Genomic DNA, 57671 nt, shown 5'->3' with positions numbered 1-57671 from the left:
ACCAGATACTATTTCCTGAAGCAAGGCACCCACTTCATTTAGATTAATTACAAACCCGCTGATGCCGGTTTTCTGGAGCTTTTTAGCTGCCTCATAATTTTCCCCTTCCACCCTATAATACACTTTGTCTTCGGCAAGCAGCGGCACAGCAACATCTGAGGAAAATAAGCGTTCTAGGTAAAAATTACTTACATCTTTAAGGCTTTTTTCGATCAGCGCCCTTTCTTCTTCCCGGGCTAGTTTTTCAGGCAGGGCAAATAATACCTTGGTGTCCGGGAAACGTTTAAAAAGCCCCTCGATTTTTTTATAATCTGCAAGAGTAAAACCTTCAAAGCTACGCAGGTCAATATAAAACCTATCGTACTTTTTCATATTCTTTTTTAATTGAGCGCTCAAGTCCTGGACTGAAACAGCGCTTAGGGCAGGCTCGATCTCGTAACCGGGCAGTTCCTTTATATTATTGATTGAAACTCTTACAACAGGTTTTTTATCGGCTTTTTCTGCTGCCCGGCCTAATTGGTCTTTTGTTATTGAATCTATATTTTCCACTTCCACTATATTTTCCGCATACCTGCCCATGACCGATTCTATGGATTTGGTAATATAGGCGGGCCCGATATATTTAATTATCAAGTCTTTTGCCGAAAGGCCTTTTAAACCTTCATAATCCATAAATTCCTTTACGCTTATAATAACATCAGCCGCTTTAATATGCTTATCATTTATTGCCACAAAAAGAGTATCTTTGAAAAGATTTTCTCTGTCTAAATTTTCAGGCTTCGGTTGAATAAAATTGGCTATATCGCCTAAGCCAAATACGATATCAGGCTTTAACTTTGAAGCTTTTCTGCTGTATTTTACCGGCAGATGTTTGGACAGTGCTTGGCTGTATATTGGGCTGCCTGCAATGTCTTCGATCAGTTGCTGCGCTATCTCTCCAAGAGCTGAAGCTTCAATCGCACTAACCCCTTCTGGAAGCTCGACATAAAGCGTTACAACCGATGTGCCGTGGCCTGCTTTAGTGAGTTCCTGCAAGATCCTGCAGGGTTTGTCTAGATAGTTTATTCCTATAGTTTCTTTATCAGGGGTTATTTCTCTAAACCGGCCTTTTTCTTGTTTCGCTTCTTCCCTAGTAATCGGCGCTATAGTAACGACATTTTGTCCCATCTGTGTCATCTGGACGGTTTTTTCTTTTAGGCTTTGTGCCTCTTCTTTATTATTGGCTATAATGTAAGATGTTGTATGGACCAACTCCTTGATAGTATCTTTAAACACTATTTTAAACCATATTGATATATTGTGATGCAGAACCGCAAAAAACCGAATAGGACTGTATATAATAGACTGTTTGATCCGGGATATTCCCAATGATAAAACAACCCTCAAATTGATTTTAGTGTCTCCGGTGTCAGGCTTTACTTGCTTTACTGTTTTGTCGGTTTGCTGTTTAGTCAGCTGCTCTTCCTGTGTAACTGTTTGATTAGGGATATTTCCTTTAAAATTTCTTTCAAGGAATTTTATTTGCTCAAGTGGTTGAAGAATATCGTCATCTTCAGGAATGGATCCGTTTTCTATGTAAACTTTAGCTTTAGGATCATCTTTATGTAACACAATAGGAATATCAGGTTTTACAATGAATTTGTCCCAAGCATTCAACCATGGAGAAGGGTCTATAATCCATTCTCCATATCTAACATAGTAATGATAACTTGCCGCCCCCTTTTCTTGAACTTTTATAATCCGTGATGAACCACCTATTCTTCGCTGTGTTTCTATGGCATAATGGGCACAATTCAGAGTAAATGGGCCTGCTAAAGCATTAAGGTGCTCGATTGCATTTGAAGCCTGTTTATATAAAATTTCTTTCTCTATTGTAGGACTTGTAGCATTTCCAGTGCCAGGCTTTACTTGCTTTACTGTTTTGTCGGTTTGCGGTTTTGAAAGCCTCTCCTCCGGCTTATGTGTCAGGTTCCAGACAGTGTGGGCAGCTATGTTGGCCAGGCCTTCTATGGTAAGTGTTGATATTTGCTTTGGGGACATAAATGAAGTGATTGAGCTTGACACCATATCCGCTAAGGCATCATCGATATTTTCACCTTCAGAAACTCCCAGATTTTCTTTGATTAATTCTTTGTCTTTTTCGCTTAAGGCCAGAGCTGCCACAACAGCATAGACTGTTTTTGAAAGGTTGGCAATACCTTTGAACTCTTTACCCAAAGCAGCAACTGCGGCATTTACAACTTTTTTCTCAATGAATTCCAGGCCTTCTTTTAATGCTTCTTTATCGTTATATTGGGGATGCGCATCTAAAAACCTGTTTAAACGCAAATTGTATATAAGGCCAAATAACAGGCCAATAACAGGCAGCTTTGCCAGGGATTTATACTTGAATATCCTGGCTATTTCAGCCCATTCCGCAACAGGAGCGTACTCCATATCAGCCTGCAGGCGCTCTTCCGGGGTTAATTCATCTACGCTCTTATGCAGCCTCTTGGCAAATTCCTCAAGCGATTTATTTAATAATTTATCTGTATCCGGCCCTGTATTTTTATCAATTATGGGCCTAAAAGATGGATTTTGATCATAGAGATGCCCCAATAATACATCCTGCTCAAAAAGAAGTGGTAATAATTGTGCCGGCACTGATTGAAAAGTATAGTTTTCTTCTTGTTTTCCTTTAAGATGGGCCATAACATCGCCTAATAAATATACTAAATCTATTTTAGTCATTAACTCATCCATAGGGAAAATAATTGATTCTATATAACTTCCTGCTTTGCCCATAAGGATAGGTAACGAGCTTAGGAATGGAAAAAAATATTTAGCAATACGGAATTGCCGTGCATATTGGATATTTTGTTCTTGAGAGTTGTACAAGTTTACTTTAGCAGAATCTAAAAGGCTTACGTTATTCCACACATAAAGATGCCTTCCCAAAGGATCATCAATTGTTTGAGCAATAAGATCTGAAATTGTACGTTTAGTAATAGGCCGGGACCTTAACCTGGATTCCCTGCGAGTATCGCAGGGCATAAATAAGCCTGTTGAAAAATCCAGCGTAGGATTAAGTATGCATCTGCTTTTTGCTTTTAGTTTCTCAACAATTTTATCAAACGGTAAACTCAAATGCTTTAGACGCTTATTCTGGAAAAACGGTGTTAAGCCTGAATGGTAGGTAAATGCGGTAAATGGCATTTTTTGCTTTTCATACATTTGGGAAGAACTTTCTAATAAAGCAAGGGTACTATCAAGTTTCGAGAAGAAAGATGCCCCGACCCCTTCTTTATCCAAATCGTGGGCAGTGACAGTTAACCTGTATTGGCCAAAATACCCGTTTTCGTTGTGTACCATCTCATGTAATATTCTTTCGTATTGGTAAAAATCTATTTCACCCCTGGCGATAGCTTTCGACATGTCGGTCGTTGACCTGTATTTAACTGATTTTAACCCTAATACTTCCTGCAGCAGCTTCATGGTTTGTGCCATTGCAAGAAACACAGCATCTTCATTATTGCCGAACTTCTTCCAGGTTTTGATTGTCTTTACTGCCTCGTTGTCCCAGCTTAAACGTATCGTCATTGTACCAATGCCGGCAGTTCTCGACTTAATATCTTCTAAAACCTCTCTGGCTTTTTCAGGGTCCTGTAAAAATAATAAGCCGTTGGTTGTTATATGTACATTATTTATCCGGTATTTATTACATGCATCAAGTGTTGCCATGAGCGATTCTATATCGTCAAATGAATCCTCGCCTAAAATATCGATGTTCTTAATACCAGCTTCAGCTGCCTCTTTTATTTTACTGTCTATATCTTCTAAATCTATAGGTGTCGTAGCTTCTATAGTTTCTCTGAGATAAGGGGTATTGACAGCACAGAAAACACAATTACGAGAACACCACGAAGTTCTTACATTTCTTCTCTTATTTTGTATAACAAGCAAATGATTAACCTCTTCAAGGAGATTAAAATTACTTGTTGGGGCATACTTTATTCCCTGCAGGTAATACTGCGCCATGCGCATTTTGGGGTCTATGACTATATGGTTTTTAAATAATTTAATTTCATGCTGCTTACCGCCTCGTTGGATTGTGAGCACAGGTATTTTTTCATCTTGCTTTAATGCAGCAACTGTGCCTTGGTGCTTATCATTCACAGCATTGACCGCTTTTGCTAATCTTTTTTGCCAGACTTCCCAGTACTCCAGAGCTTCGGGCATGGTACTTTTTTCATTCTCTAAACAAAAAGCAGCAAAATCGTCCTGTAAAGCATACAACAATGCCCCACCGTTATTTTCCTTATTAATAAAAGATTCTAAAAGAGCTGCGAGATCCATTGATTTAAACTTAGGATAGTCATTATTAATAACTGGCAGGGCTGATGCTTTGTCTCTCATCCCTGATACTTGATCAAAATGGGATTGAATAGTATCGGGAACTGCTGGTATTTCTTGTCTGATATCGGCTGGAAGAGGCGTTATTGTTGTCAGCCTTTCATTTTTCTCATGCGTAAGGTTCCAGGCTGCGTGGGCGGCTATGTTAGCCAGGTCTTCAATGGTAAGGGTTAGTATTTGCTTCGGGGACACAAATGAAGTGATCGACTTCATTACAGCTTTAGCAAAAGCAGAATCTGGTTCTTTCAGTTTAGCCAAGATAGCCGCTTTCTCAGCTGCGTTTAGCCCCATTGCCGTATCACCCTGGACCTCTCCCGCAAGGGTAGAGGTGCTAAGCATGGCATCAACAACAGCGGTAACTGCTTGTGCAAGGTTAGCTTGGGTAATACCTGTAAACTGTTTACCTAAAGCTTCTATAACGCTTTCACTCATAGTAGCTTCAATATAACCAATTCCATCTATAAGCTTCCTGCGCTCACTGGATCCCCGCCAGGCAGTTAACCCGCCTTTAAAGCCTTTGGGCATATGCGCATCTATGAATATATCCAATGCATCGCCATTTTTACCGCTTTCTTTATTAAATCCATAGATATCTTTCCCTTGCTCAAACCGGGCTTTCCTTGCATCAACAGCTGCTTTCACTTCATTTCGTTCCGCAACAGGTGCCTCATCAAAGTTAGCTTGTGCTATTCTTTCTTTCTCTTCGTTTAACAATCTAACAAAGTCATCCTGGATATCTAAAAACATGATTTCAGGTTGTATTAAACTTAAAAACTGAACTTCCCGGTCAGTTAACTTTTCTTTATGTTCAGGATCTGTCTCCCATTCTGCTTTCTTATGTTTTACTTCTCTAACTTTTCTTTCAAGCTCTTGTTTTATATCAGCTAAAAGCCTGTCCGCATCTTTGCCTGTTCCTATAACCAGCAAGGTCCACGGCTCTGCTAGATTACACATGTTAGGCAGCCTGCTGGCAATATGCCAGCCCACAGTCTGCTTCCCTGTTCCCTTTACGGTATCGTAAACAGAAAAATCCGGGTCAAGAGCATATACCTGTTTATGCTCGCCTTCCGCTAAAAGGTTTTCTTTTTTAAGCATTTTATTTACGAGAGTGCCCGCCTGCGATTGCATCCAGGCCATTGAGTAAGCGATATCTACCATACTCTTATCTTCAATTATTCGTTTAATTTCGTTTGCAATTTTTCCAATAGGAAGGTTTAGCAGGCTTCTTACAACATCTTTAAACACTCTCTCCATCTTCCCGTATCTTTTGCCGCTTTCATCTAAAGACAAAAATTTGCTGACACCTGTAAGGATAACCTCATGAATTCTTTCGTCCTCGCCATATATTCTCATTAAGCTTCTTTCTGCATGAACATCACCAACACCTTCTTGATAGGGAGCCATCATCTTTTCTGCCAGGTCTATCAGCGATTGTTCAGCTTTATAAATCCATACAGCGCCCTGCTGAAGCATTATTTTTCCAAAGCCAAGAAAAGTCGGGCTTGCATCTTTGTTGCCGTAAATACATGAACTAAACCCGTGGTTTATAATACTCCAGGCACAGTTTTTACAGGGCTCCTGGCTTGAAACAATAGATGCCTGTTCCCAGTCCGTAAAACCCTTTGCTTTTGCGGCAAGTATCGCAGTTTGCTCAGCATGCTGATAAAAATACTGCTTTCCTCCTGTACCAAGCCTGTCCCTTTCCGGCTCCGTAACACTAACTTTATCTCTATATTTCCGTGCAATAATATCCCCGGTTTTTTTATTAAAGATAATGGCGCTGACAGGGAAACCGCCGGTATTACTCTTATTTCTAATTGCATCGCTCAGAGCCAGTAAGAGAAAAACGTTATGTATTTTTATTTCAAGAGCATCAAACTCTTCGCTCTTTTGTGAAAAGTTTAAAGTGTTTCTAATAGAGACAAGTTTTTTGCCTATAGCCGGGATCCTATCATCTATCTCAGCAAATAGTTTTTCTAAGGACTCCTCTTCCTCTTTTGTAAGCTGAGGTGCACCCTTTTCTTTCGTAGCTTTTTCTTTCTTGTCTACCAATTCTATCGCGGTGTTTAATCTATCAGTATATATTAAAGCTTCTCCAGACAAGACTTTTGCCAATAACTCCAGAGGAGCTTTCGAAGCTGCTTCATCGAACTTTATATTAACTTTGTATTTTGCTTTTATGTGGGCAAGGGTTAAAACTACAGATAGGTCTTTTTTGGTTTTATCGCTGATTTTTGAAGGGTTATTTTTTAAGGCAGCTGCTGTATTTTTTGATATCTTAATTACTCTTTGGCTTCTTCCTTTATATTCTATGCTTGGCGGGCCCCGCGCTACAATTTCTATCTCTGCGTCACGGACCGCTGCTATGGTATCTTCTAATCCTATATGTTCAATAAGCTCAGGGTTGTTTTGATTTACAAATTGAATAAGGGCTTCTTTAGCGTTGTCCTGGTCCTCTCCGGCTTTAATCAGCCTGTTTACATCATTATTTGTCTGAGCAACCTGAGCCCTGCGCGTGTCGCCTTTTGCGATAGTCTCGGAGTGGGTTTTTTCTCTGTCGTCAAACATTATTTTTTCAATAATACGCGTAATCTCGTTCCACTCCCAGAGCCTGCCTTTATCGGTTTTTGCATTTACTGAAATTATCGGACGGACCGGAGCTTTCCCGGTTTCCATAAAAACAAGCAGTGCAGACCATAGGCGCATAGTTTCTTCATTTCCGGGCAGGAATACAAAGCTTTGTACATTCTCGTTTATTAATATCTGATGAGAAATTGCACTTTTTGTTACAATTGATTCCGGAGGCAATAAACCGGCCGGTATATCCTGCGGGTCTTTAACCAGAGTAACCACTTGAATTTGTTCAAATTCTTCAGCTGTCAAGGAGGCCTTTAAAGCCTTTAATAATTCAAGATTAGCGATACGGACAGTTCTTTTCTTAAGCAAACCTTTTATTAAAGTAACGGTATTGTTCATCTCTTCCTGCGTTATTATCTGACCGCCGATAAATGTTAGGCTCTTTCCCCAGGTTCTTAATTCTGATATATTCTTTCCAAGTTCATCCATTTCCTTCGATATCTCTTTAAGTGACGGCAGTTCTGGCACATAACCTGTATTTGTCATAAACCTAACGCCTGCCTCAAGAGTTGCATCTTCATTATTTCCCATTACAGACAGCGGCGTGCCTGCATTAGTTGTTCTATACGAACCAAGAACCCTAACTTCTCTTCCTTGTGCATCAAGAGGGCCTCTTGCTTCTGGAACCAGGGTGCCTTCAAACCCGCCTTTTAGAGGTTCTATAAACCCGATTTCTTCCAATGTCTTTATAAACGGTATCCAGAAACTCGTAAAAACTATAGGCTGCTGCCTAAATAAAACTTCTAACAATTCCCAGACAGTTCCTAAACCTCCGGTTTGCGAAAATAAACCGTAGTTATTCATACAAAGGCCCCACTCGCGTCCTGCGAAAGTAGAGGTCAGCATCCATCTTCCATGTCTAACTATTTCATTCGGTTTTTGCTCAAAAGGAAGTTTAACTCGTATCGCCTGAATAAGAGTCTTTAATTTTTCATCGGACATTCCGTCTTTTTTTGCAGCCTCATAAAAGCCTTCTAAAAATGCCTGCATCATAGCAGGCCCGCCGCCGGTTTTTACCGCCGGCAGGGCTTTTATTTCTGAAAGAGGCTGGTTCCTGTCAGCTTTCCCTTCCTTATTTTTCTTGAAGGTTTCATATACAATTCTGCCTAAATTCTTTGTTATTGCATAATCCGGATCATTTGGCAGAGATCGTGCACTGCCAAAGGAAGTTATTGAAGGCGGAAGCCCAGACAAAAATTCTACAATGCTGACAAACTCCTTCTTTAAATTATCAACAAATTTTTCATCAAAAGTATCTGAATAATAAAGCATTTTCAGCTTTTCTTCCGGTACACTATTTATCGTTCTTTTTGTGACTTTGTTGCTAAGCTTGGCTAAATCGGCAAGAGTGGTTGTGGTATTTCTGGCCAGGTTAAGACCCGGTATGGAATTTATTACAGCCCTGATTTCTTCAGGTACTATAAACGGAGCAGTTTTTACAGCTTCATCTACCATACTTTCTGCTTTCATTATAAGCTCAGCTTCGGCGTCATTACCCGATAATGACATCCTGTAGGTATGATAGAGCTTTACGAAATTTTTAGGAGGCAGGTTTTTGGCTATTTCTTCCACTGCCATACTTGCAAAAGCATCATTTTTCAGTTCTTCTGCTATTTGTGCTCTTGCTTTTTCTAAATCTCTGTTAAATCCTTTATCTCCCCCTTTAAAAGCATTAGTTTCATTTATTTCGTGTTTAATAGCCACCCTAAGTTCATCATCTGTAATTTCACTTGGCTTTTTGTTACCCCAAAGTTCCCAGAAACCTTCTGATACGGACACTGTAACCCCGTCAGGTTCAAGTGTTGCAAGCCCGGCTATGCCTTTTTCTGTTTGTGATTGTATTAATTTCCCTTTATATGTCCTTATGTTTATGATTTTGCCGTCATATCTTACCGGCCTGTCTATTTGATCTTCTTTAATGTTTTCCGGTGATATTTTTGTTATATCCGGATTTAAAAGTACAGCCTTTGCTATCGCTGTAGAAACCACAGCTAAATTATCGCCAAGAGCTTCTTTAATAATAGGCGCTTTGCCAAGTATATCCAAGACCGCCAGGTCTACACCCTTGCCAAGCCAGCCAGCCTGTTTTCTAAGTACGTCCTTGTATCCTTCAAGCCTATCGAATTTTGTAATCGGGATTGTTTGAAGAAAAGTTGCTGCCCACTCGTTAGCTTTTTTAAGAGCAGACAGCGCATCTATTCCTTCCTTATCCATAATAAGCTTTGTTTTATACTTGATTATTTCATCAATTACAGGCTTGTATTTTTTTACCATGGCTTCAGGCCTTACAGAAGCTTTTCTAGCAATCCTTCCTATTAACGCCTTATCGTTCAGACCACTTAATTGTGCTGTTATAGAGCTTAAAATATCATTTTTATAAGACTTTACCCATCCTGAAATATTCTTGATTCTTACCCACTTACCATCCATAACTTTTGAAATCATTTCGCTCTGTATTCGGGATAATATATGTAATTCCATTATATGAATTAATTCATCTATCAATTTATCCTTTGCTTCGGAGTTTGTTTCTCGATTAATCCGGGCTATTAAGTCATCGAGTTCTGTTTTGTCAAATCCAAGCGCTTGAGAGACTTCCCCGTCTCCATAAGCTCTGTAAAACCTGTGCTGTAATTCATGAACCTTAGTGCGCTCTATATTTGGGGATCCTTCAGATTCGAAAATAAAAAGCCCTTTTATATCCATCCCATTATAATTCTTAATATAATTTACATTAGATAGACCAGTTGAATCTAAGAATAATTTTTTATTTTGTTGGGTAAAAGGTCCGATATCTTCTTTTGACTCTAATTTTTTTCTCAGATAATTCATATATGCGTATGAGTCCTGGTCAAGAAGAAAACTCACGGTATCAGGCAGGAACGTGATCTTCACTCTTTTAGGGATAAACCCGAGTATGCCACTAAAGAACTCCTTCTTTGCAGGGTCTTGTAAAATATCCTTGCTTAGCAGAGTCTGGCCGTCCTTGATACCTGCACGGTCGGCTATCTTAGCCAGCTGTTTGACCTTTTTTCTTTCGCTTAAATACTTGGCTATCCCGGCAGAGAACCTGGCTACAGCTCTTTGGGCAGTGAGTTCTTGTACGTCTTTTCCTATAACCCCGATTTCTTCCAACGATGCGTCCGGGTTTGCGGACAGGTAATTCCTCAGCTTAATAATAATTTCTGTAATCAGCTCCCTCTGTTTGAAATATTCATCTAAAAGTTCTTGTTTTGTAAGCCTTGAGACCGGAACACCTGAAGTAAGTGCAGCTGTAGCCAAGCTTTCTTTTGATGCTTCGATAACAGTTTCCGTAACTGTTTTAGCCTGTGCCTGCAAAGGTTCCAGGCCCAAATCTTCGGTAAGAGTGGTTAGCTGTTCCTTTATTACTTCAACCCTCCTGCGCAGGTCCGCTATTAAGGGATTATTCGCTATACTTTGAGGCTTGTCTCCGGTGTCAGGCTTTACTTGCTTTACTAACTTTAAATTACTAAGTAAAACCTTTATTAGGTCACCAAGAGCTTTGCGCAGGCTGAATAATTCCGGGCCCATTGTAACAACGATGCTATGATTCATACCATCCGCAACTAATTTAATTGCCTCTTGGGGGTTCTCTACAGGTTTGCCATCGACCTCGATTTTTTCCACTCCTTGAAACACATGGTGAGGATTAAAGATCTTTATTTTATAGTTCGAGGTTTTGCCGTTTTTTATATCAAAATAAGGGTATTCATACTCATATTCACCCCATTCATTCGGTATAGTCGGATTAATCCTTACAGTATCACCATTTTCGAAATCAAAACCCTTATCAAAACCCAAAACATATTTTAGTATGTTTGAGTATATCCAGCTTGAGCAGCCGCTGTACATGGTCCACCCGACCTGGCCTTTGCGGTCATAGCCCTGGCTCCTTAAATAGCGTATTAACTCAACAGCCTGGCCCCACTGAAGTTTAAAAAAATACCCGATAAGCCTTGGTACTATCATTTCCCAGTACATCCCGCCGTAAATATCTGCGGGAACACCGTACGGCTCTCCGCCGTAGTTCACAGCCGGCTTGTGCCCCGGACCGTCCGTGTGTACTATACCATCAGAGTGTTCCAGAGGGTCTGCGTGTTCCATAGGAGAAAAACAAGCCATTAAGCCCGGCAGTTTACCTGCAAATTTCTTATAGGAGTATGTTTTATAGAAAAGAACCGCACAAACCCAAAGATAGTTTGCAATGGTTAGAATATTGAAAGGTTTATCAGCTATTTTAGTCAGTGTTTCCTTTAATTCATTGTCCTTTTTGTCTAAATCAGCTTTCAGGCGGTGGAGTAACTTTATAAACGCAGTAACAAGCCAGGTTGCGCCGTGAGTATATTGAGCAGCATTCTCGCGAATACCAAGAGCATACCGCGCCAACGCACCGGCCCAGGTTTCTTTGTTTAAAATCCTGTCAAACAACAAGATCATTTTTTCTTTTGGTTTGTACAGGTGTTTCACCGCATATTTTACAGCTTTTTCTGCACGAACCGGATCTGATCCATTGGATATCTCTGCCCAGGACTGAACTATAACATCGCAAAAATCAACTACCTTTCCGTCATCTGAAAAACCGCGCACATAATATTTTCCGTTCCAGGCATGTAAATCAATGTTTCTTTTGAGCTCCTGCGCCTTATCACGGTACCGTTCTGCGTCACTTGTTTTACCGTATTTTTCGGCTATATCCGCAAACTGTATCAAGTTCGTATAAAGGAAAAATGCAAGCCAGACGCTTTCTCCCCTGTCCATATGCCCCATGCGGTCAAGACCGTCGTTCCAGTCTCCTTTTCCTATCAACGGAAGCCCGTGGGCACCCATCTGGGTCAGTTTCAGGTCCATAGCTCTTTTAGCATGTTCATACACCGTTACGGCTTGTTCAGCAAAACTTGTTTTCGGGTCAAGTATACGGGCTTCGTCGAGCCGCCCTTGAGGGATCTTAAAGGGTTTTAAAATATCAATTTTACCGTCAAGAAATGCATAGTCACCGGTAACATTTAGGTATTTGCCCAGAATGAAAGGCAGCCATAAGAGGTTGTCGGATATAGTGGAAAGCTGTCCCAGATTGTTGTGTTCAAGCCACCAGTGGGTCACTGCGCCGGTTTCAAACTGGTGTGCGCAGAGATCTTTAATATACGCATAAGTTTCATGCCCAAGCTGCCAATTACCGGACTGCAAAAGGCCGAGATACGACTGCGCCTGGTCCCTGAATCCGTAGCCGCCGCTAGCTTGATAAAGGGCTGCGCGCGCATAAATATGAACCAAATACATCTGGTACGGCAGCCAGTAATTTACCATGTAATTAAGGTTCGCATTCGGGGTATGTATCTTAAAGCTGAAGAGTTTTTTCTTTAAATATGCCGTGCGCTCTTCAAGCTCTTTATCTATGGTGTCTTCTGTTTTGAATTTCTCAATAATATCCCGGGCTTCCTGTTTGCGCTGTACGTCATCACCTTTATATATTTGACCGTACATAAAGGCAAAATGGCTGCTTTGTTTATCTTTGCTCAGCGAAACTTCAGTCCTAAGGCCCGCAAAATCGTCATTTCCCGAATAACTGCGTCTAGCTCCCTCCGGAAATGCTGCCTGTAAAAGCGCCCGGTTAAGCTCTTTACTAAAAGGTGCCAGCTTGGTTTCCAAAGAAAGACGGTCTTTACTTATTTCTTTATAAGTATCCAATAACTCTTGTATCTGCGGGCGTAATTTTTCATGCTTGTATGCTATTTCATCCGGTAGATTCTGTCTATCCATAAGCCTGTTAAATGCATCTACGAGGGCCTCTTCGTAAATATTTTTCAGGTATTTAAGGATTTCTTCGTTCGACATTTCATCCACTTCACGAGTTAAACATCCAAAAAGTTCAGCTATAACAACTTTATCATTATGTGATCTTTTTTCATTCCTTAGCTGGTCCATAATTCCATTGTAATCCAGTTCCCCTATTAGAAACTTCGAAGAACTATATTCTGTGAAGGTGTCATCTTCCTGAGCTTTTTTATCGCCTATCATCCTGTGGAACCCGGTCAGCATGGTATCACCACTTCTGCTTTCAATATCAAGCGTGCCCTGTTGTTCATCAAAATTAACCACTAAGTCCTGGCCTTCCCATTTATTAAAACTCGAAACAGCAAATTTACGTTCTGCTTCGCCGTTGTATTTAATGTCAACTTTGGCAAAGGATACGGGTTCATATTTTGAGACAAAGCGTGTTACCGTTATAGTAAATGACCCGTCGATCGCTTTTGTAATATACTCTATTTTCCCCGGGGTTACCCGTGTTTCATAGGTAACGTTTGAAGACGGCTGCGGGTGAGGGGTCAGCGAAAAGTCGCCTATTTTCTTTCCGTTTTCATCGGTTATATTTACCATTAATCCCGTCACTACGTTCTCAGTTACAATATTGGGATTCCACATACTCTGTTTTAATACCGAACTTCCACTAAACGAAAAGAAGGCTCCGGCAACTGTTGCCACAAATCCCATGCGGCCGTTTGAATCCGGATAGGCCCACGGTTTTTTGGTAGAACGAGGCTTCCTTACAATGCACACCCTGCCTTCCTGTGTAAACCGGTACACAGGCGCCGTGGGATTATAAGGATACAGAGCGTTAAGTGCCTGCTGTTTTAGGCTGCGCAGCTGCTTTTGAGGTATCTTTCCGTCTTTAGAATTTATAATATTTTTCAATAAATCTTTAATCTCATTTCTGAGCACCCTGCCGCCGTCTTCTGTGGAGTCATAAAAGTCGGATAGATCGTAAGCGGATTTGCTTATTAAGTCTTCAATTAGTTTGTCAAGCGCTGTTTTATCTGATCGGGAAGCATTATTACGCAATTCATTAATTCCTCTGCCGAGTATTTCTTCAACAATGCTTATATCCGGGCTGTTTATAATTCCTCTAAATACTTTTTGAACTCGTTTTTCGTCAATTTGATTCTCGCTAAGCCGCTTGGCAATTTCAGCATCCGCAAGTTTTGAAAGATCTTCATAGCCGGTGTTCAAAAGCTGCGCAAGAATATGTGCGGCAACTGTTTTTCCTTTTCCCTTTTCAATACCATATTGTATTTTTAAAGAATTTTTAAATACTTCAAACTCAGAATCAGGTTTATTCGGCATCAGGCGTACTGAACGCTTGAGACGTTTGCAGAACCCGGCAACCATCTTTGCCAGCTCTAGAGGAGGTTTATAGTTACTATTTAGAGGATTCTCCGTTGCCCGTTCTGTGATGCCCTGTTCCCGGCAGCGTTTGACAATTCTAGAAACCTCTCGTTCATTCTGTCCTAGGCCTATAAGAACGCTGAACTTATAGGTCTCTCCTGCTTTAATGAAAACTCCTTTTCTATTAAGGCCCGCGGCAGGCGCAAGCGAGTATCCCTGATTGCCTGCAAATTTGCCTGTTTCAACTGATTTAGGAAATAAAATACTTCTTAACCTGCCATAAAGCGTCATCCGGTCAGTATCAAAACCGTCAAAGAGTGAACCATCCTTGCCGCCAAAACAAATAAACCCATACGGCTGTTCTTCCTGTTCCCCCTGCAGTGTCCGCTGTCTGGACATAATATAGCCGGAACCGGGGGTAGTCATATTTAATATGCTTAAGAAACCTCTAAACCTCTGGCCCCTGAAACCAGGGACCTTTCGTAATGGCAGTAATAGATGATATAAACCCTGTTTACACCAGGTCCAGATGAACATTTCATGATAGGTACGGTGCGTCTCCCAGGAATCTACGTTTCCCATTATCCATTCCATCATAGCCGTATAATCTATATTCATATCTTTGGGAGGCGTAAGAGAGTATTCTCTTTCCTGTACGGATTCCTTTTTATCATAACAGATCCGTACAGTCACTTTGAATTTTTTCTCTGATCCTTTAACCGGGAAACTGTAATTATAATAGATGTATCCTTTTTTATCTCCTTCTCCCCATACTATCTCCGGCTCAGCTGCTCCGACAGTATAGACTTCACCTGTGCCTATGTCTTTAATGTCAACAACATTATTATAGCCCAAGGCATTACTATTACCATAGCAAATCAGGCCTATAGGGTTTTTTGCATCGCCAAAGAATTTTGCATTTCCGACAAGAACACGCTTTTCTTTGTCTTCTGTATCTGCCGATTCTTTATCTTTTTCCGGATCATGATATTTTTCCGCGGGAGTTTCAAAAATTTTTTCAAGAGGTTTTACACCTGTAGCCCCGTGGTTTTTCACATATGCTTTAAACCATTCAACATTTATATCATTTGTAAAAAAGTTTACCAGCGCCATATACATCATACCGGTATGGTGCGCATAGACTTGATTAACAATTCCGTATGTAAAATTTATGAATATGCCCAAGGTTTTTCGCTCTATTACCTGACAGGCTTCATAATAACCAAACCTGCAATTCATATTATGGCGTTTTAAGTTCCATTGGCCCCGCACAACAGCATTAAGGATACGGTTCGTGCCCATCCTTTTTGCCATAAGCATAGCCATATATAAGGCATACGAAGCACTTACGTCTACATTTATAAAATCATTCTGGTCTTCAGCAATTTCCCAGTTACCGTAGGCCGCATAACCATCTTTAGTAAGCGCATTGCACTCAGATTTTGCCCAATGACTACCGGAAATAAGGGTTAGGATAAATCCTATAAACGGGCGGTTCTCAAGGAAACGGCCGAACCTTTTACCAAACCTTGCGATTAAAACCCCTCCTATTTTTTCTTTCAGCTGTGCTTCAATTAATTCAACATCCTTATCTCCTATGGGCGAATCATCCGTATCCATAAAAATGCGGCGTGTCATTTGTTCAAACATGGTGCCAAACCAGGACCTGAAGATAGTATGGTTTAAGGCATTATCGGGTATGTGCCCCAGCTCAATTGCAACTACATAAGCATTCATTGCTTCGCTTAAAGTGCGGTCATATCTGGCTTTTTGAAGGTAGATCTCTGACTTGCTTTTTAATACCTCAAATATTTCTCTTATCTGGTCCGGATTAAAATCATTTTCCAAAGATACACGAAAGTCTTCATATTTATTTTTTACTTCTGCAAACTTTGGCTGTACAAGGAAATATCCGGGAAAGTTTCCATCTCCGGCCATATATCCTTTTTGGCACAGAACCTTAAACACATCCACATCCTTGCCTTCTTTTCCTTTTTTAATACCCTCAATTGCATCAAGCAAAGAACCTGCGATAGCTTCGTTGCCCCCCATACGCATAAGATAGTTGTAATCTAAGGCCCGGGTTATATGTGTTTTTACTTCTGCGGCGTAGCCGGGCATCTCTTTATCCACGAAAGCACTGATATCTTTTTCTATAAAATTGAGGATTTCATCTCTATTCCCAAAAAAATCTTTTTCAAGCAAGCCAAGATAATGATTTATTTTATCTTTAATTTCCTGTTTGTTATTAAGATTTGTTTTCCAATCATGCGTCAGCCGGGCAGTATCTATTCTTCTGCTTATATAGGAAAATAATTCCTTCATAACAATTTGCTCTTCCCAGAAGACATCAAAGCGCATTTTTTTAATTATATCGTTACATTGATTAATAATTAATTTCCTTTCAGCGGCAGCTTCTGTTCCTTCCATCGCTTCAAGGGCTGACACAACGTTCATTAAACTTGCCGCAAAATTACCGTTATCAACAGCCGAGATATACAAGCCTTGCGGTTCAAGCGCTTTATGCCCATTTTCTTCCCGAATGTAATACCAGTTATAGAGATGCTCAACGTCAAGTTCTTCTCCATTTCTAACGATTGTCGTCGTGTGTTTCGGCATCCGTTCAATGCTCTTCAACGTCATCTTGAGACGATTGAGCATTTCTGTTTGGGTGATATAATCCTTTTGTTCATTAATAGCCCAATGGATTTTTTCATATATTTTCTTTACCTGTTTTTGGTATGGGCTCCCCTTTAATAAATCTTCTAAATCTTTCAATGGTATATCCTTAAACCTGTAATCATTGTTCATAATTCCGTTTGCCTGCAAAAATTTAATAAAATCGACAACTTTTTCTTTTCCTGCAATCTTGGCAAATTCTTCCTGCATCAGGGTGTGCCATAACTTTACATTGTTAGGCAGGGCAAGCATATATTTGCCGATGTTCGTTGTAGATGTGCGGTAATCTACACCGGATATAATATCGCCTTCCAGCGTGACATTGTCCGGCGGCAGTTGGCTGCCTGCTTCATTTACCATATCCCGATAGAAACGAAATGACTGTTTCCCGGTGTCCAGAAGCATGGCCCGTTTCTTTTCGTAACTGCCGAACAGCACCGTCCACAACTCATCTAAAGATTGTTTGGCAAATTTTAACCGGTTTTTAAATGACTCTATTTTGTTTTTTACTAATGACGATGCCGACATCTGCGCTTTGGTATATTCATCAATTTTCCGCTGCAACCCGGCCAAATGGCCGTAACCTTTCACTAATTGGTTTTCTGGCTCTATTTTTGCTAACTCTGCAATATAATTAACAAATCCGTGAAAATGCGCAACTGTGCGGTTTTCTGGCAGTTTTGCTTCTTGGAGGCTCATGTTTTTATTTTCTTTTAATAAATAGGAGGAAAAGGCCCTTCCTATTTCGCTGGTAGGTTCATCAAAGGCCAGAAACCGGCACTTTTCGTATTCAACTACTATATCAATAAACGGACATGAACCGTCATCCTCAAGCTTTAGAGTTTGCAAAAATCCTTCAGTAACCTCAAAAACCTTCTTGGGCTCCCGCATACTACCTTCCGGATTAAACATAAAAAAACCAGGAGAACCATCTTCTCTGGGCATGGCGTGAGCTTTGACAACGCGGACATCTGCTGAAATATCATCAGGTGTTTGTCCCGGGGTATGAAAAAACAGATCAAAAAAACTTTTTTTGTCTTTTAGCACTGCGTTTGTAATTGCTGCAATTTTCAGGTTATACATTCCTTTTGCAGCCAAAGGATCAATTTCCCGGTCCCTGCGCCATTTAACACTGTTACTGCTTATAAATAAAGAGTTGAGTATTCTAACAATCCATTCGTCAGTATCTTTTATTGAAGGCAAGCGCAGGTTTTTGAGGAAACTTCTAATGATATACCTTAGCCCGACCGCATTGATAACTTCCTGTTGAGCTGATTTTACAACGCTTGAGAGCTGCTCCGGTACTTCCATACCCAATACCGTAGTGGTATATGTTTCTGCCTCTTTAAGAATTGCCTTTTGGGACCTGTGTTCCTGTGCGGTTTTTGGTTTTGCCTGTATGCTTTCCGGCTTTCTTTTGCCTTCCTTAGTATAAGCAATGGATGCGGTTTTCTCGGCTTTTGAGTTATCAAGGTAATTATATGAAAGTTTCAAGCCGTCATCTGAAATGAAAATGCCGGTTTTAGCCGTATCAACATTAAGATCTTTAAATAACTCGTTAAAAATTAAGTTTATTTGTTCAGGGGTGAGTTTATTTTTTATCATCATTTGCATAAGATCATCGGCTATCTCATCTGCCCGTTCGTGTAATCCAAGGGCTGATAAGATAATAAGCGCTAAACCTGAAAGACCAGAGTTCTTTCCTTCAAAATATTTGGTCTGTGGTCTGTGGTCTGCGGTCTGCGGTCTGTTGTCTACTATCTGTTGTTCTAGAAGCATTTGGCTCTGGTATTCAAGGAGTTTAGCATATACAGACTCTGCCAAACCTGTGTTTTGGGTAACATTAGGGGTCACTACCAGGTATGGCACTCCTCTTTCTTTCAAAAGTTCTGAAAGGCCTGCAGTATGGAAACCGCCGGTAATAAGAACAATGACTTCGGTTGCATTTTCCAAGGCATCGCTAGGAACCATTGCAAGCGGCAGCAAAGCAATCCCTTCATTGACAGGCATTCCTGTAGTCTGTGGTCTGTGGTCTGTAGTCTGTGGTCTGTAGTCTGTAGTCTGCAGTATGCCGCAGTTTGCGATCAGGCAATTATTACGCAAAAAGTTGGCTGCATAGTATTCATTTAGCAAATCAAAATACTCTTGGATCCCAGTTAGTTCTTCATTTTTGACATACTTGACCCACAAGTATTTAAACTGCTCTGTATTAGCTCGGATATATTCATAATCCTTAGTTGAACTTTTATAAGCCAGGTAATCTTTGAAATTCCTAATAAATTCATTTAAAAATACTACTTCCCGTTCGCTCTTTGTCCGGGCCAGCCTTAAGCGTATTTCATTAATGAGGTTGTGCTCTTCGTCAATAAGAAGTATAGGGTTTATGTTTTGGGTTACTTCCAGATATTCAAAAAACTTGTTTAAGTTTGGAAAGTCCTGCATAACGGAGGGCCCGAATCTCTTGGCTATCCGTGAAAGATAGACATATAACTGGTTCGGCTGCGAAAAGTTGCCTGTGTAGGTAGCCAGCATATTATATGATGAGTAGGGTAGTTTGGCCTTTAATAAGACAATAAATACCTGCAATTCCTTGCTGACTTGTTTATAGTTTATTTTGCTTTGCACTTCAAATATCTTTGTAAACTCAGTTAAATTATTGGATTTCTTTAGGCTGATATTTTGGTCCTGAGCAAATTCAAGAAGCTTAGAATAGTACTTTTTGGGCTTGATCTTTCCAAGCCTATTCTTTTCGATCAGTTTATCCAGTTTTTTGTTACCTGAACCGTAATACACATCCCTCAGTTCCGACACCTGGCGGGCAAGTTCGTCAACCTTTGACTGTATCTCATTTTGTTTTGCCTGAATTTTAGCGAGCCGTATGATGTTCGAAGTGTGAAGCGCCCTGTCATCAACACCATAGAGAATATCGTTTTTTCCTGATGTCGCGGAGTAATACTCTGCGCCCGAAAGCTTGCCGCTTTCAAGAAGGGTATCAAGGACTTTTTTCTTTAGGTCCTCGTTTTTTACATTAGTAAGCCAGGAAGTGTCTATGGAGCCGCTGACACCTTCAATGTATACTTTTTTCAGGTTATACTTCTTATCTAAAATCGATATGATATTTGAGATGTTTTTTTGAACTTCCGGGTGGCAGTGCAGGTCCTGGATGTTTACCACTAGCGTGGAGCGTTTAGCGTTTAGCGGATAGTTGTTTTTTTCTGTTTCTCTGCGCTCTACATTATCCGCTGAGTATGTTTCAGTTATTTTACCGTAATTTACCGGTATCAACAACCCGTCAAATATCTCTTTAAAGTCTTTACTGGTTTTTCTCTGTTCCAGGGCTGCCTGAAGCGGCTGGCCTATAATAAAAGAAAAAGTAAAACAGAGGGCAGTTAATACCGCTGTTACTTTTTTAAAATTGATAATGGTTTTTAAATTGTTTTTTATCATAGACAAATAAAAAACCCGTCCTAATAAAAATGGACGGGCTAGCCAACCTTATTAAAAGCAAATATAAAGCTTGGGTCGATGGAGCCCCTGGGCAGCATATAGATCAAAACTAAAAATGACAGGAACACGAACGCATTTGGTATTTTAAGAGGGTGTCTCGCCATATCCCAGAAATAAAGCATGTTGGATATATCAGTGGCAATAGCAGAGTTTGAAGACTGGCGCAAACTCTGGGTACTGGTGGCGCTAAAACTGCACAGCTGGGAGACCGGGAGGGTATTGTCCGTACTGTTAGTGTCCTTTTTAGATTTATGCTCAACGGGTAACGGAGCAGAGTTTGTCTTGGTCACCAGTTCCATCATTATTTTTACGGCTGTGGTCGTATAAGTAGAAAGTAAAAAGTTTTTGTTTACCTGATTTGCGCTTTCAAGGGCTTGGCAGCCGTTTTCAGGAATCGGGAACGAAGCAAGGAATGTCTGAAGTAAGAATGCCAGTATAATATATATAATTATTTTAGGTTTCATGGTTATATATATTATAACTTCTATTTATGAAAATTCAATGGAAAGCTTGTGAATAATATGAAACATTTCGCCAGGCGTGAGCCCGCCCAAAAAGGTAGTGGCAAATGTTCTATGAAAAGAGAAGTGAAAAAGTATTGATATTTGAATAAATTAAATTTTCATAGCAGGCGAGGGAAGTAATTTCGAATTACTCAAGGGCAACGGTGCAGGTAATGAAAAACAAGTAGATTTTTGACATTACGACCAAAAAAAAGGGAGCAACGTTTTTTTTAAGCACCCCTTACTTATATGCTTTTGCAAGAGCTGCAAATTCCTTTGAAAAATTGCTGCCTTCTTTAACAGCAGAATCATTATTTAAGGTTATGGCCGGTTTTTCATTTTCAAGAGAAAACCCGACAGAAATACCGTTTTTCATTTTCTCATACGAATCCTGGCCGCATACTGTGAGTATGCCTGATTTTTTTGCAAATTCAGTTACCTTTGCTATTTTTTCCGGCGTTTCTATACTAAGATACAATACATTAATGTTTTTTTCCTTAATTGTTTCTGGCTGATTTACGGCTTCAAAAGGCAATAGGCAGAAATCAATGCTGTAATTCTTGACCTTTACGTTCCTGCCTTTAAAAACCAAAAGTTCAAGGAGCAGGCTTTTAGAGCTTTCTATCCATTTGCGGTTATTCTCATAGATTATCCCTACCGTAATTACGCCATTCGAGGCATTCCTTCCTATATTCTGGTCATAATTAAGGATTTTCAACAGGAGAGCAGCCTGTAAATTGTAAGGCAGAAAAGCCGCACTTAGCACATTTAAAAAAAACAAGCAGGAAAACAATAAATTTAATATATATTTTATTTTCATTTTTTGCAAGTTATCCCAATAATAATTTAATCTTTTATCAAATTATTATTTCAAAGTCAAATTTAACAAATTAGTGTTGACTTTTTTGAAATATTTTGTGATAATTGACAAAAAAAAGGAGGGTCAATGCCAAAAATACAAAAGGTTTTATCTGTTATATTAATGTCTTTTTTATGTTTTTGTGCTTCTTTGTACGCGGTTGAGGCTGCGGACAAAGCTGACGATCTGCTGTCAATGTCCCTTGAAGACCTGCTTTCAATGAAGATCACCGTTGCTTCTGTTAAGGGAAATACTGTTAGAGAATCACCGGGGATCGTTACCCTGATAACCCGTGATGAGATCGTTAATTCCGGAGCACAGAATATTACTGATATTTTAAGGTTAGTCCCGGGTATAGGGTTCGGTGTTGATGTACAGGGTGCAGTAGGTTTAGGGGTCAGGGGAAACTGGGCCCATGAGGGCAAAGCCGTTATTTTGTGGGATGGTTTTGAGCTTAACGAACTTTTGTATTCTTGCCTTCAATTCAACAACCGTTTTTCTTTAGACCAGATAAAACAGATAGAAATTATAAGAGGCCCCGGTTCTGCAATATACGGCGGTTTTGCCGAACTTGCAGTTATCAATATAGTCACAAAAAGTGCAAAAGAATTAAACGGACTTGAAACCGCTGTCAATTATGCACAAATGTCAAAACCAGCGTATTCAAGGCAGAATATCAGTTTATTGTATGGGAAAGAACTCGCCAACTCTTTAAACTTCGTAGGTTCAGCTTTTGTAGGCCAGTCCCGATTAAGCGACAGGATTCATACGGATATGTCTGGGAACTCGTTTAATATGAGCCAAGGTTCCGCACAGGACCCTTTTAACTCTTCTTTTAAATTAAATTATAAAGGGTTTGAAACAGCCGTTCTAGTAGACAGGTATCAAACATTGCAAAGAGATGAATACGGGACAATAGACTTGGACAAACCGGTAAATACGGATTTTGAGTCATACTATGCAATGGCAAAATATAATTTTAATGTTTCAGACAAGATAACAGTGACACCTAAATTTAATTACAAATTTCAAATACCCTGGAAACAAATGAATTCAAATTATTCTAATTATTTCAGTGCAGTAGAAAGATACACCTCAGACCTGTCTGCTTCCTATAACCCGTCTGAAAAAGTGAACATACTTGCAGGCGTAGAATATTACAACGATAATGCGGAAGACAAATTGGAAGGAAGCGCCCGGTATAACGGATCAAAGAATGCAAGCTATTTTAACATCGCAGAATATTTGCAGTGCTTGTTTAATCTGCCGATATTCAATGTGACAGTAGGAGCCAGGTCTGCAAACCATTCGCAGTTCGGTTCAAGTTTTGTTCCGAGGTTTGCTTTGACAAAAGTAATAGGCAATTTCCATTTTAAAGTTCTTTACAGTAAAGCTTACAGGGAGCCGAGTATAGAAAATATCGCGTTAAATCCGGAAATAAAACCTGAGAATACGACCGTAAGCGAATTAGAAGCCGGGTATCAGCTTTCGAAGAATCAGTTCGTGACAGCAAACATTTTTAATATTAATATTGAAAAACCTATAGTGTACGGCGTAGATCCCGGAACAGCCATTGAAGCCTATTATAACTATGATAAAGTAAAGACCCAGGGCGCAGAATTTGAATACCGTTTAAAATATGAAAAGTGGTATACTACCATAAATTATGCATATTATGAAGCGATGGATAATACGGTAACAAGCTATGAGGTCACAGGCAACAAAGATGAATTGCTCGGGTTTTCGCCGCACAAAGCAAGTTTAAATTCAAGTTTTAGCCTTACAAATAATTTAAGCGTTAACCCCTCACTAGTTTACATCTCAGAACGTTACGGTTATTATACTTATGATTATACCAGCAATCCTGCCGGAGACCCTGTTCTTAAGAAATTTGATCCTGTTACGTTTGCAAATTTATATTTTCACTTTAATAATTTCGTTTCTGTCAGCGACCTGACCTTTGGCATAGGAGTTTATAACATCCTTGATTCCGAATATGCTTTTATTCAGCCTTACAACGGCGGCCATGCGCCTTTACAGGGGCCGTCACGCGAAGTTGTTACAAAATTAACTTATAAATTCAAATAATAAGTTTTCTGTAATCTATTTCTATGTATCCGTAAACAAGCACAATCTAATAAATTGTGTTTGTTTGTTATATTATAAGGAGCAACTAATATGTATTTATCCGACAGGGCAAAAACTATCAAGCCGTCCCCGACCCTTGCGATTACTGCAAAAGCAAAAGCTTTAAAAGAAAAAGGCATTGACGTCGTAAGTTTTGGCGCTGGCGAGCCGGATTTTGACACGCCTCTTAACATTAAGGAAGCGGCAAAAAGGGCCATTGATGCCGGATTTACGAAATATTGCCCTGTAGAAGGCACCCCGGACTTAAGAAAAGCTATCGCAGATAAACTGAAAAAAGATAATAGCCTTGATTATGAACCAAGCCAGATCATTGTATCCTGCGGCGCAAAACACTCTCTTTACAATCTTTTTCAAGCGGTTTTAAACCCGAAAGATGAGGTCATTATACCTGCTCCTTACTGGGTTTCATACCCGGATATGGCACTATTACAGGGCGCAAAACCTAAGATAGTAAAAACAAAAGAATCAAATGATTTTAAAATGACCCCTGAAAGTTTAAAAAAAGCAATCACAAAAAGGACCAAGGCGGTCATCATTAATTCCCCTTCAAACCCTACAGGAAGCACTTACTCAAAAGAAGAATTGGAACTCCTGGCAAATGTCTGCCTTGAAAGTAAAACATTGATAATATCCGATGAGATATACGAAAAACTTGTTTATGACGGATTTAAGTTTGCCTCTATTGCAAGCCTATCCCGCGAAGTTAAAGAACAGACCGTTGTGGTAAACGGTGTGTCAAAATCTTATTCCATGACAGGCTGGAGAATAGGCTATGCGGCAGGGCCCAAGGAAATTATAAAAGCCATGACAGACATACAAAGCCAGTCAACTTCAAATGCGACATCGATCTCTCTCAAAGCCGCAACTGAAGCATTGAACGGCCCACAGGATGAAGTCGAAAAAATGAGACAGGAATTCGAAAAAAGAAGGGATTATATAGTTGACAGGCTGAATAAAATAAAAGGTATAAAGTGTTTTAAACCGACAGGAGCATTTTACGTTTTCCCTAACGTTAAAAAGCTTCTTGGTAAAACTTATGATGGGAAACTTATATCAACAACGGACGAGCTTTCAGAGTATTTAATAGAAAAAGCCCTTATAGCTGTGGTTCCTGGCGACGGTTTCGGCGCACCGGGCTACATCAGGTTATCTTATGCTAATTCGATGGAAAACATATCTAAGGGTTTAGATAGATTGGAGCAGGCAGTAAAATGGCGTAGAGCGGACAGCATTTAGCGCATAGGAAATAATAAAAAGACAGTTATTTCTCAACTGTCTTTTTTATTTTGACTTTTATCTTTTGTTTTGACTTTACTATCCGCTAAACGCTAATATTTAGACGCTATTCAATAATTATTCGCTAATTTCATAAATTGTATATAACAGAATATTTTTCGAATTTTTAATCTCTTTAACTATCGTAGTTTTTCTTCTTGTTTTCATAACGTAATTCATTAGCAAGTCATAACTAAGGGCGTTGTACGACACATAAGATTCCGGTTTTAATAAATATATTTTTTTATAACTTTTTAATAAATTATTAAGCTTATCTTCATCAATGGTATCATTCCATCCAACCATCTCCATATTGTTCACCCTGCCTTTACTAAAATAAATGGTTTTAAATATTAACTCAGAACCAAAGCAGCATAAAGGTTTGAGATCGTGATTCTTTAAATACTCCGATAGCTCTTCCATATAAAAATATGTATTTCCAAAATATTCCCTTCCTGATTTAAAGTCCGAATAATACATATATACAGCCCTGGTATTTGTTGCAAGCAACATGATTATTAACGAACATGCCAGTATTTTACTTGCTATTTTTGCTATGTTCATTTTACCATACCCTTCGAATATATTGCTCACATTGTTTATTAAAACAGCAATTACAAAATGAGCAAACGGATACATTATAATTAAATGGTAGCTTCGAAAAGTAGTAGGTGAAAATAGTGAGGCAATAAATACGATTATAAAATAAATATAAACGAATAATATTCTTTTAAATTCCAGCCTTTTTACCTTTTTAAATATATAGATAATAAGATTAACAAATAAGGCGAAATAAAACGATAAGACGACTGGCTTGCAATTATATTTATCACTTTCTGGTATCCCCCATTCTTTATCAAAACCACCTATAATATTATTGTATTGATGGATCCTTGTTTTCATATTTTGCAGGACATTGCTATTATTTGTACCAAGACTCGTGGTCTTGCCATTATAAATAAAGCTTATGAGCTTAAACGAATCTCCTTTCTCCAGTATATTATAACTTATGAATAAAGAAGCTCCCAAGGCAAAACATGAAATTAATAAAACCCATTGTCTAATACTATATTTTTTTCTTAGAGCAAGTACGCTTTTGGGAAACAGTATTATATTTGCACCTATGATCCCCGAATAACGCGCTATTACCGATATTTTTACACTTAATCCAAGCCCTAAAGCAAAAGATGCTAAATATAGATATAATTTTTCTTTATTCTTTAGATTGTAAATATATAAAACAATCGCCAAATAAAAAAAGAAACTAACATATGGTTCAAATAAAAATGAACCGATTCTTCCGAAATGTATAAATCTAAAATCTGTCCCCAGAAGCAACGCCGTTATCAGAGCTGTTTTCTCGTTAAAATAATATTTGATAATATAGTAGACCATTAATATAGTTAAATATGACAGAACTATCGGGAGTATTCTTAGCGACCAAATATTTATTCCAAACAAAAGAAATACAGGGACATACATATAATTAGGCAATGCAAATAAATATGGTTCCTGCATATTTAATGGAAGCTTTTTTCCAAACAGATGAATTTCATCTCCGCAATAGTTTGTATCACAGCCTTCTATCATTTTTGTTGCGGAAATTCCCGGCCATAATTCATCCGAATTAGTATCGATATAATTGAGATTTACTATACTGGCCGAGAAATAAAATATTGTCCATAAAAGTAGTACTATAATATTGTTTTTCATAAATTATTTTAATGAATCCGGCGGGGTAAAACAATAGCGTATGGCGGATGGTTAAAGTCTTTGACTTTCCTAAACGCTATACGCTACACACTAAAAATTATCCGCTATTCTATGATTATTTGGTAATCATCCCAGCTTATAGCCGGGCTTTGACAGATCTCAATTGCTTTCCCGCCTACTTTATGTACCCGCTCCAGCCTTTTTGTAAAATATTCCGCTACATCCGGGTTTAGTTTTAATTTAACTTTACCGTGATGATGGCCTAGTTTTAATTGTTCAAGTTCTGTATTTATATTTATAAAAAGCGATTCACGGGACGGCACAAGCCCGACTCCGTGGCAAGTGGGGCATGTTTCGCCAAGGAATGAAAATATAGATTCCCGTTTCCGTTCACGCGTCATTTCGACAAGCCCGAGGCTTGTGATAGGAAGTATTTTTATTTTCGCCTTATCTCCTTTAACCGAAACAGTGAGCTCGCTTAAAACCTTCTGTTTGTTTTTTGCGCGTTTCATATCAATGAAATCAATGACGATTATGCCTCCTATATTTCTTAAACGCAGCTGCCTTGCCACTTCTTTAGCGGCTTCAACGTTCGTTATGGTTACGGTTTCTTCCTGCGAACGCTGGCCTGTAAAACTGCCTGTATTAACGTCGATGGCACATAGTGATTCTGCTTCCTGTATAATGATATACCCGCCTGAAGGGAGCTTTACTTTGTTAGAATGCAGTTTCTTTATCTCTTCCTCTATCTTAAATGCCTTAAACACAGGAGTTTTGGTCGTATAAAGTTTTATTTTTCCTATAAGCTCAGGAGCTATTATCTTTATGAAATCAAGCACCTCTTCGTATTCCTTTTTTGAATCTATAAGTACGATCTCCACATCTTCGGTCAGATAATCCCTTAAAGTCTGAAAAACAAGCCCCAGGTCTTTATGGATCAAAGAAGGTGTTTTTGCGGAATTGTATCTGGAACTTATAGAATTCCATAGCCGGGTCAAGTATTTTACTTCCCTTTTAAGCTCATCCTTACTGGCTTCCTCAGCTTCAGTGCGTACAATGAGCCCGAAATTTTCAGGTTTTATCTCATTAATTATGCCTTTAAGCCTGCTCCTTTCCTCCCTTGATTCTATATTCCTTGAAATGCCTATGTCTTTTGAAAAAGGCATTAAGACGAGGTATCTCCCGGGGAGTGATACGTCCATGGTAATTCTTGGGCCTTTAGTGCTTATCGGTTCTTTTTCGACCTGGACCAGGATCTCTTTTTTCTTCTGTATCTTATCTTCTATCCTTGCAGACCGGTTCTCGCAAACCACATCGTGGATGTTCAGGTAGGCATTTTTTCCAAAACCTATATTCACGAACGCGCTTGAAATCCCCGGCAGTATGGCTTCGACCCGTCCCTTGTAAATATTCCCAACGAACTTTTCAGATTCTTTTCTTTCCATAAACAAGTCAATTAGTTTGTCGTTTTCCAAGATAGCGACCCTTGTCTCTTCAAACGACCTGTTTACAATTATTTCTTTTTTCACCCAGCCCCTCCTTAAAACTTAATAAATTTATTTGCTAGTTACGCCTATATTTTAATTCTTGAACCCACGAAAACCTCTCTATAATTGGAGGGGCTGGGTTCATTATATTCTTCTATACCGTTTGCCTTCTATCTTTTATCGTGTTTTATGGTTCTAAGATAGAACCATCATTTTTTTCTATGAATAACGCTGTCCTTGTTATGTTTACCAGCTTCACTTCTTCATCGTTAAGGCCGGACAATAACTGCACTATCTTTTCGGGTTTGACCGTTTTTTTCGGCCCGAACCTTAATCTTAAGAACAGAATGCCGTTCTCGTTTTTTAAACTTAAGATCAAAGGTTTAGCATCTACCTTTTCAATGTGCCCTTTTTTTGTTTTCTCTATCCACAGATCGGGTTTTGAAAGAAGTTCGTTTATGCGCCCCTCTTGCACACTTAAATTTATTGCATATTCGGCCACATTTGTCAATGAATCCAGGCTTGATGAGAATAGAGGAAGTTTTTTAATGGACAATAATTCATAACCTTGGGTCAGATTTTTATCTATCATTGCCTTTAACTCGCCCTGCTCCACCTTCTCGTAAAGTTCCATTTCAAGATACTCGCTGAGGCTTTCATAGCCCACAGATATGGCAGGCCCGAACGATATCTTCGGCTGCGGATGAAAACCGGAAGTATTCACAAGGGGGACATCAGCCCTTCTTAGCATTCTTCTAAAAAACTCTATCTGTTCAAGATGAGACAGGAAACGCACTTCTCCTTTTCTTGAAAACCTGAGTTGCAGGCGAAGGAGCGGCTTTTTACTAAAAATATCGGGCCTTGTCTTAAGTGAATGTGGCCGGATATTAACGGGATTAACGCTGCTGTCTTCAACCGGAAAGCTTGAGCCGGCACTTAAACTTTCCTCATAATCCTTCCACAAGCTTTCCTTATCGCTGATAGCAAGATGGTCCCAGGGCAAAATATCTTCGAATATAAAATTCCTTGACATATAATAGTCAGGGTCAATGGATTCTTCCTTAAAAGCTTCCTCCCAGATTTCTATTCTTAACTTATCTTTCCACTGATCAAACTTGCATCCTTTTTTATAAGCGGTTGTTATAACATTTGCAAGACGCCTGTCACCCCTTGCAAAAACAGCCTCTAATTTCGAGCTTTTTATGGATGCCTGCTTTACCGAAGCAGGCAGTTCTTTCATAAGTTTTTTGAGGCTGTTACTAAGGACATCTTCATCTGCCATACCTGTCCATTGGAAAGAAGTATGCGGTTTTGGCACGAACGGAGAAATGGTAACATTAAAATTCATTTTTCCAGTTTTTTGATGAAGCTTTTTAACAAGCGCAACGATGGCTTCTATATCTTCGTATTTTTCTGTAGGCAGCCCTATCATAAAATAAAGCTTTATCAGGTGCCAACCCATGTTTGAAGCAAGCACAAGCGTATCAACTATCTTAGTTTCCGAAAGCCCTTTTCCTATAACATTTCTCAATCTGTCGGAACCCGCCTCAGGAGCGAACGTGAGGTTAGGTTTCTTGCCGGACCCCAGGTTGCTTGCCACCTCCAGGGAGAACAGGTCACAGCGAAGAGAAGGAAGAGATATGCTTAATTTCTTGGCTTTGTATAAATTATTTATCCCCAGGAGCAGTTCCTTGATATCCTTGTATTCGGTACAGGATAAAGAAGATAGAGACACTTCTTCATAGCCCGTATTCCTGATCCCTTGCTCGATCAGTTTTAAGACTTTTTCTTTTGAGCGTATCCTGTAAGGCCAGTAATACCTAGATGCCTGGCAAAATTTGCATCTTTGTGTGCACCCTCTTGCTATCTCTATATTAAGCCTGTCATGAACGGTCTGCAAATAAGGGACTATCGGTTTGTCGGGATAAATAGATTCTTCAAGCTTTACAACCCGCTTCTCTATTTTTTCAGGTATCGCATCGGAAATTGGCTTAAAACTTTTTATCCCCCCGTCTTCTTTATACTCCACATTATAAAAAGAAGGAACATATACCCCAGGTATTTTTGCAAGTTCCAAAAGAAGTTCGCTTTTATTTTGCAATTTGCATTTTGCAATTTGCACTTTCACAATTATGTCTTGGATGGCTTCTTCCCCGTCTCCTATTACAAACGCATCAAAAAAATCCGCCACAGGCTCCGGGTTTGCAGTAACCGGCCCGCCGCCGATGATGAGAGGATAAGTTTTGTCTCTATCCTTTGAAAGAAACGGAATACCGGAGAGTTCGAGCATATTTAAAACATTCGTAGCACAAAGTTCGTACTGCAAAGTAAATCCAATGATGTCGAACTCCGCCAAAGGAGTTTTTGATTCAAGCGAAAACAACGGCAGATTATTCTTCTTGAGCTCCTTTTCCAGATCCTCAGCCACGCTGTAACATCTTTCCGCAAGAGCACCTTCCATTTTATTGATAATATTATAAAGTATCTCCAGCCCCAGGTTAGACGCTCCCAACTCATAAAGATCCGGAAAGCAAAGGCATACCTTTACCTCACCCTCTTTTTTCCGGCTCGCATTATATTCATGGTCAATATACCTCCCCGGCCTCTGCACCAAAGGAAGAATTTTATCTAAATCAATATTCATATTTTTCTTTTATCTTTTCACTCAGTCCAACAAATACATTATGTACCTACTCAATAATTATGTTGTGTGCCCCAGCTGATTTCTTATTACCTATTAAATTACCTAATTAAATTGTTATTACCTAATTAAACATTTTCCCATTTGGCAAATTTACCGCGTCCAAGACATTTCACTTTTCTATTTATTTTTAACTGTTTCAATAAATGCCTTATCATATCTATGCTTACACCAGGGCATTCTTTTTGAATCTCTGAAACAGTAAATGGAATTTTCCGCTGTTTTATCGCGGAATAAATAATATCTGTTTTAGCTCCTCTGGATTCCTTGACATTTCCTGCCCGTTCCTTAAACTCTTTATAAGCTGACTTTATAATGTACATTAGAAAATTAATGTAAGGCCAGGGATTATGTTTACCTTCATGCCATTTAAAAGAACTTTCCTCAAGCGTTTCATAATACCTTTCTTTATTATTCTCTATTAATCGTTCAAGGCTTATATACCGCCCAACATCAATTCCCAAATGATAACAGCTTAACAAAAACAACAACCTTGAAACACGCCCGTTGCCGTCTCTGAACGGGTGAATGCATAAAAAATCCAAGTTTAATGCCCCAAGAAGAATAAATTGGTGTATCCATTTTTCACGTATACCGTTATTCCATAGAGTTATTGTTTGTTTCAGCATAGCGGGTGTTTCCTGTGGAGCTACAGTTCTAAAACGTACTCTTTGCCTGCCATCTGCATATTTTTGAATGATATCAACATCCTTTTCCTTATATTTCCCGGCATCCCAAACTTCGCCGCGGCATAACTTATGCAGGCTTAATATTGTTTTTTCCGCTAATGGTAATTCCTTTACACTGGTATGAATAAGGTTTAAAGCATCCCTGTAACCCTGAACCTCTTCTTCGTTCCTGTCATGCAAAGAAGGTTTCCCAAAAATCAAAGTACCTATCCGTGATTTCTTCACTTCAACACCTTCAATACGGTTTGACGACACAGCACTTTCGATCAAAGCATGTTCACGCAACAGCTTAAGCTTTTGAGGAGCTTGTTTCTTAAATAATTCCTGTATCCCCTGCATATAACTAATATCAGCTATATACCACGATGCCTGTATCGGAATCTGCGTTGGCTCTTTTGAAAACATTTCCAAGGTTTTCATTATTATTAACCTCTCATCATATCCAAATTTTTGTCTTTTTTACTCCATTCCACAAATTAGTCAATAATTAAGGTGTGTGTCCCCGGAATTATAGGAATTCCGTCCCCTATTTTCTCGGAATTCAATTATTCCTTTAATTTATTTCTAATTATATCTTCCATGTTTTAGTTATTCCTTTTTTATCTAATGGAAACTCTATTTTAATAACCTCTTCCTCAACATATTTACCTTTTCTAATATACTTTTTGACAATTTTAATTTTTTCATTATTACTTTTCTTATCATTTACTCTTGCATTCAATATAGCTATAACAAAACCAACTATTACTCCAATATTTACCATTATTGTTGATATATCAGCAATAATCTCAATTCCGGTCTCATGAGATTCCACAACAATAGCATTTGTTCCACTCCCAATTAAGGCATCCCCTCCATCTTTTAATGGAGTATTTGGTTCCAAATAACTATTAATTAAATTCTATGTTTTTGGGTAACAATGTGCGAGACATTGGCAACCACCATTTTCAGAAACTATTTTTATGCAAATTAATCCTTCATAATCCTTTTTACCAAGTAAAGCTATCGCTCGGTCATAACTTATTTTAAGTTTATTGTCTACCATAAAAGTATTTTAACTCCCATTATTAGTTTGCCAAATGTTATTGGTTTCGCAGCATTTATATTTTTGACTTTAAACCCCTTTGAGCCGTCAATGAGTCGAGTATTTTTCAGGGGTTGTCGGCGAGGACTGTCTGAGCCCCTCATGGCGACAGCCGAGGGGCGAGTTCCGCAGCCGCCTGAAAAATACGAGCGAATGGCTCAGGGGCGCATTTCTTTTCGTCAATTTTCTTTGTGCGCCCAAAGAAAATTGACCCGGGGGCGCGGGGGCGGGACAGCCCCCCTACCACAAGTTACCTATTCCAATCAAGCCCTGCTTCACGCAAAAATTCCTGCGATTGAACATTCCCAAGTCTGGCGGCTTTCTTAAAGCAGGAAAACATCTTTATGCGGTTCCCTTTCTTGCGGTATGCAAGGCCCAGATTGTAATAGGAATCAGCATGATAAGGATTTAAACTTACTGCTTTTTCGTACATCTCGATCGCTTTGTCGTAGTTCAATTGTTTGCAGTATAAAAGGCCTAAAAGGAAATAAGTTTTCCCATGATTCGGATCTATAGCTAAGGCCTTGTCGCAAGCCTCGATCGCTTTATCAACGCTTCCTTTGCCATCGTATGCAAAGCCTATATTGTAATATACATCCGGATGTATCGCCTGCCAGGCCGGGTCTTTATCATGGTTGACAGCCAGTGCTTTCTCATATATCTCGATCGCTTTATCGTAGCTTTCTGCGCCGTAATAGCCATGCCCGATGCCGAGATAGGCCTCTGCGCGGTCAGGGTCAATGTTTGCGGCTTTTTCATACAGCTCTATCGCTTTGTCATAGTTTAATTTTTTGTCATACACAAGCCCCAGATCACAATAGGCTTTTGCACTTCCCGGATCGATACTTACCGCTTTCTCATACATCTCAGCCGCTTTATCGAAGTTTCCTTTTTTTAAGTACGAGAAACCTAAAAGAGAATATGCTTCCTTATTTTCCCGGTCGATACCTACCGTTTTCTCGCAGGACTCAATTGCTTTGTCTGTGTTCCCTTTACTGTCATAGGCACAACCTGTACTGTAATAAGCGTCCGCATACTCCGGATCAAGGTTTAGCGCTTCCTGGTAATATTCGATCGCCTTATCATAAAGCCTTAAATTATAGGCGTCCTTTCCCTTGCAAAACCACTGGTACGCTTCTAAATTTTTCGCCGGGGCTTTCTTTATTTCCTGTTTTTCATTTTCAGCAAGTGTTATTTTCAGACTATCCAATAAACTAAAAAGTATCTCGTCCTGGAGTTTAAAAATATCGTCTATCTTCCCCGTTGCCTCAGCCTTACCAATTACTTTTCTTTTTTCCACATTTATAAACCGTGCGCTCACTTTTAAAGTATCCCCCTCGGCCTTATAAGAGCCTAAGACTATTACATCTATACCATAGTTTTTCCCTGCCTTGACCGCAGTTTTTTCGTCAACTACTCCGGATAGTTGATATGTTATTTCATCTAATATTTTCGATAGCTGTTTTCTCTCAAGCAGGTTTATTTCTTTTACCTTATTAAGTTTTGCGGCCAGGGTTTCCGAAAAACCCGCACCTACCCAGCTCGTTTCTTTATCTTTTGTTATATTGTTAAAAGGCATGACCGCTATATTTTTTGAAAATGCAGGGCAAGAAAAGAAATAAACAAAAGTAATTACAATTATAAAATGTTTTTGAAACATTATGATTTAACCCTCCATTTTAAATAAGTCCCGACAAAAGTCGGGACACCTTAATTTTGCATTTTGCAATTTGAAATTTGCACTTTAGTTTGTGTATCTTCTTATATGTATCGAAAAAAGTATCCCGATAGCGGTCAACGATGACACCATCGATGAACCTCCGTACGAAACAAAGGGAAGAGGAAGGCCTGCTGCAGGCATCAGACCCATAACCATACCTATATTTATTATCGCATAAAAACCGAACATCGTAGCAATACCTGTTGCCACCATAGAACCATACCTGTCCCGGGCTTCCCTGGCAATAACAAGGGCCCTCCAGATGAGGGCAAAATAAAGCGATACCAGAAAGAACGAGAAGAAAAACCCTGTTTCTTCTCCTATGACAGAAAATATAAAATCCGTGTGCTGCTCCGGCAGGAAGCCAAGCTGGGTCTGCGTCCCTGAAAAAAATCCTTTGCCGAAATAATGGCCTGAACCTATCGCTATCTTTGATTGTATTATATTATAACCTGAGCCCAGCGGGTCTATGTCCGGGTTTATAAAAACAACAAGCCGTTTTCTCTGGTATTCTTTTATTGATTTTTGTATTACCGCAGATGAAAGGCTCCCGAACACGATTATCAAGGATAACGATATAAGGACTATTGAAGGTATATGTATCCTGAAATTATTCAATAGCCACCAAACTACCGCAAGAAATAAAACTATGACAGATAAGACTATAAAAGCTTTAAGCCCTCCGTGGGTAGCAAGGACAAGATAATTAAAGAACGGATGAAAGTGCAGGAAATCCGGCTGCATGCGCAGATATGTCGAAATAAGAGGTATTCCTACAGCGATACTTCCGAAGAGGATAATTGCCAAAAGATAAAGTATTTCAGCACCCGCAACATATAACAACGCTATAGTAACAGGAAAATACACAAGGGTTGACGAGAAGTCCGGCTGCACCAAAACAAGTATAATGTGCCCCAGGAGTAAGGCTAACGGAACGAAGAGCGCCGGAAGTTTCTTCATTTCCCGCCAGTGTTTATCAAGATGAGCCGCTAAGACTAAAATAAACATTATCTTAGTGAACTCGACCGGCTGGAACGCAAAATGTCCTATATGGAACCACCCTCTTGTCCCCCTTATAGTCAATCCAAATATAAGTACCAAACCAAGCATCAATATTGAAATTATGTATATAAAAACATGTATTTCCTTGAAATATTGGTAATTGAAACTCAAGAACAAGATCATGGCAAGAAACCCAAAAAATATCGCAAAGGACTGGGTGATAAAAAACCTGCCGGGGTTTCCGAAATGAAGCACCGCGGAATACACAGCTATCAGCCCCGAAACTATGATAAAAGTTATGATAATAAGCAAAAACCAATCCATTTTTTCAACAAACCGTTTTGGCAATGTTTGTTTTTCCGACCCAATTAATTCCAGTTTATAAGGCATGTTCTAATAACCCCATTAAAATGCAAAATGAAAAATTAATGTGTCCGCTACTGCGGACTTATTTAAATCATCCCGCCATGGCGGGATACCATAATTTTGCAATTTTCATTTTGCAATTTTCATTATTCGTTTTACCATTCATTCTTTGTCTCTTCCTTAAACGCTTCCTTGAATATTTTTCTTGCAATGGGAGCTGCCACACTGCCTCCGTGGCCGCCATTTTCGACAATTATAGTCAGGGCCAGCTCAGGATTATCGCTCGGAGCATAAGCGATGAACCAGGCGTGATCATCACCCTGCGGATTTTGGGCAGTACCTGTTTTTCCTGAAACCTTCAGGTTCTTAAAAAAACATCCCTGGCCGGTACCGGTTTTTACAACTTCTTCTAATCCTTCTTTTATCAATTGCCAGACTTCGGGAGAGAGCTGTATTTCACTGAGTTTTTTTGCATCTGTCTTTGAAAGTATCTCGCCCCCAGAAGATTCTATCCTGTCAAGTAAATATGGTTTATATAAAGTGCCTCCGTTCGCAACAGCCGACATCATAACAGCCATTTCAATAGGAGTTACCCATAAAAAACCTTGCCCTATAGCCATATTGATCGTATCACCGGGAGTCCAGGGCTGCCCAAACCTTGCCATTTTCCATTCCTTGCTCGGGATAAGTCCTTTTTTTTCTCCTGCGAGTTCAATACCTGTCTGCTTGTCAAGACGGAACATTTTTGCATACTTCTCAATCAGGTCAGACCCGGATTTTAATCCTAGTTGATAAAAATACACATCGCATGATTTTGACAAAGCAGGCAGCAGCGAAAGCCTTCCATGTCCTTTCTTTTCCCAGCACTTAAATACTTTATCCCCGAAAGCAAATTGTCCTGTACAAAGGAATGTTTTGGACGGGTCTATCACTTTTTCTTCTAAAGCACCTACAAAAGTTATTATTTTAAATATTGAGCCCGGTGGGTAAAGGGCTTGTATAGCCCTGTTGAACAAAGGAAGGTCTTTATCCGTAATATACTTATTAAACTCTCTTGAAAAAGATTTCTCCGGATCAAAACCAGGGCTGGATACTAGTATCCTTACCGCACCTGATCTCGGGTCTATGCCGATAACTGCCCCTCTTGCTTTTTTTAGTTTAAGAGTAGCTTCTAAACCTTCATAAGCTGCCTTCTGCAGGTTTGCATCTATGGTAGTATAAATGCTTCCGCCTACGGAAGAAGGGATATGCCTTATCAGCCGGGTTTGGTGCCCATAAGCATCTACTTCTATCTGCCATCCGCCATCTTGGCCGCGTAAAGTACCGTCCCAGACCTTTTCAATGCCTGAGCGGCCGATATAATCTCCCATTTTATATGTATCGGGTTTTACGTTTTCAAGTTCTTTTGCGGTAATTTCGCTTAAATACCCTACAAGATGAGAATTAGCCATTAGGTCGGTGTACTCGCGTTTAGATTCTCTTATTACAGATATTCCAGGAAGCAAAAGCCTCTGCTCCTGTATACGAAACATCTCTTCGAGGCTCAAGTCTTCTGCCAGCCTTACTACCTTGCCCCTGCTCCAGCTCTGGATAAGACGAGTAGTTAAGTTTTTTACCGGGAATATTTTGTTTAGTTTAATAAGCAGTTCTTTTGGCGGTGTTGTGTACTGGGCAAAGGGATAGAAAAGGGCAACGAACGCAGTCTTATTTTCTACCAATTTGTTTCCGAACCGGTCGTAAATAATGCCCCTGGGAGCTCTTTCAAGGATTATCTGAATATGTTGTTGTTCAGATATATCTTTATAATAGTTGCCCCTTACTACCTGAAGGTATAAAAGGCGGACTGACATAGTAATAAATAAAACCAACAAACAATAAAGTACAAAATTGTGTTTTTCTAAAAAGTTTTCATATGCAAGCTTATGTTCCTGTTGCCATACCATAGGGGCCTAATTTTAATGCAAAATGAAAAGTGCAAAGTGCAAAATTGTTGTATCCCGCCTCCGATGCTTCGATACGGAGTCCGACAGAATCGTCGGACACGGCAGGATCAATTTAAATAAGTCGCCAAAGGCGATACTTTAATTTTGCATTTTTCATTTTGCATTTTGAATTTTCCTTTAAATTAATATCTTTTTTCATCTATGTCAAAATAATCCACCAACAGCGAACATACCCTGAAAACAGGAGGAGCTAAAAGCATATTAATAAGAGGCTGTAAAATCATTATATAATTGACCTGCAATTTCCCGTCCCCAAAAAACTGATACAATAAAATAAGGGCTAGCCAATAGAATATTGAACAAACAAGAGTAAGGAACACCTGAGTACTAAGTTTATTTTCATCCCACTTCTTGCTTAGAAGCCCAAGGAAATACCCGAGGCAGGTGAAAATAAAAGCATGGCACCCAAAAAGCCTTACTGAAAAAACATCCCAGGACAACCCCCATAAAAAACCGTACGCCTGGCCTGTAATCGAGCCGCGCATGAGGCTTAAGAATACTATAAATATCAAAATAAAGTTCGGAGCCAGCCCGTTTATGGAAATATACTGGCTGAAACTGAACTGTAAAATAAGCCCTATTAAGAAAGATAAAATATAAAACACCGGCTTTATCATTTTTTATTCCGGGATCAAAACAATGACTTCTTTTAGATTATTTATGTCCGCTCCGGGCTCAACGAACACAGACTTAAAACGCTCATCATCCGACGGAGCTATCTCTGCCATCCTCCCGATTAAAATATTCGGGGGAAATACTGAGCTTAACGGGCTTGTGACTACCTTATCCCCGACCTTAATATCATTTTCTTTCATTAGATAATTAAGTTTTACCAGGCTGTTGTTTTGCCCTTCGATGAGACCTTCGTGCCCGCTGATGCCCGTCATGGCCGGCAAAGCAGAAAAGGCATTAGTAACAAGTATTACCTTTGAATAATTTTTAAATACCTCGCCTACCCTTCCTAATACATAAGAATTATTCTTTTCCCAGGCCAGGACCGGAGCATCTATTACTAACCCGTCGTTTTTCCCTTTCCCGATTATTACCCACTGAAACCAACTGTTCGGCTCGCGGCTTACGACCGTTGCTACGACTGCTTTTTTTGACAGAATGGGCAAGAACTCAAAAATATTGCGCAGCCTTGTATTTTCTTCTTTAAAATGTACATATTCATTTTCAAGCCTGGCATATTTTTCTAATTTTTTCTTTAAGTTTATGTTTTCCTGGTGAGCCTTGACCAATTCTTTTATGTTTTTGGAAAATCTTTGGCTGGAATTGATCACTTTTGATGAAGCGATAGGGGTAGGTGAGATCAGGTAAAAAAGAAAGTTCTTAAAGCCTATTACGTAATCATTAAGGCGGGTTGTCATAAAAAAGACGCTTGTAATTAATAAGAAAAGAAATATAAGATTTGATTTGCGGTGAGAATATAAATCTTCTTCCATGGTTTAAAGGGGCTCGAACCCTTAACTTAATGCAAAATTAAAAATGAAAAGTTAAAAATTAAGGTGTCCGCTTTAGCGGACTTATTTAAATTAATCCCCGCCTTGGCGGGATACTACAATTTTGCATTTTGCAATTTGCATTTTTCATTGGACTTACAGGATTCCTTTTTTTGCGGAACGGATGTTATCCAATTCTTCAAGATATTTTCCCGTACCCCTTACTACGCACGTAAGAGGATCCTCTGCTATATTTACAGGAAGCTCTGTTTCCTGGCTAAGCAGGTCTGATATCCCGCGCAGCAACGAACCTCCTCCTGCTAAAACTATGCCCCTGTCAACCAGATCTGCTGAGAGTTCGGCAGGTGTTTCTTCCAGTGTCCCTTTGATGACTTCGACAATGGACTTTATCGGTTCTGATAACGCCGAGCGGACTTCTTCGGAAGTTATAGTTATCGTTTTAGGAAGCCCCGTAACCTGATCCCTTCCTTTAACTTCCATGCTTTTTTCTTCTGCTAAAGGAAAAACTGAACCTATCCGGATCTTCACTTCTTCGGCTGTATTTTCGCCGATTAATAAATTATATTTTCTTCTAAAATATTGGACTATCGCTTCATCCATCTCATCACCGGCCACGTCGATCGATTTTGATACCACCATGCCGCCTAAAGATATGACCGCTACCTCTGTGGTGCCTCCGCCGATATCAACTATCATGTTGCCTTCGGGTTCCTGTATTGGTATGTTCGCGCCTATAGCAGCAGCCATGGGCTCTTCTATCAGATACACTTCCCGTGCCCCGGCCTGCTCGGAAGACTCTCTTACGGCTCTTCTTTCTACTTCCGTTATCCCGCTTGGGATACCGATGACTACCCGGGGATGAAGAAGGCTTCTTCTGTTATGCACTTTTTTGATGAAATACCTTATCATTTGTTCTGTGACTTCAAAATCCGCTATTACTCCGTTCCTGAGCGGCCTGACGGCTATGATATTCGCAGGTGTTTTACCAAGCATTCTTTTTGCTTCAATGCCGATAGCCAGGATCTTTTTTGTATCTCTTTCTATAGCTACTACGGAAGGTTCTCTAAGCACTATCCCCTGTCCTTTTACATAAACAAGGACCGACGCTGTGCCAAGATCGATCCCCATATCATTTGAAAAAAGCCTGAATAAATAATCAAACATATCTTTAATCCTAAGTCACTAACTCAAAAGCCTTATCAATACGATTTCTGCGTTATCTCCGACCCGGTTCCCCAGTTTATACATCTGGGTATACCCGCCACTGCGCTCTTTAAACCTGGGGACAAGGACTTCAAATATCTTTTTCTGGACTTCCTTATCCTTTATCTCTGCAAAGATCTTCCTCTTTGCATCGAGGGTTAAAGGCTTTGCTCCGGTTATAAGCCTTTCGGAATAACTCTGAAGCTCTTTTGCCCTGGCATAAGTAGTTTTGATCTTCTCATGCAAAAAAAGAGATGTCGCCATGTTCCTGAGCATAGACCTTCTATGGGCACTTGTTACGGATAATTTCCGCCTATGATAATTCTTAATCATTTTCGATTCCTTTCATCCCGAGAGATAAACCTAACTCTTGCAGCTTTTCTTTTATCTCGGTTATTGAACGTTTCCCGCAATTTTTAAATGAAAGTATTTCCTCTTCCTGCTTTATGACCAGGTCTCCTATCGTTTTTAACCCCGCACCGGTAACTGAGTTATAGGACCTGACAGACAGGTCCATAATACTGATGGGTTGTTTTAACAACTCATTTAATTTTTCGTCCTGGACTTCCTGCTGCGTGACTGTTTCAACTACAGGCTCGGGCCCTGTAAAAATACTTAGGGTGTTCTTGAGCACTTTTGCAGAGTAAGCAAGGGCGTCCGAAGGAGAAACTGACCCGTCGGTCCATATTTCGAGTATCAATTTATCATAATCGGTTATTTGTTCTACTCTTGTATTTTCAACCTCATAGTTAACCTTTATTATAGGTGAATACAAGGCATCAAGGACTATGGTATTTGTTGTATATTTACCCTGGGCATTTTCGGATTCGACCACATAACCTTTACCGCGGGTCACTTCCATCTCGATCTCAAGTTCTGCTCCGTGGTCCAGGGTAGCTATGGGTTGGTCGATAGTCAATATTTCGATATTTGCATTAGGTTCTATATCCTTGGCTGTGACCAGGCCGTGTTTCTTTACTTTCAAGAAAAGGGTTTCAGGGCCTTTAGTATACATCTTAAGCCTGATTCTCTTTAAGTTAAGTATGATATTTGCAACATCTTCTTTCACATTTTTAAGCACTGCAAATTCATGCAAAGCACCTTTTATGCGTATCGATGAAATGGCAGAACCTTCAAGGCTCGAGAAAAGTATCCTTCTTAAAGCATTGCCTATTGTATGCCCGTATCCCCTCTCAAATGGTTCGGCAATAAAGCGCCCGTACGTGGGAGTTGCTGTCTTTTCGTCTAATTCAAGCCTGCGCAGTTTCTCTAAATCAATTGTCTTCATTCCGTTAGACCTCCAAAAAGTATCGGAATTATATGTAGTTAGCTTCGCTAACTTTGATTCCGGTGATAACCTATAAAGATTACAGTGATAACTCTATTTGTTTTTGGTTTTAATCTGTGTAATCATAGTAAAAAATCACTGTAAGCAGCTGTTTTTTATTTTGAGTACAATTCTACTATCAACTGACTGTCAATGGGATGCGACATCTGATCTTTCCCAGGTAAAGTGAGTATAGAACCCGTTATGGTTTGCTTATCTAATTTCAGCCAGGACGGCGAAGTATCTGTTTTTTCAAGGGATTTAAGTATAAAAATATTATTTTTGATCTTATCCTTGATAGTTATCGTATCTTTTATTTTCATAGGATAACCCGGCAAATCAACTGTTTTGCCGTTTACCAATACATTGCCGTGGTTAACGACCTGGCGTGCCATATTCCTTGAAGGGGCTATTCCTAAGCGGTAAACAACGTTGTCGAGCCTCATTTCGAGCAGCTGCAGAAGGTTTTCCCCGGTCAAACCCTTCAACTTTTCCGCACGCGTAAAATAATGATGGAACTGCTGTTCAGTCAAGCCATAAATACTTCTTGCCTTTTGTTTTTCCCTTAATCTTTTGGAATACTCCGAGGGTTTTTTCATGCGCGCATTAGCCTGTTTCCCCGGCGGGTTTTTCCCTCTCTTTGCATCCATAATACATTTTGTGCTGCACTTTAGCCCTTTTAGGAATAGCTTTTCTCTTTCCCTTCGGCAAAGCTTGCAAGTTGAACCTAAATAACGTGCCATTTATTACTAACCTCCATATAGACTACTGACTTCAGACCTCAGACTACAGACTAAAACCATTAATTTTCTTGTCTGCTGCCTGATGTCTGTGGTCTCATGTCTGATTTTATACTCTTCTGGGTTTAGGCGGCCTGCAGCCGTCATGCGGTACCGGAGTTATATCTCTGATAGAAGTAATAGACAACCCGGCTCCCTGAAGGCCTCGTATAGCAGTTTCTCTTCCAGGGCCCGGCCCGTTTACCAATACAGTAACCTGTTTAACCCCTACATCTAAAGCTTTCTTTGCAACATTTGCTGCTGTCATTTGAGCAGCAAACGGGGTTCCTTTCTTTGTTCCTTTAAACCCGCTTCCTCCGGCAGAAGCCCAGGCTAAGGTATTTCCTCTTTCATCTGTTATAGTAATAATTGTATTATTAAAAGAAGACTGAACATAAGCTTTAGCCAAGGTCCCGGTAAAACGGATCTTTTTCTTTCGTACAGGTGCTGCTTTTTTTTCTGGTGGTGGTGTTGTCGCCATTAAATAAAACCTCCAAATTTTAGACTACTGACTTCAGACTTCCGACTATAGACTAAACTACTAATTTTGTCTGCTGTCTGAGGTCTGAGGTCTGTGGTCTCACGTCTGATTCTTTACTTGCTTGCTTCCGGAGCCGCTACTGCTGCCGGCTTTACGGCCTTTGAAGCGCCCACTGTTTTACGCTTTCCTCTTTTTGTACGGGCATTTGTTTTTGTACGCTGGCCCCGCACAGGCAGGTTCCTCCTATGGCGGTATCCGCGATATGATCCTATGCCAATATATCTTTTAATATTTTCCGCAACTTCCCTTCTTAAGTCTCCTTCGACTTTAAAATTTTTTGATATGACAGTGTTAAGCTTGTTTACTTCTTCCTCTGTAAGATCCTTAACTCTTTTTGCGGGATCGATCTGAACTTCAGCCAGGATCTTATTTGAAAGAAAACGGCCTATCCCATAAATATAAGTTAAAGCTATATCCACTCTTTTTGCTTTAAGTAAATCTACTCCGGCAACACGAGCCATACTTCCTCCAGTTACCAGTGACCAGTAACCAGTGACCAGAACCATGATTTTATGGTAACTGATTACTGTTAATTGGTCACTGTAATATTATCCTTGTCTTTGTTTATGGCGTGGATCACTGCATATAACGCGGGTAACACCTTCACGTTTTACTACTTTACATTTTTTACATATTGGTTTTACCGATGCACGGACTTTCATGGGGTCTCCGTATTGAGTCGTGGGTCATGTGTTATGGGTTAAAAGACTCAAAACCCAAAACTCACGACGCATGACAATGTTATTATTTTTCCCTAAACGTTATTCTCCCTCTTGTCAGGTCATAGGGAGACAACTCTACTTTTACTTTATCTCCGGGTAAGATTTTTATGTAGTTCATCCTCATTTTGCCGCATATATGCGCTAAAACCTTATGCCCGCCTTCGATCTCTACCCTGAACATTGCATTAGGCAGTGCCTCAAGGATCTTGCCTTCCACCATTATTTTCTCTTCTTTTGCCATATTAAACACTCACCTTGTCTTGAGTCTAGAGTTATGAGTAATGAGTCGTAAACCCAAGACCCAAAACTCATTACCCATGACATATTGTTCTATATTTTTGTCAACACTTCGCACCCATTCTTTGTTACAGCTACCATATGTTCGAAATGGGCACAAAGTTTACCGTCAACAGTTACTACAGTCCAGTTATCTTTTAGAGTCTTGACCTGCCAGCTACCCTCATTTATCATCGGTTCCAGGCATAAAACCATGCCCTCAACTAACCTTACACCCGTACCTGGGTTGCCAAAATTAGGTATCTGAGGTTCTTCATGAAGTTTCCTGCCTATCCCGTGGCCGACATAATCTCTTACTACAGAAAAACCCGCTTTTTCAGCAAAACTTTGAACTGCCCAGGATATATCGCCTAATCTATTTCCGGGATTGACTTTCTCTATGGCGATATCCAAGGATTCCCTGGTTATATCTAAAAGTTTTTTTGCTTCCGGAGAAATCTTTCCTACCCCGAACGTCACAGCCATATCGCCGAAGTAACCTTTGTATGATACGCCCAGATCTATGCTGACCAAATCCCCTTCTTTGATTATCTTTTTAGGGTTTGGAATACCGTGGACCAATTCATTATTGATAGATATGCACGCCGCAGCCGGATATCCCCTGTACCCCAAAAACGCCGGCTCCATTTTAAAAGAACTTATCCCCTGCCTTGCTGCATCATCCAAATACTTTGTCGGTGTGCCTGGCTTTGCAGATTCAACAAGCTTTCTTAATACCTCCGCAACTGCCTGGCCCGCCTGCCGCATTATTTCAATCTCAGAATTTGTTTTCAGTTCGATCGGCTGGGTGTTAGATGCTACGTAATTTAAATTGTTATCCAGTGGAGCTCCTAACGTCAGGAGCCAGAGGCTCCTTAAATAACGCGGCCTACGGCATCATTATGAATTCATACCTTCATGTCGAATATACTAAGAACCGCAGTAGTATCTTTAAAGACTTCGTCTATAGATTTACTGCCATCGATCTTTGCCAAGATGCCGAGCTTAGTATAATAATCTATCAAAGGGCTTGTTTGTTTATTATAGACTTCCAAACGCTTTTTTACGGTTTCGGGATCATCATCTGCACGCTGTATAAGTTTTCCATTGCATTTATCGCATATATCTTTTACTTTTGGCGGTTGCGAATAGATGTTATAATCCGCTCCGCAGGAACAAAGCCTTCTTCCAGATATACGCTTTATTATCTCTTCATCAGTCAAGGAGATGGAGATGACTTTGTCTATCTTTTGTCCTTTTGCTTCTATTACCTTGTTAAGCTCCTGTGCCTGGGGCACAGTTCTTGGAAAACCGTCCAAAAGGAAACCATTTTTACAATCAGCTTTATTTAATCTTTCTTTAACGATTTCTATTACCAGGTTATCTGGTACAAGCAGCCCGGAAGACATATAACTCTGCAGCTTTTTCCCAAGATCCGAACCGCTCTTTGATGTTTCTCTAAAAATATCGCCTGTTGATATGTGCGGTAATTTATATTTTAAAGATATCCTCTGTGCCTGCGTGCCTTTTCCCGCACCAGGAGGACCTAATAAAATCAAGTTCATATCTTAGACTCCAGACTGCAGACTACAGACTGAAGACTCAGACCTTAGATTTTAGTCTGACGTCTGTTGTCTGATGTCTGTAGTCTTATTTAATGTTAAACCATCGGCCTTTAATACGGCCATCTTTCATGAAACCTTCGTAGTGCCTCATTATAAGATGAGACTCGATTTGCCCGACAGTATCCAAGGCAACGCCTACAACTATCAAAAGGGCCGTGCCGCCGAAGAAAAATGGCGCATTGAAAATACTCCTCAGATAATCCGGGAGAACAGCTATAGATGCGACAAATAAAGCCCCGCCCAGGGTTATCCGTTCAAGGACTTTTTGAATATAATTGGCGGTTGACTCCCCGGGACGTATGCCCGGAATAAAACCACCCCATTTTTTCATGTTTTCAGCAAGCTCCTTCGGATTAAATGCCACCGAATTATAAAAATAACAGAAAAATATAATTAAACTCGCATAGATCAGCTGATAAATAATCGAACCACTCCTGAACCAATCACTGATAAGCTTTGCCCAGGCTGAGTCAGGAAAGAATTGCGCTACGGTCAACGGAGCGGATAAAAGGGATATGGCAAAAATAACGGCTATAACACCAGACTGGTCAACTTTTAAAGGCAAAAATGTATTAGCCCCGCCATACATTTTCCTTCCAACAACGCGTTTTGCATATTGTACCGGGATTTTCCTTTGAGCCGTTTCAACCCAGACAACAAGTGCAGTGACCGTAACTGTTATCGCTAAAAGCAATAGGACAGTAAGAAGAGATAGTTCGTCCAGTTTCAACAAACGTATAATATCCTTCACAGCTGAGGGAAGCCTGTCCACTATACCTGCAAATATGATTAAAGATATGCCGTTACCTACACCTTGTTCAGTTACCTGTTCTCCCAGCCACATGATAAAAACCGTCCCTGTAACAAGAGTCAATACGGTTAATGCCATCCAGGCGGTTGTAGGGTCATTGACTATGGCTATACCTGCAGGTGTCGGCATTTTGCTTATGGCCATTGCAAGCCCGAAAGACTGTACCGCACCTAAAAACAAAGTCAAATACCGGGTTATCTGGATTATTTTTTTTCTTCCAAGCTCGCCTTCTTTTGCAAGATGGTCCAAGTAAGGGAATATATGCGCACCCTGGAGCAAACTCATGATTATCGAGGCGTTTATGTAAGGCATTATACCCATCGAAAAAATGGACAGTTTATTCAGCGCACCACCTGAAAACATATCTAAAAAACCAAGCAGAGAGTTCCTGTGGGCATCAAATAATGACTTCAATGCAGTTGCATTTACTCCGGGAATAGGGATAGCTGCCCCTAACCTGTAAGAAGCAATGATCGCCAAAGTAAACAAAACCCTTCTTTTAAGTTCTGGAATTTTAAAAATGTCACCGAAACTTTTTAGCATAGTTCACACCTTGTCCTGAGTAATGAGTTATGAGTCTTGACCCAAGACTCAAAACACAAAACTCACGACTATTTTTTTTGTATAATTTCCGCAGTGCCGCCGCTTGCTTTTATCTTTTCAATTGCCGATTTTGAAAACGCATTTGCTTTAATTTTCAATGCTTGCTTTATCTCCCCGTTCCCTAAAACCTTTATAGGGTAGTTTTCTTTTACTATTTTTACTTTTCTCATTATTTCCGGAGTTATTTCCGAATCGGGTTTAAAATTCTTATCCAAAATCTCTATATTAATTACTGCAAAATTTTTACGGAACCTGCTCGTAAAACCTCTTTTAGGTATCCTTCTGACTAAAGGCATCTGCCCGCCTTCAAACCCTGTCATAACACCGTCGCCGGACCTGCCTTTTTGCCCCTTCATTCCTCTGCCTGACTGACCGCCGTGACCGGATCCTTCTCCCCTTCCTACAATTTTTTTCCTGTGCTTGGAGCCGGGTGCCGGTTTTAGATTATTTAAGCCTATCATAAATCACTGACCTCTTTATTTCTGATTTTAGCTACCTGTTCTTTCGTACGCAAACCTTTTAAAGCTTCTATAGTTGCATAAACTACGTTAAACGGATTTGATGAACGTAAAGACTTTGTTAAAATATCTTTTATACCTACAGCTTCAAGAACAGCCCTGACAGCTCCTCCGGCAATAACTCCGGTACCAGGGGCAGCCGGGCGGAGGAAAACCCTGCCCGCACCTGATTCGCCTGTAACTTCATGCGGGATAGTGTTCCCAAGAAGAGTAACGCTAATCATGTTTTTATGGGCCCTGGAAGTTGCTTTTTGGATCGCACCCTGGACTTCCTTGGCTTTCCCAAGTGCACAACCTACTTTGCCGTAACCGTCTCCCACAACTACGAGTGCGTTGAAAGAAAACCTCTTTCCACCTTTAACGACTTTAGCTACCCTGTTTACAGCAACAACTGTTTCCTTTGCTATGCCGCTTCCGGCAGTAGCAGTACTGACAGGTACTTCCGATAAATTTTCTGGTTTAAGAATTTCTTCTTGCAACGAATCCTCCTAAAAACTAGCGTTCAGCGTATAGCGTTTAGCGTATAGAAAAACCAAAATCACAATTTGTTTTGACTTTACTATCCGCTCTACGCTATCCGCTCCGCGCTGTCTTTTAAAATACGAGCCCGTTTTTTCTTGCGGTATCGGCTAAGGCTTTTATTCTGCCATGATAAATATAACCGCTTCTGTCAAATACAACCGATTTATATCCTTTTTCAATAGCTTTTTTTGCTAAGGCTTCTCCTATCACCTGGGCTGCTGCAACTGTATCACAGGACTTCATCTTGTCTTTTAATTCAGGTGAAAGGGTCGATACAAAAAGAAGTGTATTTCCTTTTGTGTCATCTATCAGCTGTGCATATATATGTTTGTGTCCGCGGTAAACAGAAAGCCTCGGCCTTTCTTTTGTGCCGGTGATCTTTTTTCTTATTGATTGTTTTCTTTTAAGCAACCGTACTTTAGGGTCTCTCATTATTAACTCCAGACTTCAGACTACAGACTACCGACTTCAGACTATAGGTCTGTTGTCTGATGTCTGTGGTCTGTATTTATTATTTTCCACCCGTACCGCCGGTAGCTGTGGCTGCTGCTTTACCGACTTTACGAATAATGTGCTCTCCAACATACTTTATTCCGGTGCCTTTATAAGGCTCAGGAGGCCTATAAGATCTTATATGTGCAGCTACTTCTCCAACAAGGTCTTTATTTATTCCTGAAATGGACATATGCGTCATTTTATCAACGGCTATGGTGATACCTTGAGGGATCGGGAAGCTTATGGGATGCGAAAAACCCAGCTGCAAATTAAGGTTTTTTCCTTCAACTGCGGCTTTATAACCCAGGCCTGACATTTCCAGGTCTTTTTTAAAACCAGTGACAACACCGATAAGATTATTTTTTAACATCCCCCTGGTTAACCCATGCAGCATATCATTTTCCCTGGTTGTTTCCAGTAACTCAAAAAAGACTTCATTGTTTTCAACTCTTGTTTTGATACAAGAAGGGACATTTTGAGTTATTTCTCCTAACGGGCCTTTTATTTTTAATAAATTATTGTTGAATTCTACTTTTACTTTTTCCGGTATTGTTAACGGTTTTTTTCCTAAACGACTCATATTACCCTCACTTCGTTCGCAATGCAAATTTCAAAGTTCAAAATGTAAAATTAATATTGTTTTTATTTAAATTGCCTTTACCTTAATTTTACATTTTGCAATTTGCACTTTGATATTTTTTCTACCAAACGTATCCTATAACTTCCCCTCCGACTTTGCTGGCCTGCGCCTTTTTGTTTGTCATCAAGCCTTTTGAAGTAGAAATTATCGAGATGCCGATACCGCCTGAAACTTTTGGCAGGCTGTCAGACTGCCTGTAAACCCTTAGACCGGGAGTGGAAATCCTCTTTAATCCCTGCAATACTCTATTTCCCTCTCCGGTATATTTAAGATATATCCTTAAGATCCCCTGCTTATAGTCTTCAATGTTTTTATAGTTAGCGATATACCCCTCATCTTTTAGCACCTTGGCGACCTCTATTTTCAATTTTGAAGACGGGATATCTACCTTCTCAAGCAATTTCGCATTAGCATTCCGTATTCTAGTGAACATATCAGCTATTGGATCTGTGACCATTGTTTTAACCTCAGACTTTAGACTAGAGACTTCAGACTGCAGACTTTAAACCCTTTTAGGTCTTTAGTCTATGGCCTGTGGTCTGTAGTCAGATTTTTTTACCAGCTTGACTTCGTAACACCCGGTATTTCCCCCTGATGTGCGAGTTTCCTGAAACAAATCCTGCAAAGACCGAAATCCCTGTAAAAACCGCGTGCTCTTCCGCATAAACGGCAGCGGTTTCTATGCTGGGTTGAATATTTTGAAGTCTTTCTCATCTTTACGACCCAAGCAATTGTTGCCATTATAACTCCTTTAACTAATTGGTAGACGGTAAATGGTAGAAGGTATACAGATTTAAAGGTTTGAGGGTTTACCGTTTACCGTCTCCCATTTACCTTTTACCTTGTTTTTATCTTTTCTTAAAAGGCATTCCCATTAAAGCCAAAAACTCTTTTGCCTCATTATCTTTTGAAGTACTGGTTACGATCGTAATATTCATACCGCGGGTTTTATCGGATTTTTCGACATTTATCTCAGGAAAAATATATTGTTCACTAAGCCCTAAATTATAATTCCCGTCTCCATCAAAGGCATTCGGCTCTAAGCCATGAAAATCACGGATACGCGGTATAGAGACATTGACTAACCTGTCGAAAAACTCATACATCCTGTCACTTTGCAAAGTTACTTTTACGCCTATCGGCATCCCTTGTCTTAGTTTAAAATTTGATATGGATTTTTTTGCACGGCATATCTTAGGCTTTTGCCCTGTAATAGCACTAAGCTCACCTGCCGCGCTATCGACGACTTTAACGTTTTCTTTTGCTTCAGACAGCCCGATATTAACGACTATTTTAACAAGTTTTGGAGTCTGATGGATGTTCTTAAAATTAAATTGCTTCATCAGCGCCGGTACAACAACGTTTTTATAGGCTTCTTTTAACCGTGGAACATAGTTTTTCATGATATCCTTCTTATTTTTTTGTTTTTTACTTCTAAACTCTAGCCTTTAAACTCTAAACTTATTTTAAACTATCATTTCTCCGCAGTGACGGCAAATCCTTATTTTTTTGCCATCTGAGAGAAAATCTATTTTTTGTCTTGTTGTCTGATTGCATTTCGGGCATACAAGCATAACTTTGGAAATAGAAATAGCCGCTTCTTTTTCATGGATACCGCCCGGAGCCGTTTGTGTAGGTTTCGTATGGTGTTTTACAAAATTTATCTTTGCTACAATAACCTTATTCTCTTTTGGGAAGACCTTTAAAACTTCGCCCAATTTATCTTTATCTTTGCCAGAAAGTACTTTTACTTTATCTTTTTTCTTTACGTGTATCATTATTGTTCTCCAGACTAGAGACTTCAGACTAGAGACTTCAGACTTTGGTCTGTGGTCTGTGGTCTGTGGTCTGCATTTATATGACTTCAGGCGCCAAAGAAATTATTTTTAGATAATTTTTCTCGCGTAATTCTCTTGCGACAGGCCCGAAAATACGAGTACCTTTTGGCTCCCCCTCTTCAGTAATAACAACTGCAGCATTGTCGTCGAACTTGATATAAGTGCCGTCAGCTCTTCTGCGTTCTTTTACGCACCTTACTATAACACACCTTACAACTTCGCCTTTCTTTATGGCTGCTTTCGGTAGTGCATCCTGGACAGAAGCTATGATGATATCGCCTAATGTGGCATACCTGTGCCTTGTGCCACCTAAAATCCTGAAGCACCTGATCTTCCTGGCACCAGAGTTATCCGCAACATTAAGTATCGTTCTTTCTTGAATCATAATTAACTCCAGACTAAAGACTTCAGACTAGAGACTTCAGACTTTTGTCTGCAGTCTGCGGTCTGTGGTCTGTATTATTTCGTTTTCCCTACTATCTCCAATAGCCGCCATCTCTTTGTTTTTGACAACGGCCTTGTTTCCATCATTATAACTTTATCTCCGATATGCGTTTCATTTTTTTCGTCATGCATGCAAAAACTTTTAACCCGTCTGGAGACTTTGGCATATTCGGAATGACGAAACGTGCGAGAGACCTCTACAACACGCGTTTTATTCATTTTGTCTTTTATAACAGTGCCTGTCAATGTTTTACGGTCATTACGTTCAATACTGTTTTCCACTAAAAATCCTCCCAAAATTAATTTGAAGCTTTTACAGTTTCCCTTTCCTTAAATAGAGTTCTAATTTTTGCTATTGTCCTTTTCAGATATCTCAATAATAAAGGGTTTTTTAAAGGTGTAGAAGAATGACGGAACCTTAAACGGAACAATTCCTCTTCAGTCTCGCGAAGTTTTGTTTCAAGCTCAACATCAGATAAATTCTTTATTTCCTGCCAAACTTTGCCTTTCATATTAACTCCAGACTTCCGACTTCAGACTTCCGACTTCAGACAAGAGGCTAAAAATCTTTTAAATTTTTATCTGTGGTCTGTTGTCTGACGTCTGTTGTCTATATTTATATTTCTTCTCTCTGTTCGAACCTTGTTTTAATAGGCAATTTATGTGAAGCTCTTCTCAGTGCCTCTTTAGCGACATCTTTTGGAAGCCCTTCAAGTTCAAACATTATTTTCCCGGGCTTAACTACGCAAACCCATGATTCAGGAGAACCTTTACCTTTACCCATCCTTGTTTCTGCAGGTTTTTTTGTTACAGGTTTATCGGGAAAAATCCTGAACCATATCTTCCCGCCCTTTTTAAGATACTTTGTAAGAGACATTCTTGTTGCCTCTATCTGCTGGCTTGTGATCCAGGCCGGTTCAAGCGCTCTTAAGCCGTATTCACCAAAATCAACTGATGTGCCGCCTTTGGCTTTGCCTTTCATCCTGCCTCTTTGTGCTTTGCGGTATTTAACTCTTTTTGGCATTAACATTTTTGAATTCCTCTAGATTATTTTATCCCCGGATCTATCTTATCTTGTGGTTGTTCTTTTTCTTTCTCTTTGGGTACATCTTCTTTCTTTTCGTTATCTATCTCATCTTTTACCACCGGCCTTGCTTCGTCTAACAGGTCTTTTTCTGTCTTTTTAAAAAATTCTTTTTTAAAGACCCAGGTCTTAACCCCTATCTGTCCCATAGTGGTAAATGCTTCAGAAAATCCATAGTCAATGTCTGCCCTGAAAGTCTGAAGAGGAAGACGCCCTTCTTTAAGCCATTCGGTCCTTGCGATTTCAGCTCCTCCGAGCCTCCCAGCAACCATTATCTTTATTCCCTGAGCTCCGGAAGCCATGGCGCGTTCTATAGCCCTTTTCATTGCTCTTCTATAGGCCACCTGTTTTTCAAGCTGTAAAGCCACACCTTCTGCAATCAACTGTGCATCTATTTCAGCATTCTTGATTTCCATCACATTTACAAAAGTTTTTTTCTCGCTTATTTCTTCAAGTTCTTTTTGCAATGTTTCAATGCCCTGCCCGCCCTTTCCTATAACTATGCCTGGCCGGGCAGTGTATATGTTTATTCTTAAATATTTTCCGGCTCGCTCTATCCCGACCCTGGAAACTGCCGCAAGGCGCAATTTATCTTTCAGGTAATGCCTGATATGCTGATCCTCTTCAATTAGTTCCGGCATTTCTTTTAAATTGAACCATTTCGAATCCCAATCTCTGATATAACCCAACCGTACGCTTTTAGGATGTATTTTCTGACCCATTTTTAACTCCAGACTAGAGACTCCAGACTAGAGACTACAGACTTTTGTCTGTGGTCTGTGGTCTGCGGTCTGTATTTTTAATCTCCTACTACTATCGTTAAATTACAGGTTTTTCTTTTATACTGCATTCCTCGCCCCATAGGCCCGGGTCTAAGCCTTTTAAGAACAGGCCCCTGGCCGACCCAGCAGCTCTTTACTTTAAGCCCTGCCATGTTTTTTACACGGCCAGCGTTTGCAATAGCGCTTTTTAATGTTTTTATTACCAGATCAGCTGAAGATTTGGGTGTAAAAGATAATATCTCAAGAGCTTTTTCAACAGGTTTATTTCTTACCAACCTAAGGACCTGATTTACTTTTCTTGGGGCATATCTTTGAAATTTTGATTTTGATAAAGCTTCCATATTTTTTCTCTCTTTTGTTATTTTTTCCTATACGCTCTACGCTACACGCTGAACGCTAAGATTATGTCAACGCTGATGCTTCTTTTGTATGAGCTTCGCCATGGCCTCTAAAAACTCTCGTAGGCGAAAACTCGCCAAGCCTGTGTCCTACCATTTGTTCTGTCATATATATCGGCAAAAACTTCTTTCCATTATGTATCGCAAGGGTATGCCCGACAAAATCAGGAGTTATCATCGAAGCTCTCGCCCAGGTCTTTATCACCTTTTTTTCTCCAGTTTCATTCAGTTTCTGTATTTTTTTAAGAAGTTTCTCATCAACATATGGGCCCTTTTTTGTTGACCTGCTCATTCTGAACTCCTTTATGTAAACTTCAATATGTGAAGTCCCGCCTTGGCGGGATTATCGCTACTATTGTAATATTTTTATGCAAGTATATTAACTAATGTGCTGCCACGGTCTTACCAACACTGCGGCGCCTTATTCTCATTTTATCCCAGTTCTTTTTTCTTCTTGTTCTAAAACCTTTTGAAGGCTGGCCCCACGGGCTTGAAGGATGATTATGCCCTTTGGATTTACCGCGGCCCCCTCCGTGAGGATGGTCAACTGCATTCATGGCAGTACCTCTGACCGTCGGCCTTATTCCCAGATGACGGCTTCTTCCGGCAGAACCCAGGGAAACATTTTCATGGTCAAGGTTCCCGACCTGCCCGATAGTTGCATAACATTTTATGGAAACTATCCTCATCTCGCTGGAAGGCATTCTGAGTTGTGCAAAATCGCCTTCCTTTGCCATGATCTGCGCTGCTGCTCCTGCTGAACGGACAAGTTTTCCGCCTCTGCCCGGTTCAAGCTCAACATTATGAATGAAAGTACCGCTAGGCAGATTCGCTATGGGCAGTGCATTTCCTATCTTTATTTCTACTTCAGGCCCGGACATTATAGTATCGCCTACCTTAAGGCCAAGAGGCTGTAAGATATATCTTTTCTCTTTATCTTCATACTCTACGAGGCAAATCCTGCAAGACCTGTTCGGGTCATATTCTATTGACAAAACCTTTGCAGGGATATTTAATTTTTCCCTTTTAAAATCAATTATCCGATAAAACTGCTTATGCCCGCCTCCGTGGTGCCTTACAGTAAGCCTTCCAGTATTGCACCGGCCGCCGGTTTTTCTTATCGGGGTAATCAACGATTTTTCCGGTTCGGACTTAGTAATATCCGAAAAATCTTCTACTGTAATGAACCTGCGTACAGGCGTATAAGGTTTAAAGGTTTTTATCGGCATTATTAACTCCAGACTATAGACTTCAGACTTCAGACTATAGACTTCAGGCTTGGTATTTAGTCTGATGTCTGTGGTCTGATGTCTGTGGTCTTTATTTAGACTTCTTCAACGATCTTTATGCTCTGGCCTTTTTTAACTTTCACAATAGCTTTTTTCCAGTTAGCCCTGTAGCCGGAATTAACACCCATGCGCCTTAGCTTTCCCGGAACGACCAGGGTATGGACATTCTCTACTTCTACTTTAAATAGTTTTTCGATAGCTTCCCTGATCTGGCCTTTGGTAGCTGCTTTGTCAACCATAAAAAGATATTTATTCTCATTTTCTTTCAGGTTTGTTGCTTTTTCAGTTATTAATGGTTTTTTAATTATTTGCCTTATATCCATTTTAACACCTATACCTTTTCTTTTATCTCTACCTTTTCTTTTATATTTTCAAGAGCTGATTCAACTATTACCATTTTATCAGCCCAAAGGACTTGATAAGCATTTAAATTCCTGTACTCCTCTATGACAAGGTCTTCAATGTTACGGCCGGCTGTTTTAAGTTTCGGGTCTACTTTATCAACTACAAGCAGAATTTTTTTTCCTGTTAATTTCAAGTCTGCAAGTATCTTAAACACCTTTTTCGTTTTTGGCTCAGCTACAGATATACTGTTTAGTACGACCAGGTTGTTGCCTTTTAACTTTTCTGCAAAAGCTATGCCAAGCGCCAGCCTTCTTTTCTTTTGAGATAAATTCTGATAATAGCTGTGCGGTTTGGGCCCGAAAATTATCCCGCCCTTTCTCCATAACGGCGAACGTATAGAACCGCTTCTGGCCCTGCCTGTGCCTTTCTGACGCCAGGGTTTAGTCCCACCGCCGCTGACCTCTCCCCTTGTTTTTGTAGAATGAGTACCTGCTCTTTGATTTGCCAAATAGCCTTTCACAACTTCGTGAAGCAGGTTCGAAGACATTTTAGTCTCAAAAATGTTCGGCAGTTCTACTTTTTTAGTTTCTTTTCCCTCAATATCAAATACCGCTGTTTCCATTTGTATTTACCTCAATTCAGCTTTCAGGCTTCAGCTATCAGGTTTCAGTAAAGACTGATTCATTTAACTGATGCCTGACACCTGATTGCTGATAACTATTTTTTCGGTGCTTCTTTCTTTACTTCCTTTTTCTTTGCCTGCGGCTTCTTTTGAACATCAGGTATAGCTGTGCTTACTTTCTTAACGGTTTTATTAACTACAACCATATTTCCGTTTACTCCAGGAACAGCGCCATTTATAAGGATAAGGTTTTTTTCATTATCAACCTTTACAACTTTAAGTTTCTGGGTAGTTATTACCACGTTTCCCATATGCCCAGCCATTCTCATGCCTTTAAGGACATGCTGCGGCCCTTGGGAACCTATGCTACCGGGAGCTCGCTGCCTGTCAGATTGTCCGTGAGTTTGCACACCGCCTTTAAAATGATACCTTTTTACCCCGCCGGCAAAACCTTTACCCTTGCTGACCCCGGATATATCAACATAATCACCGGCTTTAAAAAGATCCGCCTTTATTTCCTGCCCGATCTTATAGGCAGAAACGTCATCAACCCTGAATTCACGCAAATATTTCTTTGGAGTTATCTCAAGTTTTTTAAACTGCCCTTTAACAGGATTTTTTAACGCTTTTTCCTTTATATCCCCGAACCCTAACTGCAGAGCTGTATAGCCGTTTTTTTCATTGGTCCTGATACCGGTTACAGTGCACGGGCCTGCGTTAATAACGGTTACAGGAATCATATTGCCAGTCTCATCGAATATTTGTGTCATCCCTATTTTATTTCCAAGTATTGATTTTAACATTCTTAACTCCAGACTAGAGACTTCAGACTAGAGACTTCAGACAAAACATCTCTTGTCTGCGGTCTGTAGTCTGTGGTCTGATTTTTTACATTTTTATTTCAATGTCAACGCCGGCCGGCAGATCAAGTTTCATTAACTCTTCGACTGTTTTCTGAGACGGTTCCAGAATATCCACTAACCTCTTATGGATCCGCATCTCGAACTGTTCCCTGGATTTTTTATCAGCGTGAACAGATCGGTTAACGCAGTACTTCCTGATATCCGTCGGCAGCAACACAGGGCCTGTAATACTAGCACCTGTACGTCTAGCAGTTTCAATGATTTTTGCCAGAGAGTCATCTAGCATTTTGTGGTCATACGCACGTAATTTGATCCTTAACCTTTGCGTTGTTAAAATTTTTTCTGTGGACATTCTTACTCCAGACTGTAGACTTCCGACTACAGACTGCCGACTACAGACTTTCAAGTCTGCGGTCTGTGGTCTGCGGTCTGTGGTCTTATTTTATTCTACTATCTCCGTTACTACACCTGAGCCTACTGTGTGTCCGCCCTCACGTATTGCAAACCTGAGCTGTGTTTCCATAGCTATAGGCG

General features: G+C 39.9%; 47 protein-coding genes (1 of these 47 running past the window's edge). 2 read left to right on the top strand and 45 right to left on the bottom strand.

Annotated elements, in window-relative coordinates; translation table 11 throughout:
• The 3 genes from LHV68_12400 to LHV68_12390 all read right to left on the bottom strand — a co-directional run.
• A protein-coding gene (locus LHV68_12400) for a radical SAM protein (protein ID MCB4792670.1) crosses the window boundary here: on the bottom strand, positions 1–20337 show its 5' portion. The gene continues 711 nt to the left of window position 1, outside the view; 20337 of the gene's 21048 nt are visible here — the first part of the coding sequence; its start codon is at positions 20335–20337; its stop codon lies off the left edge, out of view.
• A 38-nt stretch (positions 20338–20375) separates the two neighbouring features.
• A complete protein-coding gene (locus LHV68_12395) occupies positions 20376–20861 on the bottom strand; it encodes a hypothetical protein (GenBank protein MCB4792669.1) in 486 nt (161 codons plus the stop codon).
• A 280-nt stretch (positions 20862–21141) separates the two neighbouring features.
• Complete coding sequence (locus LHV68_12390; GenBank protein ID MCB4792668.1) at positions 21142–21720, bottom strand: YfiR/HmsC family protein; 579 nt, start codon at positions 21718–21720, stop codon at positions 21142–21144.
• Between the two features lie 126 nt (positions 21721–21846).
• On the opposite strand from LHV68_12390, the gene LHV68_12385 reads away from it, so the two are divergent.
• Together LHV68_12385 and LHV68_12380 are read left to right on the top strand one after the other, a co-directional pair.
• Entirely contained in the window at positions 21847–23847 is a 2001-nt protein-coding gene (locus LHV68_12385; protein MCB4792667.1) for a TonB-dependent receptor plug domain-containing protein, read from the top strand.
• A gap of 90 nt (positions 23848–23937) precedes the next feature.
• Positions 23938–25143, top strand: a complete 1206-nt coding sequence (locus LHV68_12380) for a pyridoxal phosphate-dependent aminotransferase (GenBank protein MCB4792666.1) — start codon at positions 23938–23940, stop codon at positions 25141–25143.
• Positions 25144–25260: 117 nt separating this feature from the next.
• On the opposite strand, the gene LHV68_12375 is transcribed toward LHV68_12380, so the two are convergent.
• The 42 genes from LHV68_12375 to LHV68_12170 form a co-directional block, all read right to left on the bottom strand.
• Positions 25261–26895, bottom strand: coding sequence for a glycosyltransferase family 39 protein (locus LHV68_12375; protein MCB4792665.1), 1635 nt, complete (start codon positions 26893–26895; stop codon positions 25261–25263).
• Between the two features lie 104 nt (positions 26896–26999).
• On the bottom strand, positions 27000–28424 hold the full coding sequence (locus LHV68_12370) for an Rne/Rng family ribonuclease (GenBank protein MCB4792664.1): 1425 nt from the start codon (positions 28422–28424) through the stop codon (positions 27000–27002).
• Positions 28425–28569: 145 nt separating this feature from the next.
• A complete protein-coding gene (locus LHV68_12365) occupies positions 28570–31026 on the bottom strand; it encodes a TIGR03960 family B12-binding radical SAM protein (protein ID MCB4792663.1) in 2457 nt (818 codons plus the stop codon).
• Between the two features lie 125 nt (positions 31027–31151).
• Complete coding sequence (locus tag LHV68_12360) at positions 31152–32192, bottom strand: Fic family protein (GenBank protein ID MCB4792662.1); 1041 nt, start codon at positions 32190–32192, stop codon at positions 31152–31154.
• Positions 32193–32340: 148 nt separating this feature from the next.
• A complete protein-coding gene (locus LHV68_12355) occupies positions 32341–32655 on the bottom strand; it encodes a hypothetical protein (GenBank protein MCB4792661.1) in 315 nt (104 codons plus the stop codon).
• Between the two features lie 451 nt (positions 32656–33106).
• Positions 33107–34516 carry a tetratricopeptide repeat protein gene (locus tag LHV68_12350; protein ID MCB4792660.1) on the bottom strand — a complete coding sequence of 470 codons (1410 nt, stop codon included), beginning with the start codon at positions 34514–34516 and terminating at the stop codon, positions 33107–33109.
• A gap of 84 nt (positions 34517–34600) precedes the next feature.
• Positions 34601–35968 (bottom strand): rod shape-determining protein RodA, encoded by a 1368-nt coding sequence (gene rodA, locus LHV68_12345; GenBank protein ID MCB4792659.1) that lies wholly within the window; start codon positions 35966–35968, stop codon positions 34601–34603.
• Between the two features lie 131 nt (positions 35969–36099).
• Positions 36100–37887 carry a penicillin-binding protein 2 gene (gene mrdA, locus LHV68_12340; protein ID MCB4792658.1) on the bottom strand — a complete coding sequence of 596 codons (1788 nt, stop codon included), beginning with the start codon at positions 37885–37887 and terminating at the stop codon, positions 36100–36102.
• Between the two features lie 182 nt (positions 37888–38069).
• Positions 38070–38564, bottom strand: a complete 495-nt coding sequence (mreD, locus tag LHV68_12335) for a rod shape-determining protein MreD (GenBank protein ID MCB4792657.1) — start codon at positions 38562–38564, stop codon at positions 38070–38072.
• Between the two features lie 3 nt (positions 38565–38567).
• Positions 38568–39317 carry a rod shape-determining protein MreC gene (mreC, locus tag LHV68_12330; GenBank protein MCB4792656.1) on the bottom strand — a complete coding sequence of 250 codons (750 nt, stop codon included), beginning with the start codon at positions 39315–39317 and terminating at the stop codon, positions 38568–38570.
• A gap of 228 nt (positions 39318–39545) precedes the next feature.
• Positions 39546–40574, bottom strand: coding sequence for a rod shape-determining protein (locus tag LHV68_12325; protein ID MCB4792655.1), 1029 nt, complete (start codon positions 40572–40574; stop codon positions 39546–39548).
• 18 nt (positions 40575–40592) lie between these two features.
• Positions 40593–40946, bottom strand: a complete 354-nt coding sequence (gene rplQ, locus LHV68_12320) for a 50S ribosomal protein L17 (GenBank protein ID MCB4792654.1) — start codon at positions 40944–40946, stop codon at positions 40593–40595.
• Positions 40939–41901, bottom strand: a complete 963-nt coding sequence (locus LHV68_12315; protein ID MCB4792653.1) for a DNA-directed RNA polymerase subunit alpha — start codon at positions 41899–41901, stop codon at positions 40939–40941. Before LHV68_12315 ends, rplQ begins: the two co-directional genes overlap by 8 nt.
• 155 nt (positions 41902–42056) lie before the next feature.
• Positions 42057–42683 carry a 30S ribosomal protein S4 gene (gene rpsD / locus LHV68_12310; GenBank protein ID MCB4792652.1) on the bottom strand — a complete coding sequence of 209 codons (627 nt, stop codon included), beginning with the start codon at positions 42681–42683 and terminating at the stop codon, positions 42057–42059.
• A gap of 106 nt (positions 42684–42789) precedes the next feature.
• Positions 42790–43200 (bottom strand): 30S ribosomal protein S11, encoded by a 411-nt coding sequence (gene rpsK / locus LHV68_12305; GenBank protein ID MCB4792651.1) that lies wholly within the window; start codon positions 43198–43200, stop codon positions 42790–42792.
• A 113-nt stretch (positions 43201–43313) separates the two neighbouring features.
• Complete coding sequence (gene rpsM, locus LHV68_12300) at positions 43314–43721, bottom strand: 30S ribosomal protein S13 (protein MCB4792650.1); 408 nt, start codon at positions 43719–43721, stop codon at positions 43314–43316.
• Between the two features lie 87 nt (positions 43722–43808).
• Entirely contained in the window at positions 43809–43922 is a 114-nt protein-coding gene (gene rpmJ / locus LHV68_12295) for a 50S ribosomal protein L36 (GenBank protein MCB4792649.1), read from the bottom strand.
• Positions 43923–44004: 82 nt separating this feature from the next.
• The gene (infA, locus tag LHV68_12290) at positions 44005–44223 is read right to left on the bottom strand and encodes a translation initiation factor IF-1 (GenBank protein MCB4792648.1); all 219 of its coding nucleotides are present in this window, start codon (positions 44221–44223) and stop codon (positions 44005–44007) included.
• Between the two features lie 89 nt (positions 44224–44312).
• The gene (gene map, locus LHV68_12285) at positions 44313–45053 is read right to left on the bottom strand and encodes a type I methionyl aminopeptidase (protein MCB4792647.1); all 741 of its coding nucleotides are present in this window, start codon (positions 45051–45053) and stop codon (positions 44313–44315) included.
• Between the two features lie 113 nt (positions 45054–45166).
• Positions 45167–45823, bottom strand: a complete 657-nt coding sequence (locus tag LHV68_12280) for an adenylate kinase (protein MCB4792646.1) — start codon at positions 45821–45823, stop codon at positions 45167–45169.
• Positions 45824–45908: 85 nt separating this feature from the next.
• On the bottom strand, positions 45909–47237 hold the full coding sequence (gene secY / locus LHV68_12275) for a preprotein translocase subunit SecY (protein ID MCB4792645.1): 1329 nt from the start codon (positions 47235–47237) through the stop codon (positions 45909–45911).
• 68 nt (positions 47238–47305) lie between these two features.
• Complete coding sequence (gene rplO, locus LHV68_12270; protein MCB4792644.1) at positions 47306–47755, bottom strand: 50S ribosomal protein L15; 450 nt, start codon at positions 47753–47755, stop codon at positions 47306–47308.
• On the bottom strand, positions 47755–48222 hold the full coding sequence (gene rpsE / locus LHV68_12265) for a 30S ribosomal protein S5 (GenBank protein ID MCB4792643.1): 468 nt from the start codon (positions 48220–48222) through the stop codon (positions 47755–47757). The genes rplO and rpsE overlap by 1 nt, the downstream gene beginning before the upstream one ends.
• 187 nt (positions 48223–48409) lie before the next feature.
• Complete coding sequence (gene rplR / locus LHV68_12260; protein MCB4792642.1) at positions 48410–48769, bottom strand: 50S ribosomal protein L18; 360 nt, start codon at positions 48767–48769, stop codon at positions 48410–48412.
• Positions 48770–48848: 79 nt separating this feature from the next.
• Positions 48849–49412: a 50S ribosomal protein L6 gene (gene rplF / locus LHV68_12255; GenBank protein ID MCB4792641.1), complete on the bottom strand. Its 564-nt coding sequence runs from the start codon at positions 49410–49412 to the stop codon at positions 48849–48851.
• Between the two features lie 121 nt (positions 49413–49533).
• Positions 49534–49929: a 30S ribosomal protein S8 gene (rpsH, locus tag LHV68_12250; GenBank protein ID MCB4792640.1), complete on the bottom strand. Its 396-nt coding sequence runs from the start codon at positions 49927–49929 to the stop codon at positions 49534–49536.
• A gap of 98 nt (positions 49930–50027) precedes the next feature.
• Positions 50028–50213 (bottom strand): type Z 30S ribosomal protein S14, encoded by a 186-nt coding sequence (locus LHV68_12245; protein MCB4792639.1) that lies wholly within the window; start codon positions 50211–50213, stop codon positions 50028–50030.
• Positions 50214–50320: 107 nt separating this feature from the next.
• A complete protein-coding gene (gene rplE, locus LHV68_12240) occupies positions 50321–50875 on the bottom strand; it encodes a 50S ribosomal protein L5 (GenBank protein MCB4792638.1) in 555 nt (184 codons plus the stop codon).
• A 63-nt stretch (positions 50876–50938) separates the two neighbouring features.
• Positions 50939–51250, bottom strand: coding sequence for a 50S ribosomal protein L24 (gene rplX, locus LHV68_12235; protein ID MCB4792637.1), 312 nt, complete (start codon positions 51248–51250; stop codon positions 50939–50941).
• 76 nt (positions 51251–51326) lie between these two features.
• Positions 51327–51695: a 50S ribosomal protein L14 gene (gene rplN / locus LHV68_12230; GenBank protein ID MCB4792636.1), complete on the bottom strand. Its 369-nt coding sequence runs from the start codon at positions 51693–51695 to the stop codon at positions 51327–51329.
• 74 nt (positions 51696–51769) lie between these two features.
• Entirely contained in the window at positions 51770–52036 is a 267-nt protein-coding gene (gene rpsQ / locus LHV68_12225) for a 30S ribosomal protein S17 (protein ID MCB4792635.1), read from the bottom strand.
• A 17-nt stretch (positions 52037–52053) separates the two neighbouring features.
• On the bottom strand, positions 52054–52266 hold the full coding sequence (gene rpmC, locus LHV68_12220; GenBank protein ID MCB4792634.1) for a 50S ribosomal protein L29: 213 nt from the start codon (positions 52264–52266) through the stop codon (positions 52054–52056).
• Positions 52267–52370: 104 nt separating this feature from the next.
• Entirely contained in the window at positions 52371–52784 is a 414-nt protein-coding gene (gene rplP, locus LHV68_12215; protein MCB4792633.1) for a 50S ribosomal protein L16, read from the bottom strand.
• A gap of 17 nt (positions 52785–52801) precedes the next feature.
• Positions 52802–53560, bottom strand: a complete 759-nt coding sequence (rpsC, locus tag LHV68_12210; GenBank protein ID MCB4792632.1) for a 30S ribosomal protein S3 — start codon at positions 53558–53560, stop codon at positions 52802–52804.
• Between the two features lie 77 nt (positions 53561–53637).
• Positions 53638–53961 (bottom strand): 50S ribosomal protein L22, encoded by a 324-nt coding sequence (rplV, locus tag LHV68_12205; GenBank protein ID MCB4792631.1) that lies wholly within the window; start codon positions 53959–53961, stop codon positions 53638–53640.
• Between the two features lie 61 nt (positions 53962–54022).
• Positions 54023–54310, bottom strand: a complete 288-nt coding sequence (gene rpsS, locus LHV68_12200) for a 30S ribosomal protein S19 (protein ID MCB4792630.1) — start codon at positions 54308–54310, stop codon at positions 54023–54025.
• Positions 54311–54401: 91 nt separating this feature from the next.
• Positions 54402–55247, bottom strand: coding sequence for a 50S ribosomal protein L2 (rplB, locus tag LHV68_12195; protein MCB4792629.1), 846 nt, complete (start codon positions 55245–55247; stop codon positions 54402–54404).
• Positions 55248–55342: 95 nt separating this feature from the next.
• Positions 55343–55630: a 50S ribosomal protein L23 gene (locus LHV68_12190; GenBank protein ID MCB4792628.1), complete on the bottom strand. Its 288-nt coding sequence runs from the start codon at positions 55628–55630 to the stop codon at positions 55343–55345.
• Positions 55631–55638: 8 nt separating this feature from the next.
• On the bottom strand, positions 55639–56274 hold the full coding sequence (gene rplD / locus LHV68_12185) for a 50S ribosomal protein L4 (GenBank protein MCB4792627.1): 636 nt from the start codon (positions 56272–56274) through the stop codon (positions 55639–55641).
• A gap of 95 nt (positions 56275–56369) precedes the next feature.
• The gene (gene rplC, locus LHV68_12180; GenBank protein ID MCB4792626.1) at positions 56370–57077 is read right to left on the bottom strand and encodes a 50S ribosomal protein L3; all 708 of its coding nucleotides are present in this window, start codon (positions 57075–57077) and stop codon (positions 56370–56372) included.
• 85 nt (positions 57078–57162) lie between these two features.
• Positions 57163–57489 (bottom strand): 30S ribosomal protein S10, encoded by a 327-nt coding sequence (rpsJ, locus tag LHV68_12175; protein MCB4792625.1) that lies wholly within the window; start codon positions 57487–57489, stop codon positions 57163–57165.
• Positions 57490–57579: 90 nt separating this feature from the next.
• Positions 57580–57671 (bottom strand): elongation factor Tu (locus LHV68_12170; GenBank protein ID MCB4792624.1); only part of this gene is annotated, 92 nt, incomplete at its 5' end.

The sequence above is a fragment of the Candidatus Liberimonas magnetica genome, from assembly GCA_020523885.1.
GTDB classification, from domain to species: Bacteria; Elusimicrobiota; Endomicrobiia; order Endomicrobiales; family JAFGIL01; genus Liberimonas; species Liberimonas magnetica.
Note: the sequence above shows the minus strand (reverse complement) of the source record. Positions and strands in the feature narration are given on the sequence as shown.

Coding starts and splice junctions, on each gene's coding strand:
- LHV68_12395 (MCB4792669.1), bottom strand. CDS start 20,861: ATGAAACCTAAAATAATTATATATATTATACTGGCATTCTTACTTCAG.
- LHV68_12390 (MCB4792668.1), bottom strand. CDS start 21,720: ATGAAAATAAAATATATATTAAATTTATTGTTTTCCTGCTTGTTTTTT.
- LHV68_12385 (MCB4792667.1), top strand. CDS start 21,847: ATGCCAAAAATACAAAAGGTTTTATCTGTTATATTAATGTCTTTTTTA.
- LHV68_12380 (MCB4792666.1), top strand. CDS start 23,938: ATGTATTTATCCGACAGGGCAAAAACTATCAAGCCGTCCCCGACCCTT.
- LHV68_12375 (MCB4792665.1), bottom strand. CDS start 26,895: ATGAAAAACAATATTATAGTACTACTTTTATGGACAATATTTTATTTC.
- LHV68_12365 (MCB4792663.1), bottom strand. CDS start 31,026: ATGAATATTGATTTAGATAAAATTCTTCCTTTGGTGCAGAGGCCGGGG.
- LHV68_12360 (MCB4792662.1), bottom strand. CDS start 32,192: ATGAAAACCTTGGAAATGTTTTCAAAAGAGCCAACGCAGATTCCGATA.
- LHV68_12350 (MCB4792660.1), bottom strand. CDS start 34,516: ATGTTTCAAAAACATTTTATAATTGTAATTACTTTTGTTTATTTCTTT.
- rodA (MCB4792659.1), bottom strand. CDS start 35,968: ATGCCTTATAAACTGGAATTAATTGGGTCGGAAAAACAAACATTGCCA.
- mrdA (MCB4792658.1), bottom strand. CDS start 37,887: ATGGTATGGCAACAGGAACATAAGCTTGCATATGAAAACTTTTTAGAA.
- mreD (MCB4792657.1), bottom strand. CDS start 38,564: ATGATAAAGCCGGTGTTTTATATTTTATCTTTCTTAATAGGGCTTATT.
- mreC (MCB4792656.1), bottom strand. CDS start 39,317: ATGACAACCCGCCTTAATGATTACGTAATAGGCTTTAAGAACTTTCTT.
- LHV68_12325 (MCB4792655.1), bottom strand. CDS start 40,574: ATGTTTGATTATTTATTCAGGCTTTTTTCAAATGATATGGGGATCGAT.
- rplQ (MCB4792654.1), bottom strand. CDS start 40,946: ATGATTAAGAATTATCATAGGCGGAAATTATCCGTAACAAGTGCCCAT.
- LHV68_12315 (MCB4792653.1), bottom strand. CDS start 41,901: ATGAAGACAATTGATTTAGAGAAACTGCGCAGGCTTGAATTAGACGAA.
- rpsD (MCB4792652.1), bottom strand. CDS start 42,683: ATGGCACGTTATTTAGGTTCAACTTGCAAGCTTTGCCGAAGGGAAAGA.
- rpsK (MCB4792651.1), bottom strand. CDS start 43,200: ATGGCGACAACACCACCACCAGAAAAAAAAGCAGCACCTGTACGAAAG.
- rpsM (MCB4792650.1), bottom strand. CDS start 43,721: ATGGCTCGTGTTGCCGGAGTAGATTTACTTAAAGCAAAAAGAGTGGAT.
- rpmJ (MCB4792649.1), bottom strand. CDS start 43,922: ATGAAAGTCCGTGCATCGGTAAAACCAATATGTAAAAAATGTAAAGTA.
- infA (MCB4792648.1), bottom strand. CDS start 44,223: ATGGCAAAAGAAGAGAAAATAATGGTGGAAGGCAAGATCCTTGAGGCA.
- LHV68_12280 (MCB4792646.1), bottom strand. CDS start 45,823: ATGAACTTGATTTTATTAGGTCCTCCTGGTGCGGGAAAAGGCACGCAG.
- secY (MCB4792645.1), bottom strand. CDS start 47,237: ATGCTAAAAAGTTTCGGTGACATTTTTAAAATTCCAGAACTTAAAAGA.
- rplR (MCB4792642.1), bottom strand. CDS start 48,769: ATGAGAGACCCTAAAGTACGGTTGCTTAAAAGAAAACAATCAATAAGA.
- rplF (MCB4792641.1), bottom strand. CDS start 49,412: ATGAGTCGTTTAGGAAAAAAACCGTTAACAATACCGGAAAAAGTAAAA.
- rpsH (MCB4792640.1), bottom strand. CDS start 49,929: ATGGTCACAGATCCAATAGCTGATATGTTCACTAGAATACGGAATGCT.
- LHV68_12245 (MCB4792639.1), bottom strand. CDS start 50,213: ATGGCAACAATTGCTTGGGTCGTAAAGATGAGAAAGACTTCAAAATAT.
- rplE (MCB4792638.1), bottom strand. CDS start 50,875: ATGAAAAACTATGTTCCACGGTTAAAAGAAGCCTATAAAAACGTTGTT.
- rplX (MCB4792637.1), bottom strand. CDS start 51,250: ATGATACACGTAAAGAAAAAAGATAAAGTAAAAGTACTTTCTGGCAAA.
- rplN (MCB4792636.1), bottom strand. CDS start 51,695: ATGATTCAAGAAAGAACGATACTTAATGTTGCGGATAACTCTGGTGCC.
- rpmC (MCB4792634.1), bottom strand. CDS start 52,266: ATGAAAGGCAAAGTTTGGCAGGAAATAAAGAATTTATCTGATGTTGAG.
- rplP (MCB4792633.1), bottom strand. CDS start 52,784: ATGTTAATGCCAAAAAGAGTTAAATACCGCAAAGCACAAAGAGGCAGG.
- rpsC (MCB4792632.1), bottom strand. CDS start 53,560: ATGGGTCAGAAAATACATCCTAAAAGCGTACGGTTGGGTTATATCAGA.
- rplV (MCB4792631.1), bottom strand. CDS start 53,961: ATGGAAGCTTTATCAAAATCAAAATTTCAAAGATATGCCCCAAGAAAA.
- rpsS (MCB4792630.1), bottom strand. CDS start 54,310: ATGAGCAGGTCAACAAAAAAGGGCCCATATGTTGATGAGAAACTTCTT.
- rplB (MCB4792629.1), bottom strand. CDS start 55,247: ATGCCGATAAAAACCTTTAAACCTTATACGCCTGTACGCAGGTTCATT.
- LHV68_12190 (MCB4792628.1), bottom strand. CDS start 55,630: ATGGATATAAGGCAAATAATTAAAAAACCATTAATAACTGAAAAAGCA.
- rplD (MCB4792627.1), bottom strand. CDS start 56,274: ATGGAAACAGCGGTATTTGATATTGAGGGAAAAGAAACTAAAAAAGTA.
- rplC (MCB4792626.1), bottom strand. CDS start 57,077: ATGTTAAAATCAATACTTGGAAATAAAATAGGGATGACACAAATATTC.
- rpsJ (MCB4792625.1), bottom strand. CDS start 57,489: ATGTCCACAGAAAAAATTTTAACAACGCAAAGGTTAAGGATCAAATTA.